The sequence below is a fragment of the Comamonas composti DSM 21721 genome (genome assembly GCF_000429845.1).
GTDB classification, from domain to species: domain Bacteria; phylum Pseudomonadota; class Gammaproteobacteria; order Burkholderiales; family Burkholderiaceae_C; genus Comamonas; species Comamonas composti.
Genome location: NZ_AUCQ01000012.1, coordinates 114,405 through 170,939, shown reverse-complemented (window position 1 = coordinate 170,939; position 56,535 = coordinate 114,405). Strand labels below are relative to the sequence as shown.

The window sequence follows — 56,535 nt, the reverse complement described above, 5'->3', positions numbered from 1 at the left end:
CGTATTGCACACCAAGGGCGGTGCCGTGCGCTGGTTCAAGGTGGTGCGTGGCCAGGGCAATGCTCTGGCGAACAACGACTGACGCGCGCAAAACGCCCTGGTTCTTGGTGACTTCTTGCATGTCGGCTGACGCATCTTTTCCGCAGCGGGCTTCGAGCTCATCTTTCCATGCTGCCCTGGTAGGGGCATTGCTGGTGCTGGCCGGGCTGGCCCAGGCCTTGTCCCTGGCCTGGCCCTGGGCGCGTGGCCAGGGCGAGAGCTGGCTGAGTCTGGCTGGCGGCTATGGCAGACCCCTCTGGTGGCTGCAGATCGCTTCGCTGGCCGTGCTCGCCTGGGGACTGCAGACCGCAGGCTCGCCGGGTCGGGCCGCAGTCCGGGCCTGGCTGTTTGCGCTGAGCTGGCTGGTGGGGGCGTTCTGGTGGCTGTTCATCTCCATGCATGTCTATGGCGGCCTGCCTGCGCCGCTGGCCGTGCTGGCCGTATTCGCGCTGGCGGCTTTTCTGGCCAGCTACTACGCGCTCGCAGCCTGGGGCTTTCACAAGCTCCATCCGGGCGCAAGAGGTTTTGCGGCGCTGCTGTTCGCTGCCTTGTGGACGCTGGCCGAGCTGGCACGTGGCTGGCTTTGGACCGGCTTCCCCTGGGGAGCCGGTGGCTATGCACATGTAGAAGGGCCGCTGGCCGTGCTGCCGCGCTGGCTGGGCGTTTACGGCACGGGCTTTGTTGCGGCCGTGCTGGCCTATGTGCTTCCCATGCTGTGGCTGCAGCGCAAAAATCTGAGGCCTGCGGCCTTGGCGGTACTGGTGCTTGTGCTGGGGCTTGCCTGGGCGGGGCTGTGGTGGGTGCGCGAGCAGGCCGTGGGCCCGCAAGATGCCCAGAGGCCGGCCTTGAGCGTGGAGCTGCTGCAAGGAAATATTCCCCAGGACGAAAAGTTCGAGGCGGGCAGCGGCATTCCGCTGGCGCTCAACTGGTATGGGCGTGCGCTCCTCGATGCCAAGGCCCAGTTGGTGGTGGCGCCCGAGACCGCGATTCCTCTGCTGCCTCAGCAATTGCCCGAAGAGTATCTGAGCCTGCTGCGTGAGCGCTATACGCGGGCGGACTCCAGGCAGGCGGCGCTGGTCGGGATTCCGCTGGGCTCGGAGTCCGAGGGCTATACCAACTCCGTGCTGGGCTGGAAACCCCAGGCCCACGCAGAGCAAGCCCCCGGCGATCGTGAAGATTATCGTTACAGCAAGCATCATTTGGTGCCATTTGGTGAATTCATTCCGCCACTGTTCCGCTGGTTCACCGAGATGATGAACATCCCTTTGGGCGATTTCAATCGTGGCTCCCTGACCCAGCCCAGCCTGGCCTGGGCTGGCGAGAGGCTGGCGCCCAACATCTGCTATGAGGATTTGTTCGGTGAGGAGCTGGCTCAGAGCTTTGGCTCGGGCCAGAGCGCGCCCACGGTGCTGGTGAACGTCAGCAACATCGGCTGGTTTGGCAACAGCGTGGCCATTGACCAGCATCTCTCTATCAGCCGCATGCGGGCCCTGGAGTTCGAGCGTCCCATGCTGCGCGCCACCAATACTGGCGCCACGGTCGTCATCGACCATGAGGGGCGTGTGGTGAAGGCGCTCGCACCCTTCGAGCGCGCCGTGCTCCAAGGCCAGGTTCAGGGGCGCGATGGGCTGACGCCGTTCGCCCGCTGGGCCCATGGTTTTGGGCTGCTGCCTTTGTGGCTGGCCTGTCTGGGTCTGGTGGTCGCGGCTTGGCTGAAACGAGGGCGGGGCGCTGCAAAGCAGATGCACAAGGGCTGATCAGAGGCAGGTGCGGCACGCTTTTGTGGCAGAGTTTTGTGCTGCTGCATGGGTTTTGTACTTGTGGTGTGACGCCCAACACCGATAATGCGCGGCTGCATGGTCCTTGGAGGGCCTCAGCTTTTCAGACAGAAATACAGGCGGCGCCCCCGCTGCCGCGGAGCAAGTTAGATAATGGCCGATTCTTTTTCTTATGAGCAACTGATCGCTTCGGGCGAGGGCAAGCTGTTTGGCGCCGAAAGCGGGCGTCTGCCCCTGCCGCCCATGCTGATGTTCGATCGCATCACGCACATCTCCAGCGACGGTGGCGCCCACGGCCTGGGCAAGATCGTGGCCGAGCTCGATGTCAGGCCCGATCTCTGGTTCTTCGACTGCCACTTCCAGGGTGATCCCGTGATGCCGGGCTGCCTGGGGCTGGATGCCATGTGGCAGCTCATCGGCTTTTACCTGACCTGGCTGCGCCTGCCGGGCCGTGGCCGCGCCCTGGGCGCAGGCGAGGTCAAGTTCACGGGCGAGGTCGGCCCGGGTGTCAAACTGGTGACATACGAAATTGATATCAAGCGGGTCATCAAGCGCAAGCTGAACATGGCCATAGGCGATGCCCGTCTGCTGGCCGATGGCAAGGAAATCTATGTGGCCAATGACCTGCGCGTGGGGCTGTTCCTGCGCGAGGGTGAAGGCAAGGGAAGTGCAGCATGACCAAGCGTCGCGTAGTCATCACCGGTGCCGGCATTGTCTCGTGCATAGGCAACGACCTGGCCACGGTGGAGGCCTCGCTGCGTGAGGGCCGTTCGGGCATCAAGCCTTGTGCCGAGTTCGCTGCCCTGGGCATGCGCAGCCAGGTCGCAGGCATTCCCGAGATCGATATCGAATCGCGCATAGATCGCAAGCAGCTGCGCTTCATGGGCGATGCTGCAGCCTATGCCCAGATTGCGCTGGAAGATGCGATTGCCCAGTCGGGGCTCTCGCCCGAGCAGGTCAGCCATGCGCGCACCGGCCTCATCATGGGCTCGGGCGGCGGCTCGCCGGCCAACCAGATCGAGGCGGCCGACACGCTGCGCGAGAAAGGCATTCGCCGCGTAGGCCCGTATCAGGTCACGCGCTGCATGAGCTCCACGGTGTCGGCCTGTCTGGCGACCAACTTCAAGGTCAAGGGCATCAACTACTCCATCACTTCGGCCTGCTCGACCTCGGCCCACTGCATTGGTGCTGCGGCCCAGCAGATTGCCTGGGGCATGCAGGACGTGATGTTCGCGGGCGGCGGCGAAGAGCTCTCCTGGGGCATGGCCTTGCTGTTCGACGGCATGGGCGCCATGTCCAGCAAGTACAACGACCAGCCGCAACAGGCTTCGCGCGCCTATGACGCCAAGCGTGACGGCTTTGTGATCGCGGGCGGCGGCGGGGCCGTGGTGCTGGAGAGCCTGGAGCATGCGCTGGCGCGCGGCGCCCATATCCTGGGCGAGGTCGTGGGCTTTGGTGCGACCAGCGATGGCGAGGACATGGTGGCTCCTTCGGGCGACGGCGCCATTGCCTGCATGAGCCAGGCAATGGATGGCCTGGAACACGGTGTGGACTACATCAATACCCATGGCACGTCGACGCCCGTGGGCGACATGCAGGAAGTGCGCGCCATGCAGACGCTGTTCGGCGACAAGGTGCCGCCGTTTTCGTCGACCAAGTCGCTGACCGGCCACTCGCTGGGGGCGACCGGCGTGCAGGAGGCCATCTACTGCCTGATCATGCTGAACAAGGGCTTCATTGCCGGTTCGGTGAACGTGGAGCAACCCGACGAGGCCCTGGGCGACATGCCCCTGGTGACGCAAACGCGTGATGCCGAGCTCAGGACTGTGCTCTCCAACAGCTTTGGCTTTGGCGGCACGAATGCCTCGCTGGTCCTGAAGCGCTGGGAAGGCCAGTAAACAAGCCCGTGCGCTGATCGGCAGCCTTCATGCAAAAACCGCAGGCCTTTGGGCTCGCGGTTTTTTTATTGCTGCACGAACAAGGGCGCCATGAGGACGATGAGCAGCAGCACGGCGAGCACGGCCAGCGTGATCTTGATCCAGCTGTAAGGCCGCTCGCCCGCGATCTGGCCCGTATAGCCGTTGGCCACGATCTGGTAGGTCTTGCTGCCGTAGGTGTAGCCGACCAGCCAGACGGGTACGAGGATGTGCTTGAAGGTCCGTCCCTGGTATTCGCGCTGCACGCGCAGGTCGCGGTAGGTGTCGCCAGGGATCTGGCGTGCGCACAACGCGCGCAACTGCTCGTCCATGCTCTTGAGGTTGAGCTGGGCCGCGCGGCCCAGATCGACCTGGTAGCGCTCCACGGTCCAGCCGCGCACGAACTCGGGCGTATAGGGCTTGAGATCGCTGGTCGTGGGAAAGGGCTCGATCTGGCGCAGCAGCTCGGCGTGCACGCCCACGGTCGCGGGCACGAGCTCGTCGTCGAAGAAGTGGGCCAGGGAGCCGGACGCGGGCTCCCAGCGCACATGGCGCACTTGCCGGGTCTGGGTGTTGCCGTTGCTGTCGCGGTAGGTCTCGGTGGTGTAGTAGTAGAAGCCGGCATCCGCGCGCCAGTCGGCATCGGCATGGGCATCAAAGGTCCAGTAGGGCAGATAGACGCCGTGCAGGGTGTCGGTCAGTGCCGCGGTCTTGAGCTTGTTGGGCGCAAACCAGCGGCTGCCATACCACTTGCGGATCTTGTCGCGGATCTGGCCGTCGCTGATCTTGAAGGGCAGCAGGCTTTGCGGCGTGATCGCCGCCTGCCCCTGCTCATGCGCGACGATGGCCGGCGAGCCGCAAAAATCGCAGCGCTGGGCTGCGGTCTTGCTGGACAGCACCGAGATCGCGCGGCAGTTCTGGCATTGCACCTCATAGCGCTCTGTGCCCCAGCCCTTGGCCGAGGCCGGATCGCGCAGGGCCTGCTCCAGGTCCAGCTCCTGCACCTGCTGGCCCAGCTGTTCGCGCGTTGGCTCGCTCCATTCGACCAGGGTGCCGCAGTACGGGCATTTGAGCGACTGGGCCTTGGCGTTCCATTCGAGGTTGGCACCGCACTCCGGGCAGGCATGCTTGCCCACCATGGCGGGCGTGGCCGAGGCTGCCTCCCAGGCGCTGGAAGAGGGTTGCGAGGCGGGTGCGTTCACCGCTTATCCGCGCAGAAATTCATCCAGCGCGCTTTGCGCAATGCGCCACTGGCTGCCGATCTGGCGCGCCTTGAGGTTGCCGGCCTGGATCTCGGCCAGCACATCGGCCTCGCTCACGCCCAGCGCCTCGGCGGCCTGGGTCGGGGTGAGGACCTGCAGCGCACCGCCTGCGGCGGCGGGCGCGGCCTGGGCTGCCTGCGCGGCGGCGGGCGAGAACGGATCGGAGGCCGGGCCCTGACCTGCGGGCGCGGCACCGCCCTGCATGCTCTTCATCATTTCCTGGGCCATGCCAAAGCCCATGGCCATGGTGGCGGGCATGGTGGCCGCAGCCGCGCCTTCGCCGCCGTTGGCCATGGCCTGGCCCATCTGGTATTTCACGTAGTCGTTGAGGTTGCCGATGGCCGTCATGCTCGAGCGCTTGTCGATGGCTTCCTCGACCTCGGGCGGCACGGAGACGTTCTCCAGCACGAAGCTGGTGATCTCCAGACCGTACTTGTCGGTCATGGCGGGGTTGATCAGCGGCAGCAGCGCGTCGCCGAGCTCGCCATAGCGCTGGGCCACGTCGAGCACCGGCACCTGGGCGCGCGCCAGGGATTCGGTGAACACGCTGATGATGCGCGAGCGCATGGTGTCGGCGAACTCGTCGATGCGGAAGTTCTGGTCCGTGCCCGCGACTTCCTTGAGGAACTTGGCTGGCTCGACGATGCGAAAGTCGTAGGTGCCGAAGGCGCGCAGGCGCACGGCGCCGAAGTCCTTGTCACGCACCATGACGGGGTTGGAGGTGCCCCATTTGTTGCCCGTGAACAAGCGCGTGTTGATGAAGTACACATCGCACTTGAACGGGGAGTTGAAGCCGTACTTCCAGCCCTTGATCGTGGACAGGATCGGAATGTTCTGCGTGGACAGCGTGTGCTGGCCGGGGCTGAACAGGTCGGCATACTGGCCCGAGGAGACGAACTGCACCTGCTGCGATTCGCGCACGATGAGCTGGGCGCCGTTCTTGATTTCCTTGTCGTCATCGGGCCAGCGATAGGACAGGGTGTCGCGCGAGTCATCGGTCCATTCGATGATCTCTATGAGTTGCTTGGTGATGATGTTCATCAGGTTCATGGCGTGCTCCGGGGGCTTGGGTGATCCACGAGGGTAAGAGGCGATTCTAGAAGCTGGCTGCGGCCTGGATCATGTCGGATCCGCTGGCAGACCGCGGGGATGAATGAAAAGTGAGCTGCTTGCGCTTGTCTGTAGCCATTTTCAATATGAATCATGTCTGAAATCGTCTATTCAAAGGTGGTTGCAGCTCCTTTTTTTGCAGTTGCAGGCTGGCGCGAAAGCAGGCCAAGTCCGGACTGCGGGGCATCTGGACGGGCGGCGAACTAAAATCGCCGTTTGCGCGGCGCGAGCCGCCTGTTATTCACCGCTGCGGTCTGGTGCCGCCGGCAAGTTCAAACACGTCATGCTCACCTTCCAACAAATCATTCTCAAGCTGCAGTCCTACTGGGCGGACCAGGGCTGCGCGCTGCTCCAGCCCTATGACATGGAAGTGGGCGCAGGCACTTCGCACACGGCCACGTTTCTGCGCGCCCTGGGCCCCGAGCCCTGGAAGGCCGCCTATGTGCAGCCCAGCCGCCGCCCCAAGGACGGCCGCTACGGCAACAACCCCAACCGCCTGCAGCACTACTACCAGTACCAGGTGGTGCTCAAGCCCGCACCGGCCAACATTCTTGAGCTCTACCTGGGCTCGCTCGCAGCCCTGGGGTTCGATCTCAAGAAGAACGACATCCGTTTCGTCGAGGACGACTGGGAGAACCCCACGCTGGGCGCCTGGGGCCTGGGCTGGGAGGTCTGGCTCAACGGCATGGAGGTCACGCAGTTCACCTATTTCCAGCAGGTCGGCGGTATCGACTGCAAGCCCGCCACGGGCGAGATCACCTACGGCCTGGAGCGCCTGGCCATGTACCTGCAGGGCGTGGACAACGTCTATGACCTGGTCTGGACCGAGGGCCTGTCCTATGGCGACGTCTATCACCAGAACGAGGTCGAGCAGTCCACCTACAACTTCGAGCATTCGGACGCCGACTTTCTGTTCCAGGCCTTTGGCGCGCATGAAAAGCAGGCCGTGCACCTGATGGGCGAGCAACTGGCACTGCCGGCCTACGAGCAGGTGCTCAAGGCGGCCCACACCTTCAACCTGCTGGATGCGCGCGGCGCCATCAGCGTGACCGAGCGTGCGGCCTATATAGGCCGCATCCGCAACCTGGCGCGTGCCGTGGCCCAGAGCTATTACGAAAGCCGCGAGCGCCTGGGCTTTCCCATGGCCCCGCGCGAGTGGGTCGAGCAGATGCAGCCCAAGACCGCGGCTTAAGTGCTGCGGCCACCGCCTTCATACAAACCTTGATGGCCCCGAGCCTGTGCGCTGCGCCATATCCGGAAATCCCCATGAGTTCCTCCCAGAATCTTCTTGTTGAACTGTTCGTCGAAGAGCTGCCGCCCAAGGCCTTGAAAAAGCTCGGCGATGCCTTTGCCCAGGTGCTGCTGCAGCAGTTGCGCGCCCAGGGCCTGACCTGCGAGGACTCGCAGCTCACGGCCTATGCCTCGCCGCGCCGCCTGGCGGCCCACATCACCGAGGTACTGCCCAAGGCTGCGGACAAGCAGGTCTCGCAAAAGCTCATGCCCGTGAGCGTGGGCCTGGGTGCCGACGGCCAGCCCACGCCGGCCCTGCTCAAGAAGCTGGCGGCCCTGGGCGCCGATGCCTCGGCCGTGGCCGGCCTCAAGCGCGCCGTGGACGGCAAGGCCGAAGCCCTGTTCTACGACAGCACCGTGGCCGGAGCCCTGCTGGCCGACGGCCTGCAAAAAGCCCTGACCGAAGCCATTGCCAAGCTGCCGATTCCCAAGGTCATGACCTACCAGCTGGAAAGCGGCTGCGCCCTGCCGGGCTGGGACAGCGTGCAGTTCGTGCGCCCCGCCCATGGCCTGGTGGTGCTGCACGGCACCCAGGTGCTGGTCAGCGTCAAGGCCCTGGGCCTGAGCGCGGGTGCCGCAACCCATGGTCACCGCTTCGAGGCAGCGGTCGATCCCGTGGTCCTGCGCGATGCCGACAGCTATGCCCAGCAACTGCGCGAAGAAGGCGCGGTGATCGCCAGCTTTGCCGAACGCCGTGCAGAGATCGAACGCCAGCTGCAGCAGGCCGCCGAGCGCGTGGGCGGCGGCGTCAAGCCCATCGAGGACGAGGCCTTGCTCGACGAGGTCACGGCCCTGGTCGAGCGTCCGAATGTGCTGGTTTGCGAATTCGAGAAGGAATTCCTCGACGTGCCCCAGGAATGCCTGATCCTGACCATGAAGGCGAATCAGAAATACTTTCCGCTGCTGGACGCCGAGGGCCGGCTGACCCACCAGTTCCTCGTGGTCAGCAACATCAGCCCCGCCGATGCCTCGGCGGTGACCGGCGGCAACGAGCGCGTGGTGCGCCCGCGCCTGGCCGATGCCAAGTTCTTCTTCGACCAGGATCGCAGGAAGACCCTGGCCTCGCGCGTCGAGGGCCTGGCCAAGGTGGTCTACCACAACAAGCTGGGCACCCAGGGCGAGCGCGTGGAGCGCGTGCGGGCGATTGCCAGGGCAATCGCCGAGCAACTGGGCGGCGCCGAGCTGGTGCAGCAGGCCGATCAGGCCGCGCTGCTGGCCAAGACCGATCTCGTGACCGACATGGTGGGCGAATTCCCCGAGCTGCAAGGCACGATGGGCCGCTACTACGCGCTCAACGACGGGCTGGATACGGCCGTGGCCGACGCCATCGAGGATCATTACAAGCCGCGCTTTGCGGGCGACGAGCTGCCGCGCGGCGCGGCCGGCGTGGTCGTGGCCCTGGCCGACAAGCTGGAAACCCTGGTCGGCATGTTCGGCATCGGCAACCTGCCCACGGGTGACCGCGACCCGTTCGCACTGCGCCGCCACGCACTGGGTGTGATCCGCATGCTGGTCGAGAAAGACCTGCCGCTGGATTTGCAGGTTCTGTTGGAGGATGCTTACCGTCTAATGAATGAGTCTTTAGCTAACGTGGGCTTGCAGGAGCCAGGCAAGCTGGTTAGCAGGTCTTTAGAAAAAGAGGGTGCAGTTAAGGTCACCACATATCGGTTTTTGGATGATCAGACACCCGATTTGCTGTCCGAGTTCATCTATGACCGTTTGGCCGTCAATTTGCGTGAGCAAGGCTTTAGCGTCCAGGAGGTGGAGGCCGTGCTGGCCTTGCGCCCCCAGCGTCTGTCGGACGTGCAAAAGCGCCTCGAAGCCGTGCGCGCCTTTGCGCAACTGGCCGAGGCCCCGGCCCTGGCCGCGGCCAACAAGCGCGTGGGCAACATCCTCAAGAAGGCCGATGCTGAAGTGCAGGCCCGGGTGAGCGAAGCCGTGCTCGCCGAGGCAGCCGAAAAGGACTTGTACGCTGCGCTGCAGGCCGTGGCGCCCAAGGCCCGGCAGCAGTTCGCGGCTGGCGACTATACGGCCAGCCTGCAAACCCTGGCCGCGCTGCGCACGCCCGTGGATGCGTTCTTCGAGCATGTGATGGTGAATGCCGAGGACCCGGCGCTCAAGGCCAACCGCCTGGGCCTGCTGGCCACGCTGCATGAGGCCATGAACCGCGTGGCCGACCTGTCCCGCCTCGCGGCCTGAGTGCCCGAGGTCGGGGGATTGCATATTCGACGATGCCTGTGGCTTGAGGAGGGATGATGAAAATTGCGATCCTGGACCGCGATGGCTGTCTCAACCAATGGGATGGGGAGAGCTTCATCGCCTCGCCCGATGCCTGGCAGCCCTTGCCTGGTGCCCTGGAAGCCGTGGCCCGTCTGAACCGCGCGGGCTGGCATGTGGTGATCGCGACCAATCAGCCAGGCCTGGGGCGGGGGCTGTTCGATGTCACCGAGCTCAACGCCGTGCATGCTCGCATGCACAAGGAACTCGCAGCCGCAGGTGCGCGCGTGGACGCCGTGTTCTTCTGCCCCCATGCGCCTGACGAGAACTGCGAATGCCGCAAGCCCGGCAAGGCCTTGTTCGAGCAGATCGCCGAGCGCTTTGGTGTCGATGGGCGTGAGCTCTGGGTCATGGGCTCTTGCGCCGCCCATTTGCAGGCCGGAGCCGCCATGGGCGCCCGCCTGTTCCTGGTCTGCACGGGTGCGTCTGCGGATGTGGCGCTGGACGGCGCTCTGCCGCCCGGCATTCCGGCCGGAACCCGGCGCTTTGCAAGCCTGGAGGCCCTGGCGGATATGCTGGTGCCCGAGATCCCGGTCGAGCCGCAGGCCGATGGCTCCTGACCGTTCGGGCTTTTGCTTGAAGTCCCCGCATTGATGATTGTTGTGCCGATATGTCCCTGATACGTTCCATTCTTCACATGCTCTGGATGGGCATTACCGTGATTCCCTACACCCTCGGCGTGCTCATGGCCCGCTGGCTGGCGGGCTCGTCCCGGCAGGCCTACCGGGTGGCACGTGCCTGGCTCAAGCTGTCGGTGGACAGCGCCCGCGTCATCATGGGCATCAGGTACCGCATCCAGGGCATGGAAAATCTGCCCACGGATCCGCTGCAGGGCGTGGTGCTGCTGGTCAAGCACCAGTCCACCTACGAGACCTTTCTGATGCCGGCCATCATGCCGCGACCGCTGGCCTATGTGTTCAAGAAAGAGCTGCTCAAGATCCCGTTCTTCGGCTGGTCCATAGGCGCGCTGGACATGATCCACATAGACCGCGCCCATGGCTCGCGCGCCTTTCACAAGGTGGTCGAGCAGGGCAAGCGCCTGCTGGCCCAGGGCACCTGGGTCATCATGTTTCCCGAAGGCACGCGCATAGACCGTGGGCAGAGCGGGGATTACAAGACCGGTGCCACGCGCCTGGCCATCATGGCCGGCGTGCCCGTGGTGCCGATTGCCGTGACCTCGGCGCGGTGCTGGCCGCGCAAGGCCTTCGTCAAGACCCCGGGCGTGGTCGATGTCTCCATCGGCAAGCCCATAGACACCCAGGGGCGCAAGCATGAGGAGCTCATGGTGGAGGTTGCCGACTGGATAGAGGCGGAAATGCAGCGCCTGGATCCAGAGGCTTACAAGCCATAAGCATGGGAGCCTGGTGATGAAGGGCGCGGCGCAATCGGCCTGGCAATGGCTGATTCCTCCTGAGCTGGAACTGGTCGACGGCGCGCTGCGCCCGCGTTCCCGGCGGCGTGCGAAACCTGTGGCAGGCGATGCTCTGCCGCTCGAAGCAGCGGTGCCGCAGGCCGTACCGGTTGAACAGCCGCTGCAGCCGGAGCTGGCCCGTGGGCCTGCGCAATTGCTGGCTCATCCGCAGGCCAATCAGCACACCTTGCTGGCCGGGCAGTCGCTGCACTACAGGCTGCAGCGCTCGCAGCGGCGCAGCATCGGTTTTAGCGTGGGGCCGCAGGGGCTGGTGGTCAGCGCCCCGGCCTGGCTGGACCTGGCCGCCGTGGACCAGTCCTTGCAGACCAAGGCGGGCTGGATCGTGCAAAAGCTGATGCAGGCTGCGGCACGCCATGAAGAGTCTCTGGCCGCACGGATACGCTGGGAGCATGGAGGCGAGATCGGCTACATGGGACGGCCCATGCGGTTGTGCATGGCACAGGCCGAGCCCGGGGGACGGGCGCCCCGTATCGCCTACCGTGAGCAAGCCCTGGATGGCCGCCAGTTCTTGTACCTGCCTTTGACGCAGCAGGCGGCACCTACCGAGGTCAAGGCCTGTGTGCAGGCCTGGATGCTGCGCGAGGCCAGGGCCTGGTTCACGGCCAGGCTGCAGCACCATGCGCAGCCGATGGGCGTGCAGTGGACGGGGCTGCGCCTGAGCAATGCGAGTACGCGCTGGGGCAGTGCGAATAGTTCGGGCCTCATACGGCTCAACTGGCGCTTGATCCAGCATGGGCCCCAAGTCATCGACTATGTGGTTGTGCACGAGCTGGCCCATCTGCGGCATATGGACCATAGCCCGCGCTTCTGGGCCGTGGTCGCCGAGCAGTTGCCCGACTGGAAGCAGCAGCGCAAGATTTTGAAAGAGCATGTGCTGCCGCCCTGGGAGTAGTGCAGGCCTGTACCCGGCAGCAGGGCAGCGGCCTGCGGTTATTCTTGTACGGCTGGTGCAAGGTCCTGCCTTCCCCAAATCCATTGCTTCTTCAAGAGTTTCATCATGTCCAACTCACAACATGCTCCTGTTTCGATTGCATTGACCGTACACCCTGCCGACGGTTATGCGGGCGATGTGCCGGCCGAGCTGGCCTGGCAGTGGCTGCAGGCAGGCCAGGCCGTCATGGTGGATGTGCGCACCGATGCCGAGCGCGAATGGGTGGGGCGTGTTCCCGGTGCTGTGGCCGTGGCCTGGAAGCAATGGCCGGGGATGGCCATGAATGCGGAGTTCGACAGTCAGCTCCGGGCGGCGGTCCCGATGGGCGGCAAGGTGGTCCTGCTATGCCGCAGCGGCGTGCGTTCCGTGGCTGCAGCGCGGCGCGCGGCAGAGCTGGGGATCGAGGCATACAACATCCTCGAAGGCTTCGAGGGGGAGCTGAATGAGCAAGGGCAGCGTGGCCGCCTCGGTGGCTGGCGCCTGCGAGGCCTGCCCTGGAAGCAGTGATCCCCCGGGGGCGCCTGTGGAGGCTTTCTTCAGGCAGCGGCTGCGAAGCGCAAGAGCGAAGCCCCTGCTCGCTGCCATGGCGCTTGGTCGCGCCGGCTGCATGCGTTGCAGGTGGCGTCAAGCCATGGCGGTGGTGCGGCTCCAGCGGGCCTGAAAACAAAACAAGGCTCCGGTGAGGAGCCTTGTTGGGAAGCTATCGGCTTAGAACGTGTTCACGCTCTTACAGCGCCGGGATGCGCAGCTTCTGGCCGGGATAGATCTTGTCGGGGTGGGTGAGCATGGGCTTGTTGGCCTCGAAGATCACCGGATATTTGTTGGCATCGCCATAGAACTTCTTGGCAATGGCGCTCAAGGTGTCGCCACGTACCACATCGTGGAACTGGGCTTCGGGCTCGGGAGCGCTCACCGTCATCAGGTTGTCCACGGATTGCACATTGGCCACGTTGCCGCAGCACAAGGTGACCTTTTCCTTGGCCGCCTGGGTCGGGGCCGTGCCATGCACCGTGACCTTGCCCTGGCTGCCGTCAAACTGGACCTTGAGGTCGCTGACCCCCAGGTTTTGCAGACCGATATAGGACTCTATCGCCTGCGCAGCCTTGGCATCGCTTTCTTTTTGAGCATCGGCAGCACTGGCTGCATGTGCACTGGAGCCGCCGAACAGCTTTTCGCCGGCTTCCTTGATGAAACTGAACAAACCCATGACTCGATACTCCTGTGCTGAAACAAGTGAAGCCATCAATGTAACAACTCGTTATGCTCTTGGGGTGCATTGTCAAGAGCAAATAGGAACATATTTTGCATTTTTTCCAGCTTTTGCTGTGGATGTCACCTGTGCTGACGCGGGTGCGTTGGAAGCTCAGATAATCCGCGCATGACATTTCTGGCCATAGACGTTGGTAACACCCGCTTGAAGTGGGCGTTGTACGAAGCCCCCCGACATGATGCGCGTGTGCTGGCGCAAGGGGCGGAGTTTCTGGATCACATAGAGCGGCTGGCCGATGACCGCTGGGCAGGTCTGCCCGTGCCGACCCGCATGCTGGGCTGTGTGGTGGCCGGTGATGCGGTCAAGCGCAGGGTCCAGGAGCAGATGGATCAGATCGATGGCTGGAACCTGAATCCGCAGTGGGTCGTGCCTAGCCAGGAAGAGGCCGGAGTCGTCAACGGCTATGACCACCCCTCGCGCCTGGGGGCCGATCGCTGGGTGGCGATGATCGGTGCGCGGCACCATGTATTGCGCCAGGGCGGGCCCAGGCCGTTCATCGTGGTGATGGTGGGAACGGCTGTAACTGTTGATGCAATTGATACAGATGGAAAATTTCTGGGGGGGCTAATCCTGCCGGGTCACGGCATCATGCTCAGGGCTCTGGAAAGCGGCACGGCCGGATTGCATGTTCCGACGGGAGAGGTCAAGCCCTTTCCCACGAACACCAGCGATGCGCTGACCAGCGGTGGAACCTATGCCATAGCCGGAGCTGTCGAGCGCATGTACCAGCATCTGCTGAACCACTGTGGCATGGAGCCCGCCTGCATCATGGCTGGCGGCGCAGGCTGGAAGATGATGCCCAGCATGACCCGGGAGTTTGAACTGGTGGACAATCTGATCTTCGAGGGCCTGCTGGTTACAGCCAGGCAGCGCTGGGAGCGTACCGACTAGAACACGAAAAGCCCTTTTCAGGGCTTTTGTTTTTTATATCAGGAAAGAGTGAACATGATTTTGGTGACTGGCGGCGCAGGTTTTATTGGCGCCAACTTCGTTCTGGACTGGCTGGGCTCCCGGGATGATTCCGTGGTCAATGTGGACAAGCTCACCTATGCCGGGAACATCGAAAACCTGGCCAGCCTGAAGAATGACGCACGCCACATCTTCGTGCAGGCCGATATCGGCGACAGCCAGGCCATCGCCAGACTGCTGGCCGAGCACCAGCCGCGCGCCGTGGTGAACTTCGCAGCCGAAAGCCATGTGGACCGCTCCATTCACGGCCCCGAGGATTTCATCCAGACCAATGTGGTCGGCACTTTCAGGATTTTAGAGGCTGTAAGGCATTACTGGAGCGCGCTGCCAGCTCCTGAAAAAGAAGCGTTCCGGTTTTTGCACGTCTCCACCGACGAGGTCTATGGCAGCCTTGAGCCACAAGCCCCGGCCTTTGCCGAAGACCACAACTACGAGCCCAACAGCCCGTATTCGGCCAGCAAGGCCGCCTCGGACCATCTGGTGCGTGCCTGGCATCACACCTACGGCCTGCCCGTTCTGACCACCAATTGCAGCAACAACTACGGGCCCTATCACTTCCCCGAAAAGCTGATTCCTCTGATCATCGTGAATGCCCTGGCCGGCAAGCCCCTGCCCATTTATGGCGATGGCATGCAGGTACGCGACTGGCTGTATGTGGGAGACCACTGCAGTGCGATACGCCGCGTGCTCGAAGCAGGCAAGGTGGGCGAGACCTATAACGTGGGCGGCTGGAACGAAAAGGCCAATCTGGACATCGTCAAGACCGTATGCGCCCTGCTCGACGAGATGCGCCCGCGCACCGATGGCCAGAGCTATGCCCACCAGATCGCCTTTGTGCAGGACCGGCCCGGCCACGACAGGCGCTATGCGATCGATGCGCGCAAGATCGAGCGCGAGCTGGGCTGGCGCCCGGCCGAGACCTTCGAGAGCGGCATACGCAAGACCGTGCAGTGGTATCTGGAGCACCCGCAATGGGTGGCCAATGTGCAGTCCGGAGCCTACCGGGACTGGCTGCAAAAGCAGTACGCCCCGCAGGAGGGCGCATGAAGATACTGCTGCTGGGCAAGAACGGCCAGGTGGGCTGGGAGCTGCAGCGCAGCCTGGCGCCGTTGGGCCAGGTGGTGGCCCTGGACTTTGACAGCACCGAGCATTGCGGCGACTTTGCCAATCCCCAGGGCGTGGCCGATACCGTCCAGGCGCTCAGGCCCGATGTGATCGTGAACGCGGCAGCCCATACGGCGGTGGACAAGGCCGAGAGCGAGCCCGAACTGGCCCGCCTGCTCAATGCCACGACACCAGGCGCCCTGGCCCTGCAGGCTGCCCGCCAGCAAGCGCTGCTCGTGCACTACAGCACCGACTACGTGTTTGACGGCAGCGGCAGCCGTCCCTGGAGCGAGAGCGACAGCCCTGCACCGCTGTCGGTCTACGGCCGCACCAAACTGGAAGGCGAGCAACTGATCCAGGCCAGCGGCTGCAAGCACCTGATCCTGCGCACCAGCTGGGTTTATGCGGCACGTGGCGGTAACTTTGCCAAGACCATGCTGAGGCTGGCCCAGGAGCGCGAACGGCTCACGGTGATCGATGACCAGTGGGGGGCGCCCACGGGGGCCGACTTGCTGGCCGATATCACGGCCCATGCCCTGCGCCATCTGCGCACCCGCCCCGAAGACGGCGGCCTGTACCACTGTGTAGCCAGTGGTGAGACCAACTGGCATACCTATGCCAGTTACGTCATAGCCCAGGCCAGACAAGCGCAACCTGCTATGAATATCAAAGCAACCGAGATTGCGCCCGTGCCCACCAGTGCCTTTCCCACGCCAGCGCAACGCCCGCACAACTCGCGCCTGGACACAGGCAGGTTGCAGGCCACGTTCGGTCTGCAACTGCCGCCCTGGCAGCAAGGCGTGGCCCGCATGCTGACCGAAATTCTTTGATCCCCCACGAAAACCATGACTCTCGCACGCAAAGGCATCATCCTGGCCGGAGGCTCCGGCACTCGCTTGCATCCGGCCACACTGGCCATCAGCAAGCAACTGCTGCCGGTGTATGACAAGCCCATGATCTACTACCCGCTGAGCACGCTGATGCTGGCGGGCATACGCGACATCCTCGTCATCAGCACGCCCCAGGACACGCCGCGCTTTGAGCAACTGCTGGGCGATGGCAGCCAATGGGGCCTGAACCTGCAATATGCGGTGCAGCCCAGCCCCGACGGCCTGGCTCAGGCATTTCTGATTGGCGAGTCTTTCCTGGATGGTGCGCCCAGCGCCTTGGTGCTGGGAGACAACATCTTTTATGGGCACGACTTCCAGCCCTTGCTCAAGCGCGCCAGTGCCAGGAGTCAGGGCGCGAGCGTCTTTGCCTACCACGTACAGGACCCCGAGCGCTATGGTGTGGCCGAGTTCGATGCCCAGGGCAAGGTCTTGTCGCTGGAGGAAAAACCGGCCCGGCCCAAGAGCAACTATGCGGTGACCGGGCTTTATTTCTACGACGGGCAAGTGGTGGAGCTGGCCAAGTCGCTCCAGCCCTCGCCGCGCGGTGAGCTGGAGATTACCGATCTGAACCGGCTGTATCTGGAGCAGGCACAACTGAGTGTGGAGCTCATGGGACGGGGCTATGCCTGGCTGGACACGGGAACGCATGACAGCCTGCTGGAAGCTGGCCAGTTCATCGCGACCCTGGAGCAGCGCCAGGGCCTGAAAGTCGCTTGTCCGGAGGAAGTCGCCTACCGGGCTGGCTGGATTACCGCTGATCAGATGGAGGCGCTGGCCCAGCCCCTGCTCAAGAATGGCTATGGACGTTATTTGATGCAGTGCTTGAGAGGTAGTATTTTATGAAGGTCACTCCAACAGCCATTCCCGAGGTAATGGTGATTGAGCCCAGAGTTTTTGGCGATGAGCGCGGTTTCTTCATGGAAAGCTTTAACCAAAAGGCTTTCAATGAAGCGACCGGAACGAATCTTGAATTTGTCCAGGATAACCACAGCCGCTCCAGTCGAGGTGTTTTGCGCGGGCTGCACTATCAACTGCCGCCGCATGCGCAAGGAAAACTTGTGCGAGTGACTCAGGGAGCTGTGTTTGATGTCGCTGTTGATGTTCGCAAGCAATCTCCAAGTTTCGGAAAATGGGTCGGGGTTGAGCTGAACTCGAAAAATCATAAGCAGTTATGGATTCCTCCAGGTTTTGCGCATGGATTTCTTGTTCTGAGCGAAATTGCTGATTTTTTATATAAAACTACCGAGTATTACGCCCCGGATTTTGATCGTGGTGTTCTATGGCGTGATTCGATCATCGGTATCCAGTGGCCGAAACTGGAGGCTGATTTTCTTCTTTCCACCAAGGATGAAAATCAGCCTCTTTTGAGTTCTGCAGAAATATTTGTCTGATTTGAAGCATCAAATCATCTGCCGGTTCTGGGGGCATCCCCGGACGGCATATATTATTTATTTTCCATTTTTTGGAAAATATGCCAATATTTTGTAAAAGATAAATTCAATAACAGTCATCGCCGCAAGGATGATGAATATTTTCTCAAGATGAATTTTTTTCGTAAAGGAAGCATTGCGCAAGATACCTTGATCCTTGGTGGCTCCCAGGCCCTTGGTTATCTTCTGCCCTTGCTTGCCATGCCGATTCTCATTCATAGAGTAGGCATGACGGCCTATGGTCTGTTTGCTCTGGTCCAGATGCTGGGGATCTTCACGCAAGCTGCTGTCGATTATGGATTTTCTTTTACTGCAACGCGATCTGTAGTCCAAGTCAAGGATGATCGCATTGAACGAGGCGCTATTCTTGTCAATGTAACTGCTGCAAAAATTTTAATTTATGGCGCATGCTTGGTTGTTCTTTTCCTGGCGAGCCATTTATTTTTGTGGAATGAATACTCTGAAGTAATCCAGGCTTATTTTCCTTACTCTCTTTTGACGGTCAGCTCGCTGCTGATTCCTATTTGGTATTTTCAAGGGATTGGGGATATTTTTAGGGCTGCAATATTTACGAGTTTTGCAAGAATTAGTTCTCTGGTGGTGATTGTTGTCTTTGTGGGAGCTGATTCCACGTTGACCGATATTGCATGGTTATATTCTGCACCAGCAGTTGTCGTAGCCCTGTTTTTCTGGATGACATCGCTGCCGGAGAGGCCAGGTTGGCGGCTTGTCAGCAGACATCGGGTGGTGCATGTGCTGAAGCAGGGGCGCCATATCTTTGTAACAAATATTTTGTCGATTGGTGTAACAAATGCAGGGCCGCTGATCATTTCCATGGTCAGTGGGCCAGCCGCTGTCGGGGTTTTTGCTGCTGCGGAAAGAGTGGCGAAAACGATTTCCTATATCTATGGACCTTTAACCCAGGTTATCTACCCACGTGTCGTTTCCGCATTCAAGATCGGACATTTGAGCGGTGTGCAATACATCAAGAAGGTGATGATTTTGTATATATGCTCGGGAATTTTCTTTGGCGCCGCTGGATTTTGGGGATCAGACAGCATCATGGGTTTGCTGGGCGCCCCTGAAGCAGATGCTTCACTCATACTTCGGTGGCTTTCCGTCTGGGTCGTTATCAGCGTTGTGAACAATGTCATGGGCTTGCAGCTGTTGACGGCATTGGATCTTTCACAATATTACATGCGTGGTTTTCTTGGCAGCTCTTTGATATATATTGTGCTGGCAGTCCTGCTGACTCATTATTTTTCGTCCATAGGGCCTGCCATCGCTTTGCTCATGAGTGAGTTCTGTCTGTCCATCTATCTAACCTTGAAAGCAAAAAAGCTAATGGCTTATGACGATGAGAGATCAAGATAGAAAAATAGGTGATGCCATCAGTGACTATTTCATAGTGCTGATGCCGCCAATATTTTTTGGCACTGCCATATTGCTTGGGCCTGTTGTTGTGCCTTTGCAGGTCATCACGGTTCTGGGTCTTTTGGGATTAGTGAAGAATCGGATCAATACGTATGCTGTGCACGGTGCATTGCTATGGTTTTTGGTCGTCATTTTCTTCTTGTCTATTGGTGTTCTTCTGGCATCTCATGGGAATCCGGATCTGGATGATGTAAAGCAGTTTTCCATGAGGAGCCTGTTTGCTTTCTATACATTCGCCCTCTTTGTTCGTTTGGTGATTAAAAAGAAAATCTCAAGAGAGGCGGTCAAGGCTGCTTTGCTGACTCTGCGTATATTTTTCTTGTATGGCGTTTATGAGTTTCTTGCCAAAATAGTCGACCTTCCATTGCCATTGAGTGGGCTGTCAAACAACCCTTCTTATACCAATGCATTGGAAGTGACTTCAGATTTGTCAGGATGGCTTGAGTTTTATAGGGCCCAGTCTATTTGGCCGGAACCAAGTTTTGCCATATTTCCTGTCATCTTGTTCTGGGTTCTTTCAGATGGGGAAAGGATTCCTGTCAAAAAAATCGACATGATCATTATGTTCATGTTTGTTCTATTGACGTTTTCCAGAACCGTATGGCTTGGATTGTTCGTTATAATTGTTGCTCGCTCCGTACTATTTAAATCCAGGCCTTGGGTTTTGGTAATAGGGCTGATCTTTTCACTATCACTTGCCTTCCTGAATTTTTCTGATGGCAACGACCATTCGGCATCAGTCCGGGCAGAAACCACTCGTTATGGGTTCGAGATTGCATCCAAGGATTTCTACAAGGGAATTGGATTTAACAAGTTCAAAGATACCGAGTATGCAGAAATCTCTGAGGAGTCGGTGATTCACAACACGGTTTCAAGTTACCTGGCATCTATGGGTTGGCCTATTGGGTTGGCTCTTCTTCTTCTGTTCATTGTTCCCTTGCTGAAATCAAGAGTAAGAGATATTTCATATTTGGCACCGCTATTGGTAATTCTTTTGTTTACTATGAGCGATGCATTCTATTTTACTCCAGTATATTTTTTGATTGCATATGGAAGAGCGAAAAATTTATCTACTAGTGCTCTGGTTTCTCCATCCTGATGGATCGGGCCAGGAGCTAACTGGCGGGATGGAGCGCTATTGCCGCGATCTTGCTCGCCTTATTCAAAGATCTGGCTATGAGGTTTGTATATTTCAAAAAAGCAATGTGCCTTTTGAAATTCAATATGAGCCCGGCATCCACGTGACCGGAATACCAGCGGCTCTTACTGTCAAAGGACATGTGGCATTTTATCGCCAAGTTCGAAAAATCATCGCCGCAGATGCACCTGTGATTTATGTCTCTCAGGACCTGTGCGTGGGGGGCTATTTTAAAAGAGCCATAGGAGTCAACCACGGCATCTGGTGGCATGGCGATTTTTCATGGAAGAAGAAGCTGCTTGTCCGCTGGCATCAAAGAAAAATGCTTGACTGGCTTCAGGGCATCATCTGTGTGGATACAAACTACATCAACTGGCTTCATGCAGAGTTCTCTGGACGAAAAATATGGCGGAGCAAATTATCTTATATTTGCAACTATGCAGATACTGATGTCTTCCATGCACAAGATAAGGTGGAGCATAGGAGAAAATGTTTATCCATTGTCTTCCCGCGTAGAATGATGGGCACGGTTCTCGAAGATGAACCACGAGGAGGTATTTTGCTTCTCGAGGCAATGAAGACCTTCAAAGAGAGAAATCAGAATACTGACTTTGTCGTGCGTATGGTGGGACGTGGGGCATTGGCTGGACAATTGCAGGCCTGGTGCAAAAGCAATGGTTTGGAAAGTAATGTGGAGTTCTTTGAAGCAGGCTTCGATGAGATGCCTGCGGTCTACCGGGATGCTGATATCGTAGTCATTCCCAGTACCGGAACAGAAGGTACTTCACTCTCGGCCATTGAGGGGATGTGCAGTGGAGCTACGACGGTTGTATCTCATATCGGAGGGCTGGCAAATATTGTCATTGATGGTTTCAATGGCTATGTTTCTGACTTGACCTCTGATTCTCTGTGCGAAGCCATCGAAAGAGCGGGAAAAAACCCAATCAGCTTTCATAAACCCATCGATGCCTTGAGCAAGAAGCGATGGGACGGTCAAATCGCAAAATTTCTAGAAAAACACCTAGAGATCAAGGCATGAAGATGACAGCTCGTAAAAGACTTGTTGTTTCCGGTGTGAATCTTGTTGAAGGCGGAACGCTTAGGGTTTTTCAAGATTTTCTGGCTGCGGCTTCAATTGAGCTCGGGGCTGACTGGGAAATCATCGCCTTGGTTCACAGTCGAGAAAAAATCAAGCCGCTGCGAGCAAAGCTGATCGATTTTTCCTGGCCAAAGCGTTCTTGGATGGGGCGGTTGTTTTTCGAGTGGGTGGTCAGTAAACGTATTGCACAGCGTTTGCAGCCTGATGTATGGTTTTCCATTCATGATATAACACCGCGCATTGGGAGTATTCGAAAGGCGGTTTATTGCCATAACCCCATGCCTTTTTACAAGCCCTCGCTTTCCGAAGCTCGCTACGATATGAAGCTATGGCTTTTCAGCAAGCTCTATGGCTATTTATATGGTTTTGGCATCAAGAGCAATAGTCTCGTCGTGGTGCAGCAAAACTGGATAAGGAAAGAATTTGAAAAGCGCTATGGAGTCGACCAAATCATGGTTGCCTATCCTCAAAGCATCGCTGTGGCATCCAAAGAAAGCAGGCTGCAACCGAAAAGTTGCTTTCAGTTCGTTTTCCCATCACTTGCACGGCCGTTCAAGAATTTTGAGGTCATTTGCAAGGCTGTAGCGTTGCTGGAAAAACGGGATGTTAGCGAATTTCAGGTAGTGCTGACAATTGATCTAAAAGAGAATAAATATGCACGTGATTTATTCCTGAAGTTTGGTCACCTAAAATCGCTGCGGTTTGTCGGAAGGCAGAATTTTGATGAAATGCGTGCTATTTATAGCGCATCCCGATGCTTGATTTTCCCCTCTCGTATAGAAACATGGGGGCTTCCCATTACGGAAGCAAAATCTTATGGGCTGGATATTCTGGTCGCAGATGAAAAATATGCTCATGAGACGGTAGGCTGCTATGACAAGGCGGCTTTTTTCAGCACCAATGATGAAAATGATCTGGCTGAAAAAATGCTTTCCCTCATCCAGGGGAATCCTGTCACAGGAAAGGTTGTGGTCGATTTACCCCAGAAGCCCTTTGTGCAAGGCTGGGGACCTCTTGTAAGAGAGGTTATTGGGGAGAAGTTGAGATGAAAAAAATTCTTGTTGTCTTTGGTACTCGCCCGGAAGCCATCAAAATGGCCCCTGTCATACATGCATTGCGTGAGCGTGGCTCTTTCGATATGCGAGTCTGTGTTACTGCGCAACATCGGGAAATGCTGGATCAGGTGTTATCGCTTTTTTCCATCAAAGCAGACTTCGATCTTAATATCATGGCCCCAGGCCAACAGCTTGGTGAGTTGACCGCCAGAATTATTACGGGAATGTCAGAAGTGCTGCGGGAGTGGCGTCCTGATGTCGTGCTTGTGCATGGCGATACGACAACGGCATTTGCAACTGCACTTGCTGCCTTTTATCAGAACATTGCTGTCGCTCATGTGGAGGCAGGCTTGCGAACGCATAATCTGCATTCTCCATGGCCTGAGGAAATGAACCGGCAAAGCATTGCCAAGCTGGCGACTTATCATTTTTCACCGACCCAGGCCGCGCAGGAAAATTTGTTAAAAGAAGGTTTTTCTGCTTCGAAAATTCTGGTGACCGGAAATACGGTCATTGACGCATTGTTTTTAACATTGCGCATGATTCAAGGTGATACAGAGCGTGAAGCTTCATTGAGAAATAATTTTGACTTCATAGACGATCACAAAAAATTGATTGTTGTGACAGGGCATCGTCGTGAAAATTTTGGCAGTGGCTTCGAGGAAATTTGCAATGCCTTGATTCAAATTGCCAGCCGACCCGATGTTCAAATTGTTTATCCGGTTCATTTGAATCCAAACGTACGCGAACCTGTGCTTCGTCTGCTGAGCGAGCATTCCAATATTTCTCTGATTGATCCGCTGGATTACCAGCCATTTGTTTATCTCATGAGCCGTGCATACTTGATTCTGACCGATAGCGGTGGAATCCAGGAAGAGGCACCATCACTTGGCAAGCCAGTGCTTGTAATGAGAAATACTACGGAGCGCCCAGAGGCCGTTGATGCGGGAACCGTCCGACTGGTAGGGACTGACGCTCAGAAGATTGTTGACGAGGTTTCGCAGCTTCTGGATTCAGAGGAAAAATACCAGAAGATGATTTTTTCTCATAATCCCTATGGAGATGGGAAAGCTTCAGAAAGAATCATTGATTTCCTCAGTGAGAGGAATTGCTGACAAAATATAAGCCTGTTGCTTTGTCAGCAAGAGGTGATTGATTTAAATCAAATATCATATTTTATTGACGGATTTAACATTCGTTGCAGTAATTTGTAATTATTGAATTTTCTTGTTTTTGATGAAGAGCTCTTATATATCGGGTAGTTTGAGAGTGCTTTGAGGAGTGTGAATGTCCAAGCCAAGACTTGCAGTTCTATTGGCTGCTTATAACGGTGAAAAATGGCTTGCTGAGCAAATGCAGAGCATTCTTTCCCAAAAAGAGGTAGAGGTTCGTGTTTTTGTCAATCTGGACAAATCAAATGATGCCTCCGAATCAATTATTGCTGAAATGGCCCAAAAAGATGAACGAATTTCTTTCTTGGGAAAAGGAGTTTTCGGATCGGCAGGGAAGAATTTTTACAGCCTGATCAAGAACGAAAAAATTCCCGGAGATTTTGATTATTACTGTCTTGCAGACCAGGATGATGTCTGGTTGCTTGACAAGCTGTCTCGTGCAGTCGAATGTCTGAGAGCAGGCCCTGCCAGTGGCTATTCATCGAATGTGACGGCCTTCTGGCCTTCGGGCAAGCGTCAGTTGATTGTGAAGTCACAAGCTCAAAGAAAGTGGGATTATCTTTTTGAGGCGGCAGGACCAGGTTGCACCTATGTGCTGGATGCAAGGCTGTATGGTGATTTGTCCGATTTCTTGCGGAGCTCGGAGATAGCGGTTGAGCGCTTTGAAGCCCATGACTGGCTGATCTATGCGTTTGCACGCTCCAGAGGCTATACGTGGATGATTGATCAGAGAGCCTCGATGCTCTACAGACAGCATGAGAAAAATCAAGTGGGTGCAAATAGCGGGCTCAAGGCGTATAGAAAGCGATTCCAGGCCGTGATGTCGGGCGAATGGTTTTCAAAGATTGAATGTCTCATCAATATTCTTGATCTGCATGGAAATCCACCCGCAAGAATGCTGCTGAAAAAAAAGCCATCGTCATATATGAAGATGGCTTTTTCCACAGGAGAGTTCAGACGAAAAAAAATAGAGCAGGCCTATCTTTTTGTTTTTTTGCTTGTTTATTCTTTGATATTTTCCTTGCGCAAATGACGGAAAATAATCTAGATGAGGGATGCTGAACCATCTGGATCATTGAAATTCTGTATTTTTATTTTTTAGGAATCCAGCGAAAAAACGCCAGCTTGCTATACATGAGAAGGTAGGCGCTGATGCTGACTATCAAAGACAGCAGTGTGAAAATTTTGCTGTCATAAAAAACAATGGCAGCGCTGCAGGGCAGCAGGGCATAAACCCATAGAAATGGAGAGGTCAGTCCATTTTGGGTTGTTTTGGATGAATTCGAGAATATCTTCTTGGCCCAGCGCTTGTTCGCCAGTGTATGCAGATGAACAGCATCGGGCTGAGTGGCAGGATATCCTTCGCGCAGGAATTTTCTTCTGAAGATGCTGAATGCCACTTCAATAATTGGATAGGAGCAGATCAGCAAGCTGCTCCAGGGAGATACGGCTGCATTTCTTTCAGGCAGAAGCACGGCGATCCAGGCCAGGGTGAAGCCGAGGAAATAAGCGCCACCATCGCCCAGAAATATTTTTCCTCGCGGCCAGTTGACCAGAAAGAAGCCCAGGACGGCGCCGGCAATGATAAGACTGGTAAAGGCCAGGGGAATATCTCCCACCTGGCGGGCGATGAGGCCGAAGGCGGTCAGCATGATGAGTGCCGTGCCTGCGGTCAGGCCATTAAAGCCATCGATGATGTTGATGGCATTTGCCACACCTCCCACGGCAAAGGCGGTGAAGAGGACCGAGATCAGGGTGAAGCTCAGCAGCCAGTCGATGCCGGGAATGTCCACATGGGTGAGTGAGGTGCCGGTAATGCCCCAGCCGAGCACGCCCGAAGCCATGGTGGCCAGCAGGCGTACCTTGACCGAGACCTTTTTGGTCACGTCTTCGAGCAGGCCAAAAATAAAGGCCGGGAGACCGGCCAGCAGGATGGCACTGAGAATGGCCCGTTTCTCGGCTGCGGCCTGGCCATGGCTGGAGGCTGCGTAGCCGGCGAGAACACCGACGGCAATCGCAATGCCCCCGATACGGGGTGTGGGCTTGGTGTGCATTTTCTGCACGCCGCTGGTCCAGTCCATGGAAAAGCTCCCATGCCAGGACTTGGTGAGTACGAGGGCAAAGCAGGTCAGCAGCGACGCAAGGGCGGCGACCAGGGCGTCGTATCTGAAAAGCTCGGAAATCAGAAAATTCAGCGTTGGCATTCGGTGTGGGTGGTGGTACGTGGTTACCGCGAGTGGATTTTGAAAGAGCCGGGCAATCGGCTTGGAGAATGCGTGAGGCCAAGAACCTGGCTTGGCAGTTGCGGCACAATGCGGTTCCCATGGTGCGCTAGGAATTGTCCCATGTGGCGCCCGTATGAACAAATGAACACTGCTCTGACGATTGCCCCTCGCGACAAGGCCGAGATCTTGGCCCAGGCCTTGCCCTATATCCGTAAGTTCCATGGCAAGACCATGGTCATCAAGTATGGCGGCAATGCCATGACCGATCCGGCCCTGCAGGCCGATTTTGCAGAGGATGTGGTGCTGCTCAAGCTTGTGGGCATGAACCCCGTGGTGGTGCACGGCGGCGGGCCGCAGATCGAGGCTGCACTCAAGCGTCTGGGCAAGGCGGGCGAGTTCATCCAGGGCATGCGCGTGACCGATGCCGAGACCATGGAGGTCGTCGAATGGGTGCTGGCCGGCGAGGTGCAGCAGGACATCGTGGGCCTGATTCACCAGGCGGGCGGCAAGGCCGTGGGCCTGACGGGGCGCGATGGCGGCCTGATCCGCGCGAAGAAGCTCAAGCTGCTGGACAACAAGGATCCGAGCATCGAATACGACGTGGGCCAGGTTGGGGATATTGTTTCTATTGATCCAAGTGTGGTGAGAGCTTTACAAGATGATGCGTTTATTCCCGTAGTCAGCCCGATTGGCTTTGGCGAAGAAAACGAAAGCTACAACATCAATGCCGATGTGGTGGCCAGCAAGCTGGCCACGGTGCTGCAGGCCGAGAAGCTGGTGCTGCTGACGAATACGCCGGGCGTGCTGGACAAGGCGGGCAAGCTGCTCACGGATCTGACGGCGCGTGAAATCGATGCGCTGTTTGCCGATGGCACGATCTCGGGCGGCATGCTGCCCAAGATCAGCGGTGCGCTGGATGCGGCCAAGGCGGGCGTGAATGCCGTGCACATCATCGACGGCCGCGTGCCGCATTCCATGCTGCTGGAGATCCTGAGCGATCAGGCCTACGGCACCATGATTCGCAGCCATTAAGATCATGGACTGGCGCGGCGCGAGGCTTTCAGGTCCGGGCTGAATCTGCCGCAAGCCGCCTTCGGGGCGGCTTTTGTTTTTTGACCTAGGTGAAGATATGCGACTGCTTCTGGTGGAAGACGATGTCATGGTGGCCAGCGGGATCAAGCTGGGCCTGTCGGACGCAGGCTATGCCGTGGACTGGGTGGGAAGTGCCGAGCGCGCCCTGGAGGTGCTGGCCGAGGAGTCCTTCGATCTGGCGGTGATCGACATCGGCCTGCCCGGCATGGACGGGCTGGAGCTCACGCGCCGCCTGCGCGGCAGCGACATGGAAAGCGCGGCCATGCCGGTGCTGATCCTGACGGCGCGCGATGCCTTGCAGGATCGGGTTCAGGGGCTGGATCTGGGCGCCGACGATTACATGGTCAAGCCCTTCGAACTGCCCGAGCTGCTGGCGCGGCTGCGCGCCCTGCTGCGTCGCTCCCAGGCCGCAACCTCGGCCGTGCTCAGCTTCGGCCCCATCGAGCTCGATACCGCAGGGCGCCGCGTGGGCGCGCGTCAGCCTGCGCACGATGGCGAGAGCGAAGGCCGGCTGCTGCCCATAGAGCTGGGTCCGCGCGAATGGACGGTGCTTGAATATCTGCTGATCCACGCGCCCAAACCCGCGAGCAAGGACAAGCTGCTGCAGGCTCTCACGGGCTGGGACAGGGAGATCACGCCGAATGCCGTGGAGGTCTATGTCTCGCGCCTGCGCGGCAAGCTCGAGCCCTATGGTGTGGCGCTGCGCTCGATTCGCGGATTCGGCTACCGGCTGGAGCTGGCTCCTGGTACGTCTTGAGTGTGTTGCGGTCTTCTATTTTGATAGCTGCTTGCGCTTACCAGATAAAGAATTCAGATTGAAAACGGCCTGAAATCCAATGTTGGAAGGCGGTAGCTGCTCCTTGTTTTTCCTGTTTCCCAGGAAAGCGATCCGGCTGACGAAAAAGGTACATTCATGACGGCCAATCTGCGCCTGCGTCTCCTGGTGTTGCTGATCGTGCCTTTGAGCCTGCTGGCCCTGATGGGCGGCTGGTTCGGTTACCGCTCGGCCGACGAGGCTTCGATACAGCACGACCAGCGCTTGCTGCGCGTGCTTCCGTCCCTGGCCGATTCCGTGCTCGCTCCCTCGATAGCCGAAGGCACGCCGCCGCTGGTGGCGCTCACGCCGAGCATGGAGGACTTTCTGCGCCAGCGCGGCGACGAGGCCGTCTATGCGGTTGCGGATCTGCAGGGGCATATCCAGGCCGGGGACAGCTGGATCAAGTTCGAGGTGCCCAGCACGCCGCTGGTGGAGTTCCACAGCCAGGAGCATGACGGCCTGACCTATCGCGTGGCCGTGCAGCGCGCCGAGACCTATGGCGCGGGCGAGATGGTGCTGGTGCTGGCCGACGGCAGCGATGTGCGCCAGCAATGGGTGCGGCAGCTGCTCACGCATGTGCTGCTGCCCAGCGTGCTGCTGATCGCCGGAGCGGGGATTGCGATTTACTGGTCGGTCAGCCGGGCCTTCCGGCCGCTGCTGACCCTGGCCCAGGCCGTGGAGCGCCGCTCCCCGCGCGACCTGAGCCCCATCGACGAGAAAAGATCGCCGGCCGAGGTCAGGCCGCTGGTGCGCTCGCTCAACCAGCTGTTCGCCATGGTCAATGCCCAGGCCGAGGGCCAGCGCCGCTTCGTGGCCGATGCAGCCCACCAGTTGCGCACGCCGCTGGCCGCGCTGCAGGCCCAGGTCGAGGCCTGGGCCTTGAGCGCGCGCTGCGCCAAGGGCCGCGCGGGGTTGGCCGAAGACCAGCCGTCCTTCATGCTCAGCGTGAGCCAGATCGAGCAATTGCGCGATGCCACGCGCCGTACCTCCCAACTGGCGCGCCAGCTGCTGGCCCTGTCGCGCGCCGATGTGCGCAATGTGCAGGCCCAGCCGCTGCAGCCACTGGATCTCAAGGAGCTGTGCGAAAGCATGCTGGAGTTGTTCTTCGATCAGGCCAGCCTCAAGGGCCTGGATTTCGGGCTGGAGGTGGCACCGGCGCGCATCTGGGGGCATAGCTGGTTGTTGCGTGAACTACTTTCCAACCTCGTGGAGAATGCGGTCAAATACACGCCGGCCGGCGGCAGTGTTACCTTGCGCTGCGGTCTGCGCGACGACCATGAATGGGCGTTTCTGGAGGTGGAGGACGACGGCCCCGGCGTGCCCGAAATGGAGCGCCAGCAGATCACCCAGCGTTTTTACCGGGCCCAGGGCGCGGCCGGCGAGGGCACGGGTCTGGGCCTGGCGATTGCCGAGGAGATTGCCTTGCTGCACAAGGGACGTCTGAGCTTTGCAGCCGGCGCTCACGAGCGCGGCCTGCTGGCGGCGCTGGAGCTGCCCTTGCAGCCTCCCGCGCCTGCGTGAGGCGCGTTGCATGTGCGGCCCATGGCTGGCTGCGTTCCAAGGCCTTGCATAGCCGCATGTGAACGGTTTTGTGTAGGCCAAGATCCAATGGCTGTGAGAGAATTGTTTGCAAATCGTAAGTTGCCTATGCCTGAGACCGAAGTTTTGTCACCATCTTCCGCCGCTGAGACCCAGACCGCAGCTGACGAGACCGTCAGCACGACACCCCCCGCCCGCAAACGTCCCAAGCCCGGCGAACGGCGCGAGCAAATCCTGCAGGCCCTGGCGGCCATGCTGGAAAAACCCGGGGCCGAACGCATCACCACGGCTGCACTGGCTGCCCACCTGGGCGTCAGCGAAGCTGCGCTCTACAGGCATTTCGCGAGCAAGGCCCAGATGTTCGAGGGCCTGATCGACTTCATCGAACAGTCGGTGTTCACGCTGGTGCAGCAGATCGTGGGCCGGGAGATCGCCGATCCCGAGGTCGAGTCCGGCGACGGCCGGCTCCAGGCCAGCCGCGTGATCGCCCTGGTGCTGCAGTTCGGCGAGCGCAATCCCGGCATGGTGCGCGTCATGGTGGGCGATGCCATCATCTTCGAGCACGAGCGCCTGCAGGCCCGCATGAACCAGTTCTTCGACCGCATCGAGTCCACGCTGCGCCAATGCCTGCGCCCGGCTGCCGGAGCCCTGGGCTCGGCCACACCCAGCGTCGAGGCCCAGGTGGCGGCCAACGTGCTCACGGCCTTTGCCCTGGGGCGTTTGCAGCGCTATGCGCGCTCGGGCTTCAAGCGCCAGCCCACCGAGCACCTGGACGCAAGCCTGGCGCTCATGATCTAGGCCCGTACCGCCTGTCCTCCCTGCAGAGCCCGCAGCTCTGCGCGCGAGCCGCCTGTGTCATGCAGGTGGCTTTTTTCATTTCACCATGATGCCAGCACCGAACTTCGCTGGACTACGCTGAAGCCCGATACAGAAGGTTTATCAATCACTTAGGCGAGTTCAACATATGCCGGTGCTTTCCGAAACTTGACCCGGCTTGCACCCGCATGGCTCCCATGTGGCCCCTGGAAACCGGGTCTTTCCAAGGAGTCATCATGGCAAAAATCAAGCTCACAAAGTCCGCAATCGATGCGGCACAACCTCAGGCCCTAGCCGTCGAACTTCGGGACACGCTGGTGCCCGGCTTCCTGTGCAAGGTTACTCCAGCCGGCCGCAAGGTGTTCATGCTCCAGTACCGCACAAACGCCAGCGAGCGCCGCAAGCCCGCCTTGGGCGTCTACGGGGAATTGACCGTCGAGCAGGCCCGCTCGCTAGCCCAGGAATGGCTGGCTGAAGTGCGCCGGGGAGGCGATCCTAGCGCGGCCAAGGCGGCAGCTCGCGCCGCTCCGACGGTCAAGGAACTGTGCGAGAAGTTCATGGAGGATCACTCCAAGCAGCGCAACAAGCCCAGCACCCAGCGCGGGTACCAGGCCGTCATCGACCGCTGCATCGTCCCGATGATGGGCCGCATGAAGGTCCAGGACGTGAAGCGGCCGGACGTGGCCACGGCAATGAAGAAGATGGCCCACAAGCCGGCCGAAGCGAACCGCGCTTTCAGTGTGATGCGAAAAATGTTCAACCTGGCAGAGGTCTGGGGCTACCGGTCCGACGGCACCAACCCGTGCCGCCACGTCCCGATGTACCCCAACGGCAAGGCCACTCACCTCATCAGCGATGACGAGATGGGCAAACTGTTCCGCTACCTCGACTTCCTAGAAACCGATGGCCTGGGTTTGGATCATGCGATCCTTCCTCTAGCCATTCGGCTGCAGTTCGAGTTCGCTGGTCGCCGCTCCGAGATCATCACGCTCCAGTGGGACTGGGTGGATCTGGAGAACCGGCGCGTAGTCTGGCCCGACAGCAAGACCGGTGGCATGTCCAAGCCTTTGAGCGAAGAGGCCCACCGGCTGCTGTCCACCGCGCCTCGCCAACACGGTTGCACGCATGTGCTCCCCTCGCCGAATCACCCGGGACAGCACATGACCACGGGCGAGTACTACAGCGGCTGGACCCGCATCCTCAAGCGTGCAGGTGTTAGCCATGTAGGTACGCATGGCATTCGCCACCGCTCGGCGACCGACATCGCCAACTCGGGCATCCCGGTCAAGGTCGGTATGGCGTTGACGGCACACAAGACCGTGGCGATGTTCATGCGCTATGTCCACACCGAGGACAAGCCGGTGCGGGAAGCAGCCGAGTTGGTGGCGAACCGGCGCAAGACCATCACCGGAGCAAGACAGGCCGAGGGAGTAGCGGCATGACCCCGCGCAAAACGCCAGGGGCACCGTCTGCAGCACCATCAGCGCTGCTGGGCGAAATTCGGGCACTGATCGAGGTGGCGCGAAAGCGCGCCGCCTCAACGGTGAACAGCGAGTTGACGATGCTCTATTGGCGCATCGGCCAGCGCATCCACACGCAAGTCTTGGACGGGCGCCGCGGCGCCTATGGCAAGGAAGTGTTGCCGACCCTGGCGGCGCAGTTGGTGCGGGAGTACGGCAGCAGTTTTGCCGAGCAGAACCTGCGCCGCATGGTGCAGTTCGCGGTCACCTTCCCCGACGAGCAGATTCTCGTATCATTGATACGAGAATTGAGTTGGACGCACTTCATCGCGCTGATGCCGCTGAAAGACCCGCTCCAGCGGGACTACTACGCGCAGATGGCGAGCGCCGAACGCTGGAGCGTGCGGACGCTGCGCGAGCGCATCGACTCGATGCTCTACGAACGCACGGCGCTGTCCAAGAAGCCGGGCGAGACGATCGCGCAGGAACTGGCGACGATGCGCGATGCGCAGCGCATGTCGCCTGCCTTGGTCATGCGCGACCCGTACATCCTCGATTTCCTCGGCCTGCGGGACACCTGGCAAGAAGGCGACTTGGAGGCGGCGATCATCCGCGAAATGGAATCCTTTCTGCTGGAGCTGGGCGGTGGCTTCAGTTTCGTGGCCCGGCAGAAGCGTATCCAGATCGACGGCGAGGATTTTCACCTCGACCTGCTGTTCTACAACCGCAAGCTGCGCCGACTGGTGGCGGTCGAATTGAAGGTCGGCGAGTTCAAGGCAGCCTACAAGGGGCAGATGGAGCTCTATTTGCGCTGGCTCGACAAATTCGAGCGGGAGCGAGAGGAAGCCGCGCCGTTGGGCATCATCCTCTGCACCGGCAAGAAGTCCGAACAGATCGAACTGCTGGAACTGGACAAATCGGGCATCCACGTTGCCGAGTACCTGACCACCTTGCCGCCGCGTGCGATGTTGGTGGAACGGCTACATCAGGCAACGCAGCGGGCCCGGTTGCAGATCGAGCAACGCGCCGCTGGCGAGGCGCAATCTACAGCTTCGAAAAGGAGTACCGATTCTTGACATTCGAATGCAAATACTTCCCTTTGGAGTCAGCATTCATGAGCCCGTCATACTCGTACTCGGGAACACCCGAGTATTGATACACGGCACCATTGTTGAATTCAACTTCGAGAGTCTGGCTATCCGCGTCGTAGCCAATTGAGCTGACATTGCTTGAACTAACAGGGGTGCGCTCCATGGAGAGTCTCCTAGGTTAAGTATTGCCGACGTTTGTTCCGGCCTGTGGATCTTGCTTACGCCAAGCCTCGACAAGGGGTTTGTAATCTTCACCGAGCACAGGCTCGGTCCAACCGCCTTGCCTGATGCGTTTACCATCCGAGCCCTTTGGCACTACAACTTCCGGGTCATCGCTCTCTGGCCGCTTACCCTCCGGCGGTCGATCAATAACCGCTCGGATTGGCATATTAACAGCCTCACCCACGATTAGCGCCTCTCCTGTGCGAAGAACTGGCAACATTGAGAATAACCCTTTCAAGTTGTCAGAAGCACAGGAAGTGACTTGGGAACGGTCTGAGTCGTTGGTCAAGCGCAACGCTACTACGGTTCCGCATTGCGAGAGTATCGTGGTATCGACTTCGGATGGTCGTTGGCTGACAAGCATTAAGCCAACGCCATATTTCCGACCTTCTTTCGCAATGCGCTTGGCTGCAATGGAAGCGCGGTTCTTCGACTGGGCTCCCAAATACACATGAGCCTCTTCGAGGACTGCCAGAAGGGGGCGCTTCCGACCTCCTTCCTGCTTCAATCGCCCCCAAAATAGAGAGTCGTAGAGAATCCGCAGAACGGCCCCAACCAAATCGTCGACTACCGCCGTTGGAATGCCAGACAAATCGAATACTGAAATAGGTGTATCCGCACCTATCCATGACTCTAGTAATGCATCGAGGTCAGCTGCAGTTACACCATCCTTGTCCGGCGCCCACTGACCTGGACGAAACAAGAATTGCATGCGTGGGTCCCGAAGTTTACTTTCGAGGCTATCAAGATGCGTACGAGGCAAGTCGCTGTAGAGCCCCGCGTAAACTTTATCCGCATCATTTTTTTCATCCTTGAGCGGCCTAAACTTCGGACGAACCAAAAGATCTGCATTGCCTATCTGTTTGACCGGTGGGGCACCATCCTCTTGATAGGTGCGCGTTGCTTCTGTTTGATTCTGATTCCTGCTAACAGAATGACTGGCGCAGTGGAGAGAATACAAATCATGCCAGAGCTGATAAACAGAAAATGGCAGTGGCGTATCGATCGTAACGTTTATTTCGGGTAACCCATGAGGGACGCCGCCAGTCTTTGATGCACGCTTGCTGGCTAGCAATTTCTCCTGTAGCAGGACTAACTGCGTCCCTGTTACAGCGCCCATTGAAATGGAAATAAATTCCTCTGCAGTAAGCGCCCAGAAGGGGATATGCAACTCCATTTCGCCTGCTGTTTGATCCGCACCTACTCTAAAAACGCGAGCTTGATCGCCAAACGCCTTTGCATACTCTCCGTGAAGATCAAATAACACTACGCGGGCTGCTTGGAAGCGTGATCGATCAGAGACTGCGCCTAAGATGTTGGCAACCGCGTTTGATTTACCCGACCCTGTACTACCAACGATAGCCGAGTGGCGAGTGACAAGACGATTCATGTCTAGGTATGCGCGAATCGACTCTGCACTTGCGACGCGCCCCACTGCCACATATCCATCATCATCACCAGGGGCGTATACGGTCTTTAAGTCAGATTCGGTGACAACGTGAACTGAATCACCAATAGACGGATATTGAGCAATACCTCGCTCGAACTTGGTTCCTCGCCGCCCTTGCCCAACAAGCTCCACTCTAAGCCATCGATTGCCAAACTGGGGCACAAGCTCGGCTGGACCAGGCGCAGCACCGGCACCGACCTGGGATATCACGCCATAAAGATCGACGTAGCCAGACGGGATTCTGACAAATCCGCCAACCTGGCCAACCCTATATGCCTCCCCATTAACGAATAGCAGGCCTCCTGGCGTATTCTCGGAAAGCTTCACGCTCACGCTGGAACCATTGACATCCTCGACGGTTCCAAGTCGAGAAGGGTCAGGGTTAATATGTGAGTTGTGCATCAGCATTTCCCCCGCCACACAACTGCTCTAGGAACAGTCCAAAATAGTGAAAGTCGCCAAGACGGCTTCTGGGCTGAAGTTCTTTGACTTCGCCGTCACCCACCTCTACTTCCGTCAACCAGGGCTGGTGTTCGCTCCCGCCTGTGGTTCCTGGGCGATATCGTCCAAGTCGGGTCCCAACCACAGCCCCATCCCAGGCGAGAACGGTCAGGTTGCTCTGTTTCCTCGCATATTCAACCACTCGTTTGTGTTGATCTATTCCTGAGTACATGAGCGCGAAACACTGAGCATTTCGATTGCCGCGCAAACCATCAAGGAGGACCTCGTTTAGGTGATCGTCGAGGAACGAGTATCCGCAAACCACAAGTCTCGGGGCATCCTTTCCATGGAAAAAGGCTCGCAAGCGATCCAGCATCGCAAGATACGGCATACGCCGGCTTTGATCATATTTCAGATGTGATGGATAAATCATCACCTTGCCATCCGCAGCCTCGCGTGTCACGCGAACAACACGGGAAATTTTCGAGCCGTTGACGGTTTCCTCGTTTTTTTCCCAATTGATGGAGCCATGAAGCTTCCATAGTCTTGTCCACCGGGGAGGAATAGCATCATGCTCAATAGAAGCCAGATCGAACCACGGCTTATGGGAGCCCACAAATCCGTCGAAGTGAGGGATTGGATGTTGCTCAAATGCTTGCTCGAACAGAACATCGTAATTTGGTGTGAATATCTCGACTGGAGAGCCTCTATTTACTCCCCCGATCCAGGATGCAAAACGATTGTATGCATTTCGGTATTCGGGAAGGGTCTTCCTCACTTCGCCCGCAATCAGCGTGCAGATCTTCTCATCCAAATTATTCAATTCCGTCTTCGTCATCCCCAAGACCGACGCATTCCCCCGTCGACTTGCTAAAGTGCGCAGCTCAGTCAAGATGTCCTCAACCGTTGGCTCTTTATTGCCGTCCTCCTTGCACTCGGCACACAAGGCATCCCAATGCTCTTTGTATTTTGATTTTGAACCAGCCTCTTGATCACTATTCGAAAGCCCCGCCGTGATTCGTGCTGTTAACTCAACTATGGCGGGGATGAGCGTGATGCTTTTCTCACCAGCAGCGTCATAGACTCCGAGCGGGCAGCCAGCGCCGACAAAACAGCCAATGCGCTGCTTGTCGTCTTGAAGCACTTGCCTAAGATTTCGCGCTTGCTGCGCCGCATCATGAATTACAGGCAGGTTCAACAGGGGCTGCGTTGACGTCACCACTGCTGCCACAGGGGCAGGAGCCTCCGGCGAAACTGAGGTGGTATTTGATTTTTCATTCACGCTCATCATCTCCTTGCTTTTCACTGTCTGGCCCTGGCAATGCCGCCAGACTCAATCCTTCAATTTCCTGCAACGATCTACCCGCAATGCCTTGCAGATCACCGTACATCCCTACCGTAGCTCCCATGACGCGCTCAATCTGCTCCTCACGCTTGGCCCACTGCTTCATGATGGCTTTTCGCTCTCTGTCGAGATCATCCCGCATTGACGAGAATGCTTCAACAATCGCTTCTACGCGGTGACGAAATCGTGGCCCCGTTAGATATTGGTAGACCATCTCCGTTTTCGTCTGCTGCCCCTCATTGGACTGCCTGACCAAACTCACTTGCAGCAACGTATGACGCAAAATGGTGGCGACAGGGATAACGGTACGCGGACTGGTGATCCAAACCCCATCAATGACGTCAAAGGTCTCTACGCCCTTGGGGAGTACCTGACTAACAAGCACAGAAATCTCCGCTTTCGCCACTCTCTGATCATCGCGCAGCTTGGAGAGCCAACCATCGCTCCAGTTCTTCGTGCGTTTTGATTCCCACAAAATTTCTCCGCTAGGCTGTCCTGCTTGGCTTACAACACGCTGAAGCACGTCGCCGCCGTATTCTCCTTTTGCGACGGGCTCAATAGAATCAAACGGAAACTTTGCGCGAAGAAGGTTTTCCAAGTCCATCTCTTGGACTTCTCCTTGCAATTGTTGAGAGCCTTGCTCTGCTTTCTGTTTCAACTCTTCAATTTTCTTCTGCATCGAGGCAATAGTCTGATCTTTCTCCGAAATTCTCAGCTTCAGACCATCTTCGGCATCGCGCCTCGCTGCGGCACGCACGTCGTCCAACCCGTCCTGAACACGCTTTTCGACGGTTAGCTCTAATTCTCGCTTGGCATCATCAAGTTCGCGCTGCTTCTTTATCAATTCGACTTGCGTCTTTTGCGCCTCTGCCAATTTTTCGTCGCGAATCTTTAGAACCTCTTGAAGCTCTATCAATTCCCGAGTTTTTGCATCAATCTCTGATGCGGCCGCAAGCTTCGCCTTCCTCGCTTCCTCTGAGACAACCCGTTCCCGTTCAGTTTTTAGTTGTACGGCTACTTGATCGGCGACTTGCTCGTCAAGGGATCGCTTGGCTTCTATCACCTGCCGTTCTCTTTCCCGAATGGCACTTTCGCGTTTGGCGACATCCTCATCTTTCTGCGCAATTCTCTGCTCATACTGCTTTCGCGTCGCATCTATTAAAGGCGCCGCAAGAGATTCTGTGAGGCGAATTTTAGTCTTACAGTTTGGGCAGGTTATGGTTGGCTCTGTCATTTTCCCCCTTCATCATTAGCGAATCAGGCGTATATCCCCGCGGCTAGCATTTACCGTCCTCGCTTATCGCATGGCTGTCCGGAAAATTACCTCCCCGAAGACCTAAGGTCGTCAATCAAAAGGGATACAACAGCTTCTTCTGGGATCGCCAGTCCGTGCAACTGCATGGTATCGCCCAGGCCTGCGTCCCAAGATGCCGTCACGGTGATGCCCAAGAGATCCCGATCCTTTTTTGGGCACAACCCGAAGGCTTGGCTGTAGTCGTTGGACTGAAACCGCCAAGGCGTAGCTGTACACAACCGCATGACGTTGTTGGCGATATGAATGCCTGCCCAGTCGAAGTCGCCGTGGTAGAGCAGCTTGGCACCAGCATCGGCGAGTTGCTTCAGCAATACCCGCTGGGCGGCCGCAGGCATGCCATCCGTGCAGACCAGCGGCGCGCAAGCGCTGCCCAAGCGGTCTGCCGCAATGGACACGATGTTGGGGTTCTCGCAGATGTAAACGATCTGGCCAGCAACCGACCAGGTGATTGGCGTTCGCAGCAAATGGCGCAACGACAGGTAGCCAGGCTCACCCAGTGCTGCAGGTGGAACGGACCCACGATCAACAGGTAGGTTAAGAAACAAGACAGGCCGGGCCAATTCATTGACCAGGATGCCTGCCTGCGCCCAGGTGTCCCGCATCCGCTCCGTAGGGCGGCTGATGTTCTCCGCATCCACAACGTCTTCCGGGAGTTCTTGCTCTTGCCCGGCATCCTTGGCGTCGTGCCTCAAGACCGCCAATACCAAGGTGGCCGTCGGCTGGCCACCATCGAGAGCATGCGCGTTGCCGAGTACGTCGGCTGCCAACTGAGCGCGTGTCAAACCCGCAGCCGGCAGACGCTGCAGAACCGCACCGACCTGCTTCAGCAGTTTGATGGCTGTGTCGGGATCTTGTCGGGCCAGGCGCTTGATCAGGTTGCGCGCGGAGGTTATCTGCAGCCAGGCGCTGAGTGCCGGAAGCAACGCGGAGGTTTCGAAGGTCGCAACCCAGCGCGCGCGCAATTCTTCTTTGACGGCGGTCTGATGGACTAGCGGTCCGTCGATGCGCTCCAGCGCCTCGCGCAGCGACCCTGAAATCTCCGCATTGCGCAAAGCGGCATCGAACTGAGCGATATCGATGCGAACTGATGAGGTGAAACGAGAGGGGAGACCGACGATCAACGCGAGGGCTTCATGCTCAGCGGGGCTGAGGCCCGTAAGCTGAAGTACCCTCTTTTCGGGATTGTCACCATGGCGCTCAAAGTGCCGTCTCAGGCGACGGCGCAAAGCACTGAGCTCGGAGCCACCTAGTCGGCGCTCCAACTTTGGATCGATGTCAGAGGTCATCGTCATGGCTGCAAGAGCGTGGGGAAGCGACGGTCCGGGTCTTCTTCGCGACGTTTCGCTCGGCCGTCCCAGAGCCAGCGTGACACGAACACCGCATCAATCCCTTCGCGTCGCTGCAGCTGACAGATGGAAACGCCGGGCAGCTCCGCATAGCATGCCCATTCGCGTTCGCTGGTGATGACGAAATCGAGATCGAACTCGTGGACCAGCCCCATGCAGTGGGCACGCGCTGTGTCATCGATGCCCGCGAAGGCTTCGTCGAGCAGCATCAAGCGGGGCGCATGCGGGCTACCCCCCCGTCCGTAGAAGCTGGAGATCGCCGCAAAAAGGGGGACCGTCAAGCCAAGTGCCCGCTCGCCACTAGAGGCGGGTCCGGAGAGTTTGCGCCACGGATCACCCTGTTGGTGTTGGCGCTCCACACGGAAGCGATGCCAACGGCGGTAGTCCAGCGCGCGGGCCAACTGGTCGATCAGGCTCCCGCCGGGGCCGGCAGTATCGGCATCCGACCGCGCGCGCTCCATGGCGATCTGTTCCTGAAGCATGACACCCACGACCCGCCGGTCTTCCGTTGACCACATATCGGAACTGCTGTTGAGCAAACGCTCGCGCGCGACGCTCAATCCAGCCGGCGCTCCTTCTTCTGCGGTCAGCGGTTGCCATTGCAGCCGGTAGCGCACGCCCGTGGAGGTAGGTCGCTTGTGCAGCTCTTCATTGATAGCGTTGACCTGCTTGTCTGCAGCGCGCATGAGGCGTTGGATTTCGGCTGCGATCTCGGCTTGCAGGTGATTCTCCAGAACCTCCCGCTCCTTGGCCGAAAGCAACTCGGTCCGCTGAGCGATGTCATCGGCCAGTCGGGCCGACAGCGTGTCGGGGCGCTCAGGCCGGTTCTGATACATGACGTGTACCGAGAAGCCCCAGTCGTTGGGCTCGGAGGTGGCCTGGTGGCCCAACGCGCTCAGCGCACGCTGCAGCTCGGTTAGGTCTTCAGCCACTTGACGCTGGATGCGTCCCCAGGCTGCGTCGTCGTCCGCCACCTGGGCCAGCGCCTGCTCTGCCCGTCTTGCCAGATTCAGTGCGGGGTCGATGGTCCAGGGGCCAGTTTGATCTGGGATCGGAAAATCCCGGAGCGCAGAGGCCAGCAGGCTGCTTTCGGCGAAGCGCTGGAGCCGCTGGATGGCTTGTGTGCGGGCGGTGGTGCGCTCTTCCAACAGCCGTTCCGCACCCTCCGCCTGAGTGCTGGCAATGGCGCGTGACTCGCCGGCCTTCGTACGCTTGGTCTGACCAAGGTCTGCAGCTCCTTCAGCGATTTTTACTTCACTCGCCGCTGCCGTGAGCTGCAGGCGAAGAGATTCGACTTTCGCGCCGACGGAACTTTGGAGGACCTCGTAACGAGTCTTGGCCTTCTCTGCCCGCTCATCTGCATTGGCCAGCTCTTCTTCCCGTTCCAGCACTGCACCGCGCGCCTCCTCCTCCCGCTCCTGCTGCTGGAGATGATCGGGTCCTGCGCTGCACCATTCACGCGCAGCCTGCGTCATGTGCTGATGGGCATCGGCGAACCGATCCAATGCATCCGACACAGGTGAGAGGTCATCAAGTGCGCTGGGCAAATGAAGGTCGGCGGCATCGCGCTCCACGGTGTCGCGTGCTGCCTGCAATTCTGACTCTGCGGTTCGGCATTGGCCATCGGCAGCATCAAGGCGCTTGCCGGCCTGCAGAACGTCGCGTGCGGCGCTGGCGGCTATCTGAATTGCCTTATGAAGTGGTCCATCCGATGGCGCTTCGCTCCATTCGTGTTCCGCGCCACGGCGGGCCGTTGCCAGGTCTTCGAGCTCTTGTGCAATCCGCGCATCTTCGTCGTCGATTGCCAGGAGCCGTGCGGCGATCTCTTCGAGGCGGCGCTGCCGCGCGCGCATCCGGGCGGTGTGGCCGATGTAGACGGCTTCAGACTTTTCCCACGCTCCAGCCAATACGCCGAGGCGGTAACGGCCGTCGGCCCCAATCCACGATTCGGCTTCGCCGGAATCATTCGAGCCGCATGCCACTGTCGCGAGAACTCCAGCCACAAATATCGATGAAACGGCGCTATCGTCGGGTACGACTGCCCGAAGCACGTCGGCCAAGCTGCCGTTTGGAACAGGAGGTCGTTGCGCCAAGGTGGTGTCCAGCAGTAGCGTGCCGTCGGCGTGCGTCAAGACTCCGTCGGGCGAGAGCCATGCATCGAGCAGGCCCGAGGCTTCGAGCGCCGCTTCCAGTCCAGCGCGTTCACCCGCTTCCACGTGGGGAAGAAAGTCAACCAGTTGCCAGAGCGGTGCGCCAGCCCGCTCTTCGCGAACACCGGGCATGCGCGTGGCCGGCATCGGTGGCGCCGCATCGTGGCCGGCAGCCAGCCGAGCTCTCTCGTCGATGAGTTCGGCGCGCTCCCGCTTCAGATCGACCCCTCGGTTGTCCAATGTGAGTTGTTGCCCCGCATGTCGCAGGGCGGCTTTCCGATAGGCTTCGGTCAGCACCGCATGGACCGGATTGGGGCCGTCGGGTCGGGCAACCCAGATGGCGAGTTGTTCGAGTGATTCCAGGGCATCGAAGCGCAGCTGTTGCAAACGAGCGCAATGGGCGGACCATGCATCTGCCAATTCGTTGCCTGCGGTCTCTGCTTCCTGATCGGCGATGGCACGAGATTCAGCCAATTCCTCCAGCTCCGCCTGCCGGTCGCGTTGCGTGGATTGTGCTGTCTGTAGCGCCGTTAGCTTGTTCGCTACGGCGACATGGCGCTGTTCGATGTGGCGGATGCTCCCGCGCCGTTTGCTCGCGGCGTCACGCAAGAGCGCTCCCGCAGCGGCGATTTGAGTAATCGGAATCTGTGCGAGATCTTCCAGCGCCAGCGCGGTGAGTGGGTTGTCCGCGAGCGCAGCGTCCGTGCCGGCCACTGCAGCTTCCGAAGCACACCGGGCGCGGGCGGCCAGCAGCTCGCTCTTGGCTGCTTCGAAGCGCTGGTTCGAGCGCCGGCTGCGTTCTTCTTCACGAATCAGCGCTTGTCGGGCGTTGTCGCGCAGCCGGCTGGCCGCATTCGCCTCCTCTTGCCGATCTTTTGAATCCTTCTCTGCCTGGCTCAAACGGTTGGCATCCTGATTGGCGGGATCGCTTTGAAGCGTTTCCAATCGCTCCCGGGCGGCAACCAGAAGCCGCTTCGCATGCTCGTGGTCGGCGATCGCTTGGGCCTCGTCGGCTTGAGCGGCTAACAGTGCCGCATTCGCCTTGTTTCGATCCTCGCTGGCGTTGTCGAATCCGGTTTGGGCTTGGCGCAGCTCCCTCGCCTGACGGCGCGTCAGCGTGCCCGCATACGTCCGGTAGCGCTGTTCGAAATGTTGAACGGCGCGTTCAAGTTGGCGTGTTTCGTCCAGTTGGATGCGATCTTCTTCCAACTGGTTGAGTGCTTCGGCGACATCGCCGAGCAGCTCCGTCGGCAGCGGTGGGAGTGCCTCGGTAAGCGCGTGGGATAGGCCCGCTTCGTCGGGTTTCTTCGACAATTGCGGCTGGCGCAACTGAATCAAGGTATCCATCAGCGCTTCGTAGCGCTTGGTACCCAATTGGAACAAGCGCTCGTCGACCGCTCGGCGATAGCTGTGGGCATTCTCAAAAATCTTGCCCTTGCCTTGTGCCTCAACGGCATCGCGCAGACGATCTCGGGTGAGAACCACGCGCTGTTCGCTGGTCAGCCAGAGGTCTTGTCCGATACGGGGGTCTTCGCCTGCAACCCCTTCCAGTATGAAGAACCAGCTCTCCACCTGCGTCTTGCCCGTGGCTGCGGACAGACCTGCTCCCAGCGTGAGGTAGCGGTGCGTGCCGTCCGCCATTCGGCGGCCGAATTCGATCCAGGTGTAGCCGATGCGGCGTTGATAGCCGCTCATCAGCAGGTTCCAAGCCATCTTCTTGCCGTTGTCTCCGTCGGGCTCGATCCGCGAAGGCCGAAGATTTGCATCGAAGAGAAACGGCAAGGTCAACGAAAGCACCTTGGACTTGCCGGTGCCGTTGTTGCCGCGCAGGAGCAAATGGCCGTCCCTGAACCAGAACTCTTCGCTGTCGTAGTGGAATAGCTCCACCAGACCTAGTCGAAGAGGTTGCCAGCGCTCGCGCTGCGGCTCTGGCAGCGCTGGACGCGACGATGAGGGCGAATCAAAGAGTGCGTCTTTCATGCGTCGAAGAGCGTATCTGCTGAGCCCTTGTGCATGGGCTGCGCGGCAGGTGGTTGGATCTGGGTTTCGCCGATGGCGAATCGCGCGATGGCCGCCAGTGGACGGACCTGACCATCCTGGTGCGTGATGAGTTGGAGCTTGTTCAGCCTGTCCAGCGCGATGCTGGCCAGTTCCTTTTCTGCGCCGGGCTCGCGCGCCGATTTGCGCCAGTAGCGACCATACTGGTCTACCGCGCCGCGCAAGAACGCTGCGATGGCATCGTCCGTAGTGACTGAAGAAGCTTGCGCGTCGCGCAACCGCTGCGCGAGGTGTTCCGCGACCAGCAAAGTGGCATGAGCCTCGGTACCTTCCGCAGGCATGGAGATGTCGGTCAACTGCCCGGATTCATCGGTCAGTGCCAACCCTTCGGCGCGTTGCTCGGCGACCAGGCCGGTGGCGTCGCAAAGCCGTCCCGCCATGGCACCACGCTGGTTGACGAAATAGGCTTGCGTGTCCGCGTCCAGTGAGGCCGTGTAGACCACAGCGTCATCCAGCAGTCGGCGTGCGAGGTGGTGGCGCAGTGCATCCCGGCGTCCTTGTTCGCCATCGACCGCATGCTCGGCCACCAATGATCGCAGCCTGTCTTCGAAATCGACCGGCATGTCTTCCAGCCGCCATGTGGATGGCCCACGCACGGCCGCGAGCATGCCGGCCAGCATGCGACGTTGTACGTCGTAGAGCGCGTCGTGCTGGGCCGCACGGTTGTCGTGAATGAAGCTTTCCTCGTCTCCCGCCACACGTTGCAGCACACCGTGTTCAAGCAGCGTCCGGCAGACGGCGACGAGATCCCGGCGGTCCGCGGAACTGCGTAAAGCGAACTCGAACCCGCGTGACGTCAACGTGGTCTCGGTTGCCCACTGCACCACGCGCTCCCCCAGCAACTGCAGCGTGATCTGCGGATCGGCCCGTTCGAGCACAGCGCAGGCCAGGCAGAGCAGGACATAACGTCGTTTGTCGTAGGCCGGCAGACCTCGCGTGTCGTCGCTCAGGTTCGCCGGTCGTTTGAACAAACGGGCACCTTCGCGCTCGACATGCAGGGGCCAGCCGGCTTCGCGTGCGAACCAGTCGCGCAGTCGTTCGGCTTGGCGCCTGACGGCCGGAAAATCCTCGTTGCCGGGCGCCATCAACGGGCGCATTAGAAGGGCGCGAACGCCACGGCTGAATTCGTCTTGCTGCTGTGCCTTCTGGAGTTCTCCCAGGCGCTGGCTGTCTTGGCGGGGCAGTGGACGTATACTCATATCGGCTCCTGGGTGAAGGCGATCGTGAGGAGGTGGTCCCTTCCTGAAAAGATGCCCGCCGGCGTGCGGATTTCGGCTTGGCTGTCGCCATCCAGCGGTTCCATGCGGATTTGCAGCAGTCCATCCCCGGTTTGACGCTCCACGGGTTGCTCCGGACTTGATTGTTCCGCCAAGGCTTCACCCAGTAGGCTCAAAAACAGACCGAAGGCGTGCGTGTCGAGATCGCCAATCTCCGAAAGTCGAGAGGGACGACCAGTGGCAAGCCGTCGACGCGCCGCATCGACCTGGCGTGACTCTTCGGTCAGTTGTTGCGCCATCTGCGCACGCTCGGCGCTACGATCCCGCACACGTGACAGCGCACCGCGCGGTGCGGCCTCTCCATATTCACGAAGCCGTGGGCTGATCTGCAGGGGTGGCGCGTCTGCCCAAGAGGTGCTGGGCGGCAGTTCCTCTTCGGCATGCGGATTGAGCGAGAAATGCCGTGCCGGCTGGAGTGCGAAGGCCGCACGTGCCAGACGGTGTGCCTGCCCCTCGGTGTCGCAGGCGGCAAACCATTGGGCCAATGTTCGGAAATCCGCCGAGCGATCGCTGCGGCCGCTGCGCCGCTCGTTCATGGCAGCGATCGCGCCCAGCAACTGCGGAATGGCTGCACGGGCCCGTGCGCGCAGCAGTTCGGCCTGGGGCGGTTCTGCGCCTGCCGCCAGGAACCAGCCTCGAAGTCCTTTCCACCGCTCTCGCCACGCGCGCCAGCGACGCATCTCTTCATCTGTCTGGTCTTGCGCATCGCCAGGCGCCGTATCGCGCGCCTCGCGCGCCGCGATTTGAAGAAAGACGGCGTCCATACGCGATGAAAGGTATTCAATGAGTTGGGCGATACCATCCGAGCGGCGCACCAGATCGCTCATGAATCGCTCCAGGTAGTCGATCAAGCGCCGCTTGTAGGCGATGACTGTGTTGGCTTCGGCCTGCTGAAGCTCCAGGCTGCGCGCTACGCCAGCCATGAACGCCTGGGCGTTCTCGGCCAAGTCCTCAAACACGCGAACCAGGTCTCGCAAGACCTCGTGCATTTTGGCGACGTCCGCACCGTCTGCTGAGGCCGATTCGTCGATGAGGTGCCGCAGCGACTGAAGACTGTTGGCGATATCCTCCAGTGCGACTGTTTGCAATTGGGCCCGCCGCCGCAGGGTCTGGAAAAAAACGGACAAGCCCGCTTCCGCGGCTTCACCACCATGGGACAGCCGATATAGAAAGCGTGCACGATAAAAATCGCTCAGCGACGATACGCGCGCGGTGTCGGGCTGCGATTCCAGATTTCCCCAGGCGGCCAATTGAGCCAAAGCACCGTTGACTTCCTCGATGCGTGGAGATGGTGAAGCCCAATCAGCCTCTGCCAATACCTCATCGGGACGCAATTGGAGCCGGTACTGCCGTTTGGCTGCGGCGAAGACGTCCATGATGCAACGGTAGAACGCGGCTTTCTCCACATTCAGGTGCTGGAAAAGCTCCGCTGCCGCAGTCGTCTTCTGCATCGATTTGCTCCTCCGTGTAAGTAGTGCGCCTTGGGACTGTTGTTATAAATAGTAACCGCGATTCTGAGCGGATCATCTGAGGGAGTTCAACATGCCAACAGCCAGAGAGACATTTGACAGTTCCATCAAGGATGCAGTGGAGTTGCTTGATCACTTCAACGCCCTCAACATTCTTCCGCCACCGCCGAATGCGGAGGTATTGAAACGAGCGGGGCTCATCATGGCTTGCACTGCATGGGAGACCTATGTGGAAGACCGTGTGCAGGAAGCTGTGCAGCAACGGCTGGGCGAAGGCAATGACAGCTTCCAGAATCGATTCGTGCTACGGCATCTTCAGATGACGCTCAAGCAGTTCAACAATCCCAACACCGAAAAGACTTACAAGCTGTTCTCCGACTTCCTGGGCGTCGATGTGACGGCGGGCTGGCAGTGGAACAACTACGACAGCGCCCGTGCTCGCCTGGAGCTCGACGCGTTGATCAAGAAGCGTGGCGAGGCGGTGCATCGCTCAAAAGCCCCGAGCGCCGGAGTGCCCGCGGCTCACCTCATCCGAAAGGACGAGTTGGAGAAGGCCATTAGATTTCTGAAAAGCCTGGTAGAGGCAACGGAGAAGGTAACGAAGCTGTGATTGCCTAGCCATGGTGGTATGTTCAATAGGCGGGCGTACTTTCAGACACGGAGCTCTTCAATTTCGTTAGCGACAGTTGTCACGTCCTCCACTGCCAAGTGGCTTTCGGCCACTCAGCGGTTCGACGGTCAATATATCTCTGCGCTTATGCTCCCTAAGATCCGGTCTCACCTCAACTCGGCGTCTTCGCCGCTAAGGCTCCAGGTTCGCCACCCATTGATACGGTCGAGCCATGCGTCCTGACAGATCGTTCTCACCATTTATCGCGTTCGGATGACATCTCTGGCCCGGCTGAACCGGGCCTGCGCGCTGCGCTTGCCGTGAACACAGGGTGCGTGGAGGTGTCGTGATGTGCTGGCTTGCTGGTTCCCTTCATCCTTGCACACCGTTCTTGCGGATCAAGGTCGGCGCGTGCTGCGCACGCTGACGTCCTTCGGCCTTCTTCGAACCTGTGACAGCTGCGCTGCGATGTGCCGGTTCCGGTCCCGGGCAATCCCGCCCGGTCACTGGAGTTCGCCATGTCGCTCGATCTGTTTCCTTTTTCTTCCCATGCTGCTGTCCCTGCATCCCTGTTGGTGCGCGATGTCGCAGGCTGCTACCGTGCGGCGGATCCTGCAGAAGTCCTGCAGGCGGCGCTGCGGGTGCTGGAAGGTCAACTGCGTGGCAGCGAGGTGCTGTCTTCGCCTCAGGCGGTGCGCGACTTCCTGCGAATCAAGCTCGCGACGCTGGAGCACGAGGTGTTCGCGGTGATCCACCTGGACGCGCAACACCGGGTCATCGAGTACGTGGAGATGTTCCGCGGCACGGTGAGCCAGCCGCATGGGCTCCCGGTTTTGATACGCGAAGGTCAGCGTGCCATGACATGGCACGAGACCGTTGTCAGGGTTGGTAGTGAGAAGGCTGGCTTGCTGTTCCCGTCATCGTGTCACGGCGTGCTCGCCGGCAATGACAGCGCGCGCGGACACGCTTGCGGCCTAACGGCCGTCATCGATCATTGACTGCTTGCGCTGCGCCGTGCCCCGGAAGGGTCGGGCAATCCCGCCCTGAAACCTTTCAGGAGTTCACCATGAACAACGCACTCATCACCGACGAGCACCGTATCGTGCTGCTGGCAAACGGCCGCGAATCCCTGCAGAACCCGGACTTCGATCCGGCGCCCGTGGTCAAGCTGTTCACGCCGGATGCTGGCGCGACCTGGCTGCTGACCGAGATCGATCCCGATGACCACGATCACGCTTTCGGGCTTTGCGACCTGGGCCTGGGGATGCCAGAGATCGGCTGGGTCAGTCTGCAGGGAATCGCGGCCTTGCGCGGACGGCTGGGCTTGCCGGTCGAGCGTGACCTGCATTTCCAAACCGAGAAGCGGCTGAGCGGCTACGCACGTGATGCGCGGCTGGCCGGGCGCATCGTCGCCTGATCCACGAAGGGGCGCCTACGCACCCTATCGCAGTGGATCGGAGAAGGCTGCCTTGCTCGGAAGATTCCGGAAGCAGTGCCCCGTGTCAGAACTCGGGTAGATGGCCCAGGTTGTCCCGCTCGGTGCTGTTCCTGTCGGTGGTCAGGTAGACATCGTCGATGAGATGCACCTGCGCTCCCAGCTTCCAAATGTCGTCTGCTTTCGTCCTGGTCTGGAAGGTGGCTTTGCCAAGGCGAATGAGATCTGCCACGAAGGCGCGAGAAACCATACGAGCGGCGCCAAGTGTTTTCGGCTTCTCCTCTCGCACATGCACATATTCGATGTGCTCGCGATCTTTGTTGTACCTGACCGCTGTGATGCAGAAATCTGCCATGTTCGCCTCCCTGTCGATGGCTTGATGCAAGTCGAACATGTTGGGGTGCAGGCAGACGTTTCAAGTGGCTCGCATTGATGACTGAGATGGGCGTCCCCGGCCACCTGGGAGATGGCCGGTCGCGCTGTCGTGCGCGTAGCGCATCGAGCCCCCGCGTCCTGCGGCCACGGTGTCTCGCCCCTGCCGGGCTTCCATCGTTCCCTCACGCTGCTCGGCTGACGCCTCCGGCCCGGCTTCCAGATCCGGGCCTGCGCGCTTCGCTTGCCGTGCGGTCGGCTTGTGGGATGGCCGTTGCCATGTCCAGCCGTCTTCCCTGACTCCATCACCTTGTCCGCGACTGTAGCCCGCGGCCGTGTGCCGTCAAGGCGCGCAGGGCCGTGTCCTCGCTGCGCTGCGGGCCGCACCCACCCTGCGCTTGTTTCCTTGACGGCCCCCGTCCGCGCGCTCCTTTGGCCGCGGGCGATGAACTCAGGAAAGACGGTGGCAACAGGGCCAACCGGGTTCCTCGTGCCGACCGCACCGAACAGCCGGAAGGCTGGGCTCCGAATCTTGGAATCCGGTGTGCGGTTTTCTTCAACAGCCATTTTGTTCAGGAGAAAGACCATGCAACTCGCGTCCCATTTCGCATCCCGTTCGCCGTCGCTGCGCAGCGACTACCCGCTGTCCGATGACCAGATTCGCAGGGTGGCCCCGTCCATCTTCGCGGATGCCCCGCATGAGAGCCGTTCCGAGCGGTACAGCTACATCCCCACGGCTGCCGTGTTGACCGAGCTTCGCAAGGAGGGCTTTCAGCCCTTCATGGTGTGCCAGACCCGCGTGCGCAATGAGGGCCGGCGCGAGCACACCAAACACATGCTGCGCCTGCGCCACGCCAACCAGATCAACGCCCGCGAAGCCAACGAAATCATCCTGCTGAACTCGCACGACGGCACGAGCAGCTATCAATTGCTGGGCGGCATGTTCCGCTTCGTGTGCAGCAATGGCCTTGTCTGCGGCAACACCGTGGGCGATGTGCGCGTGCCCCACAAAGGCGACGTGGCGGGCCATGTCATCGAGGGCGCCTATCAGGTGCTGGGCAGCTTCGAGCATGCGCAGGCATCGCGCGAATCCATGCAGGCCATTACCTTGGATGCCGGGGAATCGGAAGTGTTCGCCCGCGCCGCGCTGGCCCTCAAGTACGACGACCCCGACAAGCCTGCGCCCATCACGGAATCGCAAATCCTGATGCCGCGCCGCTTCGACGACCGCCGCCCCGACCTGTGGAGCGTGTTCAACCGCACGCAGGAGAACCTGACCAAGGGCGGATTGCATGGCCGTGCCGCCAATGGCCGCAGGCAGCAGACCCGGCCCGTGCAGGGCATCGATTCCGACATCAGCCTGAACCGCGCCCTGTGGCTGCTGGCCGATGGCATGCGCGCCCTCAAGGCCTGACCCCCTCTGACGTTTTCCCCGCCGGAGGGGCGGTTTCCCCTCCATTCCCTTGTTTCACTTGATTGGAGATTCACCATGAACGCCGTTACTTACACCGAAGCCCAAGCCCTCGACACCCGCGCCAACGTGCTGCAAGCTGCCGACCCGAGCAAGCACATGATTCTGGTTCCGCTGTCACGGCTGGTGCTGCGCCCCACGGGCCGCAACGTGCGCAAGACCGTCCCGCGCATGTCCATCCCCGAACTGGCCGCGAGCATCCAGCGCGTGGGCCTGCTGCAAAACCTGATCGTGATTCCCGCCGCCGATGGCCTGCATTACGAGGTGGTGGCAGGTGGCCGACGCTTTGCGGCCCTCAAGCTGCTGGCAAAGAAACACCGCATCGCTAAGGATTGGGACGTGCCTTGCCTGCAGGTGGCCGATGGCACGGCCCGCACCGCCAGTCTGACCGAGAACGTGCAGCGCGAGGCCATGCACCCGGCAGACCAGTTTGAAGCCTTCGCCGCGCTGGTGGCCGAAGGCCGGCCCATCGAGGACATTGCGGCGGATTTCTCCGTCACGCCGCTGGTGGTGCAGCGCCGCTTGAAGCTGGCGAATGTCTCGCCGCGCCTGATGGCGGACTACCGGGCCGATGCCGTGAGCCTTGACCAGTTGATGGCCCTAGCCGGGACGGATGACCATGCGGCGCAGGAAGCCGCGTTCTACGATGCGCCGCAATGGCAGCGCCAACCGTCCGCGCTGCGCGAACGCCTGACCGAGCGCGAAATCGACGCCTACCGGCATCCGCTGGTGCGCTTCGTCGGGCTGGACGCCTACGAGCAGGCGGGCGGCGGCATCCGCCGCGACCTGTTCGCGGAGGGCGATGCAGGCGTGTACCTGACCGACGCCGCGCTGCTGGAACGGCTGGCGCAAGACAAGCTGGCAGGCATCGCCGCCGAGGTGAAGGCCGAGGGCTGGGCTTGGGCTGATGCCACGCCGGGCGTGACCCATGCCGATCTGCACGCCTTCCAGCGTGCGCCGAGGGAGCGCCGCGAGCCGAACAAGCGCGAAGCACAGCGCATCGAGAAGCTGCAAGCCAAGATGCAGGAGGTGGCCGAAGCCATTGATGCCGCGACGGACGCCGACGACGAGGACAAGGCCGACGCTTTGCAGGAGGAAGGCGAAGTCCTGGGCGAGCAGTTGCAGGCGCTGGAAGATGGCTTGCAGGGATACGGCGCGAACGTGAAGGCCGCAGCTGGGGCCATCGTCACCATTGACCGCAACGGCGAGGCCGTGATTCATCGTGGGCTGCTGCGTGAAGCCGAAGCGAAGGCGCTGCGCACACTGGAGAAGCTGCGCCAAGGGTTCAGCGACCCAGATGCCGCGAACGATGACGAAGGCGAGGAAGACATGAAGCCGAAGGCCGCAGCGATTTCCGACCGACTGGCCCAGCGCCTGAGCGCCCATCGCACCGCCGCGCTGCAAATCGAGGTGGCCCGGCATCCGCAAGTCGCGCTGGCTGCGCTGGTGCATGACATGGTGCAGACCGTCTTGCAGGGCCGCTACTACGGCCACGATATTCCGCTGGGCGTGAGCCTGAAAGTCCAAGACCGGCTGGACGGCATGGCCCCGGACTGGCCCGAGTCACCGGCCGCCGTGGCGCTGCGTGAATTGCAGCAGGCGTGGAGCGGCAAGCTGCCCGAGGACAGCGCCGAACTGTTCGCCGCGCTGCTGACGATGGACCAAGGCGAACTGGTCAAGCTGCTGGCTGTGTGCGTGGCGGGGGTCGTGGACGTGGTGACGCCTCGCGCCACGGCGCAGCAGCCCGGCGCGGAACTGGCGCAGGCCGTGGGCCTCGACATGGCCGCATGGTGGCAACCGACGGCGGAAGGCTATTTCAAGCACGTTCCGAAGGCGGCGGTTTTGCAAGCCGTGGGCGAGTTCGCTCCCGAGAGCGTCACCCGGCTGGCGACGCTCAAGAAGGCCGACATTGCCAGCGAGGCCGAGCGGCTGGTGCACGGCAAGGGCTGGATGCCTGCAATCTTCAAGACGGCAGATGCGCCCGAGGAAGGCCTGCAGGATGCGGAGCAGGACGGTGCGGAAGAAGTCGCCACTGTGGCGGATGAACCCGCCGAGTCGCTGGCCGCTTGACCCGCGCCGAAGGCAAGCGCCCCGGCCTCGCCCGGGGCGCTTCGCTGGAAGGAGAACGCCCCATGACCCGCACCACCATCAGCCGCCCGCGCATGGCGGCGATCTACGCCCCCGGCACGGTGCGCGCTCGCCGCTGGCACGGCAATGGCGACGTGCGCGGCTACCGCCCGCCCTCGGGCTGGACCGCCCGCGCTGACCTTACCGACATGCACCCGATCTCGGGCCACGCCTTGGCGCGGGCCGTGTGGTTGATCATCGAGACGAAGGAATAACCATCGTCAGCACCGCGCCCAGGCCGTTCCGCCCTGGGCGCGGTGAGATTCAAAAATCCGGGCGCGGCTGTGGCCGCGCCCGGTAAGAACTCAGCATGCATTGATTCTTATGATTCAGTTTTGAGTAGATCGGTGGATTAGATTGACTTCTACAATTTCCATACATCGATCAATGAAGCCAACTCTTGCCTCTTCATCTGAAACAATTTCACCGAAAGCTTGCTCCATCGTTTTACGGTACTTTTCTCTTTTGGAACTCATGAGCCTTGATGATATGAATCGAAATTTTGCGTCCCTATGGTGCGCGATGGAAATCGTGTAATTCAGCTCTCTGATACCAGCTGGCGGCAACGCCAACTCGGCCCCCCCGTGCTTGAGGTTGAGATCAGAGAAAATGACGCACCGTTCTCCATCGTTCTCGTTTGGGCAAGGCACCATCAACGTTCCGAATTTCGTAGAGTAACTGACAACCTCGCCAAATCCGATGCCATGCTTGATGATGTTTTGTCCGTTCTTCGGCGGATCGTAGTCATAGATTTCGCAGCTTGAGTACGGGTGTGCCTCGTGAGGCAAAGACTCGTACACCTCTGGCATCAAGCTTTTTATCGCATACCCTTCGAGATCTGGCGCGCAACTGTAGCTGACGAGTATCTCGCCTCGTATGAATTTGAAAAGCAGATCTTGCCTATCCTTCGGTAATTTCTGGTTTTCAATTTTTTTCTCAAATTCCTCTCTGTCAAGGCTCTTAATGACTTGCCAAGCTTCGACTCTATTCATTTGATATTCCACATTTGTATTGATATGTAAATATCCCCGTTCTTATACCACTTGTCCGTCATCAACGATGATTAACGCCAAATGGTTCACATGACTAGGCTATCTGGCGTGTCGGCGCAAAGCGCCGCCGGGCTTTCGGGCTGCGCCCCGTGCCGACTTCGCTGTCACGGCCATTCGGCTTCAATCCCTCACGCCTTCGCGCCTGCGGCGCTGCGCGCTTCGCTTGCCTCCGGGGGATCGGCGCAAGGCCCATCCCCGCCGCGCGAGCTTGGCGCCCCTTGATACCGCCGAACCGGCTGCGCCGGATCGGCCAGGGTCAGCGCTCCGCCGCAATGGGCGGGGCTGGGGCGGGTACGCCGAGGCTTGCTGCGGCAGGTTGTGTGAATGCGTGCCGTCCTCAACGCTGACGGTTCTTGCCCATCACGTCACGAAGGACGGTTCACGGACATCCCGCCCGGCACCGCTATGGAGCTTCCACGCCACGCCTCAAGACCGGCGCCGCAAAGTGCGGCAGGGGCGTTCTCGCTTGTCGTCGGGTGGTTGACCTGGCCCGCGTCAGTGGGCGAGCCGGTGCTGCCTTCGTGCGGGAATGCCGAACCGGCCCTATCTCCATTCGGTGCGATTCGGCCCAAGGCGTCCTTGTGTTGTTGTGAATCCTGGCGGTGGCGCGGCTGCGCCTCGGGCTTCATGGCTGCAACCGTCCAGCGAAAACAATTTCCCCTCTGCTGCGCAGATTCCTCGCGGGACAAATTCTTTTCGCCTGCCGGCTCTCCACTGCGTTTCGACCGCAAGCGGTGCAGCCCGCCCATCCCCCGCCGGCCGGATCACAACAAGGACGCGATGGGCGCGAACCTTGTTCCACCCAAAGGAGATCCATCATGGCCAACATCGGCACCTTCACCGCAGACAAAGACGGCTTCACCGGCACGCTTCGCACCCTGACGCTCAACGTCAAGGTCAAGCTGATGCCCAACGACAAGGGGGACAACGAGAAAGCCCCGGACTTCCGCGTCCAGGCCGCCAGTCACGACATCGGCGCCGCGTGGAAGAAGACCAGCGAGGCCGGGCGGGAGTACATCTCCGTGACCCTCGACGATCCTTCGTTCCCGGCCACGGTCTACGCCCGCCTGATCGAAAGCGAAGACGGCACGCACGACCTGATCTGGTCGCGCAGCAAGCCCCAGGCGGCCTGACGGCCACAGGACCCCGCCCGGTGCGGCGGGGCTCCCTTTCACTTCGTCAGTATCGAAGCAAGCGAGCTCTCGATCTTTCTGCCGCTCACGGCAAAGAGGCTAGAAGATCGTCGAATGTCATGAACCTTACGCCGTAAGCTGTCGTCAGCCACGCACGGTTCGCGGGATCCAGAACAGAGTTGGTCGCGTTGCTGTTTCCGACATCGGACGAGCAAAAGACATCAATGCCGTAGGCAATGTGGGAAGCGATGGCATCTCCATCTGCCCATTCACCAAAAGCGCGCTCCACCGCACGCTCTTGGTGGATGTCCTTCGCGTTCTCTAAAGACTGAAACCATGCTGATCCTGGGTCTTGAAGCGCCAAGTTCTGACCAAGTGCCTTGACTTGTGCAATGCCAAGCCCGCGATGTTCAATGGCTCTTCCCACTTCGTGGACCTTGTTGGTCCAGTCGGCGAGAGCTTTCTCGTCCCCATTATCGAGATAGAACTCGTTGTTCGGATCGTTGATGGTGAATGCGCCGATGCGAGGCACGTCTTTCAGGACTCGCAGGCCCAATGCCTGAGCTGCTTTTACTCTGGCGATGACTTCCGGGTGCAAAGGCTTGCGCGCGGACTGTTCAACGGTGAAGTTCACCGTAACTGTCTCAATGTCGGCGCCATTTGCTTCAGCGCGAATCGCGTCGGGAAGATCTGCATTCCGTGTCACAGAGAGTTCCTCGGCCCCCTGCCTGAGCTTGGTACTGCCAAGGACTTCTGCTCGGTCCTTGCGCATGATTCCCTCGATGGTGAGCATGGTCACCGGATAGAAGCCTTGGATGCGCTTGGAAGCAAGTGCATCGCGGACCTTGCACAGTTGAGGTTGTCGATGGTCTTTGGGAAACCGCTCCGGTCGGCACGCGTAGTCCAAGACATTAGTGTCAAACGTCACTCGCAGGGTCATGGTGTCCTCCTTGTATTGTTGTCTGTGGAGCATAAGCGCCGACACTTGTAGTATTCAACATGCCAGTGGTCACTCGTCATCAGCCTCGCTGATAGATGCCAACTCTTGACGCACCTGCGCCAACAATTGATTGAACTTGCGCGGGTCTTTGCCGGCATACGCCAGCGTCAGCAGCGTGAGCGGGTGCACCTCCATGACCTCGCACAGCTCGGCCAGCTTGTTCAAGGTGGGGCTTTTGAGGTCGCGCTCCAGCGTGCTCATGTAGGTGCGGCTGGACACGTCGGAGAACGCCTCCTGGCTCAATCCACGCGCTTTCCTGATGGTCTTTAGTGCCTCCGACAATGTATGTTTCGCTGCCAACCCTAGATCCCCCCAAAATCCAAGATGACAGCCGATTGCGCCCTATGGGACTACAATCTATAGTGTTCATTCATGTGGACCTGCCGCTTTTGTACTTTTACGGAAATCCGTATCTGCGGTTTTGGACGGAAGCGCAAAGCCGTTTCTGTGCCTTTCCACAAACCCGCCGATACGGTTCTGCGCTTTCACTCTTCGGCGGTTTTGTACGAATGAGGGGGTATCTATGAACCGGCTCATCACCGAGGACGAGCGCAAGCAACTGCTGGAACACGGCCGGGTCCGGGCCGCTGGCTTGGCCAATGACCCGTTGCCCGTGGTGCGGTTGTTCACGCCAGATGCGCACGCCACCTGGCTGCTGACTTCGCTCGATCCCGTCGATGGCGACACGGCCTACGGCCTGATCGACCTGGGAATCAGCATGCCCGAGTTGGGGACGGTGAAACTTTCCGACTTGGCTTCCATCGTCGGGCCACGCCAGCAACCCGTCATGCGGGATCGGTATTTCCGGGCGGTACGCCCGCTGTCGGAATACCTGCGGCTGGCCCAGGACAACGGTTCCGTCCTCGATTGAGCCGTTCGCGCCACGGCCAAGCCGGGCGCATTGAGACTATTTCGGTCTTGCTTCAGACCTGTCAGGTCTTAGTTCGCACTGTTGCACCAAACCGGTGCCATCCTGACGCAAACAGTCATGATGCCGGCCGTGCCATCGGGCACGGTGGGTATCGCAGGAGGCCGCATTTCCTTGCGCGCCACCGTCGCATTCAGACGATCCAAGCAATCCATCGGATGCTTTTCGTCTTGACACGCAAGTTACTAATCTACCAGCTTATTCACGATTGGATGCTAGTTCGATGCGGTGACGTTTGCGTGTGAAACCGGTGACGGCCATCCTGCTCTACGGGAGTTTGCGTCATGGCCGAACCGCACCACCTCGCGCACTGGTATCCGACTGCCGCCTACCTCTACGTGCTGTGCCTGGATACGCTGGCACTGGCCTGGGAGTATCTGCGCCGCCATCCCGATTACCGGCTTGACTGGCTCCACCGTGCGCGCCGCCTCGATGCTGCGCATCGCTGGGGCTTGCGTCTGCTGGAAGACCCGGCCCTGGATGCGCGTGACGCGCATCCGGCCTGGCTGCCTGGCCATGAAGCCGTGGTGCAGCTCCACCCGGATGCAGATCCGCCGCCTGACGCTGCGGCCTTCGCCTTCTGGTGCATCCCCGGTCACAAGCAGCTGCTGCATGACGGCAAGGGCCTGGCGCTGATCGCGCGCAGTTCAGGCCATTGCCTGCGCTATGCGCTGGCGCCTGGCCTGGAGGACGGCATG

The 56,535-nt window shown here is 59.5% G+C and carries 53 protein-coding genes (2 of these 53 running past the window's edge); 37 read left to right on the top strand and 16 right to left on the bottom strand.

Annotated features, from left to right (window positions below):
- The 4 genes from G486_RS0108700 to fabB all read left to right on the top strand — a co-directional run.
- A protein-coding gene (locus tag G486_RS0108700) for an HlyC/CorC family transporter (protein WP_027015197.1) crosses the window boundary here: on the top strand, positions 1–82 show its end. 803 nt of this gene lie to the left of the window's left edge; 82 of the gene's 885 nt are visible here — the last part of the coding sequence; the start codon falls outside the window, past its left edge; its stop codon occupies positions 80–82.
- Between the two features lie 37 nt (positions 83–119).
- Entirely contained in the window at positions 120–1,796 is a 1,677-nt protein-coding gene (gene lnt, locus G486_RS21840) for an apolipoprotein N-acyltransferase (protein WP_084455138.1), read from the top strand.
- A gap of 174 nt (positions 1,797–1,970) precedes the next feature.
- The gene (fabA, locus tag G486_RS0108690; RefSeq protein WP_027015196.1) at positions 1,971–2,495 is read left to right on the top strand and encodes a bifunctional 3-hydroxydecanoyl-ACP dehydratase/trans-2-decenoyl-ACP isomerase; all 525 of its coding nucleotides are present in this window, start codon (positions 1,971–1,973) and stop codon (positions 2,493–2,495) included.
- Positions 2,492–3,715: a beta-ketoacyl-ACP synthase I gene (gene fabB, locus G486_RS0108685; RefSeq protein ID WP_027015195.1), complete on the top strand. Its 1,224-nt coding sequence runs from the start codon at positions 2,492–2,494 to the stop codon at positions 3,713–3,715. Before fabA ends, fabB begins: the two co-directional genes overlap by 4 nt.
- Positions 3,716–3,780: 65 nt before the next feature.
- On the opposite strand, the gene G486_RS0108680 is transcribed toward fabB, so the two are convergent.
- Both G486_RS0108680 and G486_RS0108675 read right to left on the bottom strand, forming a co-directional pair.
- Positions 3,781–4,872, bottom strand: a complete 1,092-nt coding sequence (locus G486_RS0108680; RefSeq protein WP_027015194.1) for a TFIIB-type zinc ribbon-containing protein — start codon at positions 4,870–4,872, stop codon at positions 3,781–3,783.
- Between the two features lie 66 nt (positions 4,873–4,938).
- On the bottom strand, positions 4,939–6,045 hold the full coding sequence (locus G486_RS0108675; protein ID WP_027015193.1) for an SPFH and helix-turn-helix domain-containing protein: 1,107 nt from the start codon (positions 6,043–6,045) through the stop codon (positions 4,939–4,941).
- A 343-nt stretch (positions 6,046–6,388) separates the two neighbouring features.
- Between G486_RS0108675 and glyQ the strand changes: the two genes are divergently transcribed.
- The 6 genes from glyQ to G486_RS0108645 all read left to right on the top strand — a co-directional run bounded on the left by glyQ (position 6,389) and on the right by G486_RS0108645 (position 12,542).
- Positions 6,389–7,297 (top strand): glycine--tRNA ligase subunit alpha, encoded by a 909-nt coding sequence (gene glyQ / locus G486_RS0108670; RefSeq protein WP_027015192.1) that lies wholly within the window; start codon positions 6,389–6,391, stop codon positions 7,295–7,297.
- Between the two features lie 32 nt (positions 7,298–7,329).
- Positions 7,330–9,594, top strand: a complete 2,265-nt coding sequence (glyS, locus tag G486_RS0108665; protein ID WP_407059793.1) for a glycine--tRNA ligase subunit beta — start codon at positions 7,330–7,332, stop codon at positions 9,592–9,594.
- A gap of 56 nt (positions 9,595–9,650) precedes the next feature.
- A complete protein-coding gene (locus tag G486_RS0108660; RefSeq protein ID WP_027015190.1) occupies positions 9,651–10,232 on the top strand; it encodes a D-glycero-alpha-D-manno-heptose-1,7-bisphosphate 7-phosphatase in 582 nt (193 codons plus the stop codon).
- Positions 10,233–10,282: 50 nt separating this feature from the next.
- Positions 10,283–11,023, top strand: a complete 741-nt coding sequence (locus G486_RS0108655) for a lysophospholipid acyltransferase family protein (protein ID WP_027015189.1) — start codon at positions 10,283–10,285, stop codon at positions 11,021–11,023.
- A 16-nt stretch (positions 11,024–11,039) separates the two neighbouring features.
- On the top strand, positions 11,040–11,996 hold the full coding sequence (locus tag G486_RS0108650) for a M48 family metallopeptidase (protein ID WP_027015188.1): 957 nt from the start codon (positions 11,040–11,042) through the stop codon (positions 11,994–11,996).
- Positions 11,997–12,101: 105 nt separating this feature from the next.
- Positions 12,102–12,542 (top strand): rhodanese-like domain-containing protein, encoded by a 441-nt coding sequence (locus G486_RS0108645; RefSeq protein WP_027015187.1) that lies wholly within the window; start codon positions 12,102–12,104, stop codon positions 12,540–12,542.
- Positions 12,543–12,762: 220 nt separating this feature from the next.
- Here the strand turns inward: G486_RS0108645 and lysM are convergent, their stop codons facing one another.
- The gene (gene lysM / locus G486_RS0108640) at positions 12,763–13,242 is read right to left on the bottom strand and encodes a peptidoglycan-binding protein LysM (RefSeq protein WP_027015186.1); all 480 of its coding nucleotides are present in this window, start codon (positions 13,240–13,242) and stop codon (positions 12,763–12,765) included.
- On the opposite strand from lysM, the gene G486_RS23965 reads away from it, so the two are divergent.
- From G486_RS23965 to G486_RS0108580, 12 genes are all read left to right on the top strand, one after another.
- Positions 13,241–13,417 carry a hypothetical protein gene (locus G486_RS23965; RefSeq protein ID WP_156919953.1) on the top strand — a complete coding sequence of 59 codons (177 nt, stop codon included), beginning with the start codon at positions 13,241–13,243 and terminating at the stop codon, positions 13,415–13,417. The genes lysM and G486_RS23965 overlap by 2 nt on opposite strands.
- The gene (locus G486_RS0108635; protein WP_027015185.1) at positions 13,414–14,196 is read left to right on the top strand and encodes a type III pantothenate kinase; all 783 of its coding nucleotides are present in this window, start codon (positions 13,414–13,416) and stop codon (positions 14,194–14,196) included. Before G486_RS23965 ends, G486_RS0108635 begins: the two co-directional genes overlap by 4 nt.
- Before the next feature lie 54 nt (positions 14,197–14,250).
- On the top strand, positions 14,251–15,321 hold the full coding sequence (gene rfbB / locus G486_RS0108630) for a dTDP-glucose 4,6-dehydratase (RefSeq protein WP_027015184.1): 1,071 nt from the start codon (positions 14,251–14,253) through the stop codon (positions 15,319–15,321).
- Positions 15,318–16,208, top strand: coding sequence for a dTDP-4-dehydrorhamnose reductase (gene rfbD / locus G486_RS0108625; RefSeq protein WP_027015183.1), 891 nt, complete (start codon positions 15,318–15,320; stop codon positions 16,206–16,208). Before rfbB ends, rfbD begins: the two co-directional genes overlap by 4 nt.
- A 15-nt stretch (positions 16,209–16,223) precedes the next feature.
- On the top strand, positions 16,224–17,111 hold the full coding sequence (rfbA, locus tag G486_RS0108620; RefSeq protein WP_027015182.1) for a glucose-1-phosphate thymidylyltransferase RfbA: 888 nt from the start codon (positions 16,224–16,226) through the stop codon (positions 17,109–17,111).
- A complete protein-coding gene (rfbC, locus tag G486_RS23440) occupies positions 17,108–17,659 on the top strand; it encodes a dTDP-4-dehydrorhamnose 3,5-epimerase (RefSeq protein ID WP_084455136.1) in 552 nt (183 codons plus the stop codon). Before rfbA ends, rfbC begins: the two co-directional genes overlap by 4 nt.
- A 150-nt stretch (positions 17,660–17,809) precedes the next feature.
- Positions 17,810–19,072, top strand: a complete 1,263-nt coding sequence (locus G486_RS0108615) for an oligosaccharide flippase family protein (RefSeq protein ID WP_027015181.1) — start codon at positions 17,810–17,812, stop codon at positions 19,070–19,072.
- Positions 19,056–20,231: an O-antigen ligase family protein gene (locus G486_RS23960; RefSeq protein ID WP_156919951.1), complete on the top strand. Its 1,176-nt coding sequence runs from the start codon at positions 19,056–19,058 to the stop codon at positions 20,229–20,231. Before G486_RS0108615 ends, G486_RS23960 begins: the two co-directional genes overlap by 17 nt.
- Positions 20,182–21,309 (top strand): glycosyltransferase family 4 protein, encoded by a 1,128-nt coding sequence (locus tag G486_RS23435; RefSeq protein WP_084455134.1) that lies wholly within the window; start codon positions 20,182–20,184, stop codon positions 21,307–21,309. Before G486_RS23960 ends, G486_RS23435 begins: the two co-directional genes overlap by 50 nt.
- Positions 21,306–22,418, top strand: a complete 1,113-nt coding sequence (locus G486_RS21835; RefSeq protein WP_051303314.1) for a glycosyltransferase — start codon at positions 21,306–21,308, stop codon at positions 22,416–22,418. Before G486_RS23435 ends, G486_RS21835 begins: the two co-directional genes overlap by 4 nt.
- The gene (gene wecB, locus G486_RS21830) at positions 22,415–23,539 is read left to right on the top strand and encodes a non-hydrolyzing UDP-N-acetylglucosamine 2-epimerase (protein WP_034386998.1); all 1,125 of its coding nucleotides are present in this window, start codon (positions 22,415–22,417) and stop codon (positions 23,537–23,539) included. The genes G486_RS21835 and wecB overlap by 4 nt, the downstream gene beginning before the upstream one ends.
- Before the next feature lie 172 nt (positions 23,540–23,711).
- The gene (locus G486_RS0108580; protein WP_027015175.1) at positions 23,712–24,629 is read left to right on the top strand and encodes a glycosyltransferase; all 918 of its coding nucleotides are present in this window, start codon (positions 23,712–23,714) and stop codon (positions 24,627–24,629) included.
- A gap of 58 nt (positions 24,630–24,687) precedes the next feature.
- Here G486_RS0108580 and G486_RS0108575 read toward each other — a convergent pair whose 3' ends face one another.
- Positions 24,688–25,800 carry an MraY family glycosyltransferase gene (locus tag G486_RS0108575; RefSeq protein WP_027015174.1) on the bottom strand — a complete coding sequence of 371 codons (1,113 nt, stop codon included), beginning with the start codon at positions 25,798–25,800 and terminating at the stop codon, positions 24,688–24,690.
- A 162-nt stretch (positions 25,801–25,962) separates the two neighbouring features.
- On the opposite strand from G486_RS0108575, the gene argB reads away from it, so the two are divergent.
- From argB to G486_RS21825, 6 genes are all read left to right on the top strand, one after another.
- A complete protein-coding gene (gene argB / locus G486_RS0108570; protein ID WP_027015173.1) occupies positions 25,963–26,853 on the top strand; it encodes an acetylglutamate kinase in 891 nt (296 codons plus the stop codon).
- A gap of 97 nt (positions 26,854–26,950) precedes the next feature.
- On the top strand, positions 26,951–27,670 hold the full coding sequence (locus G486_RS0108565; RefSeq protein ID WP_027015172.1) for a response regulator transcription factor: 720 nt from the start codon (positions 26,951–26,953) through the stop codon (positions 27,668–27,670).
- 156 nt (positions 27,671–27,826) lie between these two features.
- Positions 27,827–29,251, top strand: a complete 1,425-nt coding sequence (locus tag G486_RS0108560; protein ID WP_027015171.1) for a sensor histidine kinase — start codon at positions 27,827–27,829, stop codon at positions 29,249–29,251.
- 126 nt (positions 29,252–29,377) lie between these two features.
- Positions 29,378–30,067: a nucleoid occlusion factor SlmA gene (gene slmA, locus G486_RS0108555; RefSeq protein WP_027015170.1), complete on the top strand. Its 690-nt coding sequence runs from the start codon at positions 29,378–29,380 to the stop codon at positions 30,065–30,067.
- A 254-nt stretch (positions 30,068–30,321) separates the two neighbouring features.
- Positions 30,322–31,527 (top strand): tyrosine-type recombinase/integrase, encoded by a 1,206-nt coding sequence (locus G486_RS0108550; RefSeq protein WP_027015169.1) that lies wholly within the window; start codon positions 30,322–30,324, stop codon positions 31,525–31,527.
- Positions 31,524–32,621 (top strand): PDDEXK nuclease domain-containing protein, encoded by a 1,098-nt coding sequence (locus tag G486_RS21825; protein ID WP_051303311.1) that lies wholly within the window; start codon positions 31,524–31,526, stop codon positions 32,619–32,621. The genes G486_RS0108550 and G486_RS21825 overlap by 4 nt, the downstream gene beginning before the upstream one ends.
- Here G486_RS21825 and G486_RS23430 read toward each other — a convergent pair.
- From G486_RS23430 to G486_RS0108505, 8 genes are all read right to left on the bottom strand, one after another.
- Complete coding sequence (locus G486_RS23430) at positions 32,590–32,799, bottom strand: KTSC domain-containing protein (RefSeq protein ID WP_084455131.1); 210 nt, start codon at positions 32,797–32,799, stop codon at positions 32,590–32,592. The two genes, G486_RS21825 and G486_RS23430, sit on opposite strands and share 32 nt — an antisense overlap.
- Positions 32,800–32,814: 15 nt before the next feature.
- The gene (locus G486_RS23425; RefSeq protein WP_211233767.1) at positions 32,815–34,716 is read right to left on the bottom strand and encodes an ATP-binding protein; all 1,902 of its coding nucleotides are present in this window, start codon (positions 34,714–34,716) and stop codon (positions 32,815–32,817) included.
- Positions 34,691–36,037 (bottom strand): SIR2 family protein, encoded by a 1,347-nt coding sequence (locus G486_RS0108530; protein WP_211233766.1) that lies wholly within the window; start codon positions 36,035–36,037, stop codon positions 34,691–34,693. Before G486_RS0108530 ends, G486_RS23425 begins: the two co-directional genes overlap by 26 nt.
- Entirely contained in the window at positions 36,024–37,328 is a 1,305-nt protein-coding gene (locus tag G486_RS0108525) for a DUF2130 domain-containing protein (protein ID WP_027015166.1), read from the bottom strand. The genes G486_RS0108530 and G486_RS0108525 overlap by 14 nt, the downstream gene beginning before the upstream one ends.
- 86 nt (positions 37,329–37,414) lie before the next feature.
- Complete coding sequence (locus tag G486_RS0108520; RefSeq protein ID WP_027015165.1) at positions 37,415–38,701, bottom strand: TIGR02679 family protein; 1,287 nt, start codon at positions 38,699–38,701, stop codon at positions 37,415–37,417.
- Positions 38,698–42,885, bottom strand: a complete 4,188-nt coding sequence (locus G486_RS0108515; protein WP_034386995.1) for a TIGR02680 family protein — start codon at positions 42,883–42,885, stop codon at positions 38,698–38,700. The genes G486_RS0108520 and G486_RS0108515 overlap by 4 nt, the downstream gene beginning before the upstream one ends.
- On the bottom strand, positions 42,882–44,162 hold the full coding sequence (locus G486_RS21820; RefSeq protein WP_034386992.1) for a TIGR02678 family protein: 1,281 nt from the start codon (positions 44,160–44,162) through the stop codon (positions 42,882–42,884). Before G486_RS21820 ends, G486_RS0108515 begins: the two co-directional genes overlap by 4 nt.
- Entirely contained in the window at positions 44,159–45,691 is a 1,533-nt protein-coding gene (locus G486_RS0108505) for a TIGR02677 family protein (RefSeq protein WP_027015163.1), read from the bottom strand. Before G486_RS0108505 ends, G486_RS21820 begins: the two co-directional genes overlap by 4 nt.
- Positions 45,692–45,782: 91 nt before the next feature.
- On the opposite strand from G486_RS0108505, the gene G486_RS0108500 reads away from it, so the two are divergent.
- The 3 genes from G486_RS0108500 (at position 45,783) to G486_RS0108490 (ending at position 47,736) form a co-directional block, all read left to right on the top strand.
- Positions 45,783–46,319: a HEPN domain-containing protein gene (locus tag G486_RS0108500; RefSeq protein WP_027015162.1), complete on the top strand. Its 537-nt coding sequence runs from the start codon at positions 45,783–45,785 to the stop codon at positions 46,317–46,319.
- A gap of 518 nt (positions 46,320–46,837) precedes the next feature.
- Complete coding sequence (locus G486_RS23420; RefSeq protein WP_084455130.1) at positions 46,838–47,317, top strand: JAB domain-containing protein; 480 nt, start codon at positions 46,838–46,840, stop codon at positions 47,315–47,317.
- Positions 47,318–47,385: 68 nt separating this feature from the next.
- Positions 47,386–47,736: a DUF2958 domain-containing protein gene (locus tag G486_RS0108490; RefSeq protein WP_027015161.1), complete on the top strand. Its 351-nt coding sequence runs from the start codon at positions 47,386–47,388 to the stop codon at positions 47,734–47,736.
- Between the two features lie 85 nt (positions 47,737–47,821).
- Here the strand turns inward: G486_RS0108490 and G486_RS0108485 are convergent, their stop codons facing one another.
- On the bottom strand, positions 47,822–48,148 hold the full coding sequence (locus tag G486_RS0108485) for a DUF3892 domain-containing protein (protein WP_211233765.1): 327 nt from the start codon (positions 48,146–48,148) through the stop codon (positions 47,822–47,824).
- Positions 48,149–48,712: 564 nt separating this feature from the next.
- Between G486_RS0108485 and G486_RS0108480 the strand changes: the two genes are divergently transcribed.
- The 3 genes from G486_RS0108480 to G486_RS0108470 all read left to right on the top strand — a co-directional run bounded on the left by G486_RS0108480 (position 48,713) and on the right by G486_RS0108470 (position 51,939).
- The gene (locus G486_RS0108480; protein WP_027015159.1) at positions 48,713–49,540 is read left to right on the top strand and encodes a DUF932 domain-containing protein; all 828 of its coding nucleotides are present in this window, start codon (positions 48,713–48,715) and stop codon (positions 49,538–49,540) included.
- 75 nt (positions 49,541–49,615) lie between these two features.
- Positions 49,616–51,667 carry a ParB/RepB/Spo0J family partition protein gene (locus tag G486_RS0108475; RefSeq protein ID WP_027015158.1) on the top strand — a complete coding sequence of 684 codons (2,052 nt, stop codon included), beginning with the start codon at positions 49,616–49,618 and terminating at the stop codon, positions 51,665–51,667.
- A 62-nt stretch (positions 51,668–51,729) separates the two neighbouring features.
- The gene (locus tag G486_RS0108470; protein WP_027015157.1) at positions 51,730–51,939 is read left to right on the top strand and encodes a hypothetical protein; all 210 of its coding nucleotides are present in this window, start codon (positions 51,730–51,732) and stop codon (positions 51,937–51,939) included.
- A gap of 114 nt (positions 51,940–52,053) precedes the next feature.
- Here the strand turns inward: G486_RS0108470 and G486_RS0108465 are convergent, their stop codons facing one another.
- Positions 52,054–52,716, bottom strand: coding sequence for a BrnT family toxin (locus tag G486_RS0108465; protein ID WP_027015156.1), 663 nt, complete (start codon positions 52,714–52,716; stop codon positions 52,054–52,056).
- A gap of 878 nt (positions 52,717–53,594) precedes the next feature.
- Between G486_RS0108465 and G486_RS0108460 the strand changes: the two genes are divergently transcribed.
- Entirely contained in the window at positions 53,595–53,909 is a 315-nt protein-coding gene (locus G486_RS0108460; protein ID WP_027015155.1) for a DUF736 domain-containing protein, read from the top strand.
- Between the two features lie 85 nt (positions 53,910–53,994).
- On the opposite strand, the gene G486_RS0108455 is transcribed toward G486_RS0108460, so the two are convergent.
- Together G486_RS0108455 and G486_RS0108450 are read right to left on the bottom strand one after the other, a co-directional pair.
- On the bottom strand, positions 53,995–54,849 hold the full coding sequence (locus G486_RS0108455; protein WP_156919949.1) for a hypothetical protein: 855 nt from the start codon (positions 54,847–54,849) through the stop codon (positions 53,995–53,997).
- Between the two features lie 69 nt (positions 54,850–54,918).
- The gene (locus tag G486_RS0108450; protein ID WP_027015153.1) at positions 54,919–55,209 is read right to left on the bottom strand and encodes a helix-turn-helix domain-containing protein; all 291 of its coding nucleotides are present in this window, start codon (positions 55,207–55,209) and stop codon (positions 54,919–54,921) included.
- 223 nt (positions 55,210–55,432) lie between these two features.
- Between G486_RS0108450 and G486_RS0108445 the strand changes: the two genes are divergently transcribed.
- Both G486_RS0108445 and G486_RS0108440 read left to right on the top strand, forming a co-directional pair.
- Positions 55,433–55,780, top strand: a complete 348-nt coding sequence (locus tag G486_RS0108445) for a DUF2958 domain-containing protein (RefSeq protein WP_027015152.1) — start codon at positions 55,433–55,435, stop codon at positions 55,778–55,780.
- A gap of 341 nt (positions 55,781–56,121) precedes the next feature.
- Positions 56,122–56,535, top strand: the 5' portion of a protein-coding gene (locus tag G486_RS0108440) for a DUF2285 domain-containing protein (RefSeq protein WP_012436207.1). Its footprint extends 336 nt past the window's final position; the window shows 414 of its 750 coding nt (coding positions 1–414); the start codon lies at positions 56,122–56,124; its stop codon lies beyond the right edge, outside the window.

Bases quoted from the DNA above. Each gene is read 5' to 3' on its own strand.
- G486_RS23960 (WP_156919951.1), top strand. From the start codon at position 19,056: ATGAGAGATCAAGATAGAAAAATAGGTGATGCCATCAGTGACTATTTC.
- G486_RS0108580 (WP_027015175.1), top strand. From the start codon at position 23,712: ATGTCCAAGCCAAGACTTGCAGTTCTATTGGCTGCTTATAACGGTGAA.
- slmA (WP_027015170.1), top strand. From the start codon at position 29,378: ATGCCTGAGACCGAAGTTTTGTCACCATCTTCCGCCGCTGAGACCCAG.
- G486_RS23425 (WP_211233767.1), bottom strand. From the start codon at position 34,716: ATGCTGATGCACAACTCACATATTAACCCTGACCCTTCTCGACTTGGA.
- G486_RS0108485 (WP_211233765.1), bottom strand. From the start codon at position 48,148: ATGTTCGACTTGCATCAAGCCATCGACAGGGAGGCGAACATGGCAGAT.
- argB (WP_027015173.1), top strand. From the start codon at position 25,963: ATGAACACTGCTCTGACGATTGCCCCTCGCGACAAGGCCGAGATCTTG.
- glyS (WP_407059793.1), top strand. From the start codon at position 7,330: ATGGCCCCGAGCCTGTGCGCTGCGCCATATCCGGAAATCCCCATGAGT.
- lysM (WP_027015186.1), bottom strand. From the start codon at position 13,242: ATGGGTTTGTTCAGTTTCATCAAGGAAGCCGGCGAAAAGCTGTTCGGC.
- G486_RS0108520 (WP_027015165.1), bottom strand. From the start codon at position 38,701: ATGACGATGACCTCTGACATCGATCCAAAGTTGGAGCGCCGACTAGGT.
- G486_RS0108445 (WP_027015152.1), top strand. From the start codon at position 55,433: ATGAACCGGCTCATCACCGAGGACGAGCGCAAGCAACTGCTGGAACAC.
- G486_RS21835 (WP_051303314.1), top strand. From the start codon at position 21,306: ATGAAGATGACAGCTCGTAAAAGACTTGTTGTTTCCGGTGTGAATCTT.
- G486_RS23965 (WP_156919953.1), top strand. From the start codon at position 13,241: ATGACTCGATACTCCTGTGCTGAAACAAGTGAAGCCATCAATGTAACA.
- G486_RS0108460 (WP_027015155.1), top strand. From the start codon at position 53,595: ATGGCCAACATCGGCACCTTCACCGCAGACAAAGACGGCTTCACCGGC.
- G486_RS0108475 (WP_027015158.1), top strand. From the start codon at position 49,616: ATGAACGCCGTTACTTACACCGAAGCCCAAGCCCTCGACACCCGCGCC.
- G486_RS23435 (WP_084455134.1), top strand. From the start codon at position 20,182: ATGGAAGAGCGAAAAATTTATCTACTAGTGCTCTGGTTTCTCCATCCT.
- G486_RS21825 (WP_051303311.1), top strand. From the start codon at position 31,524: ATGACCCCGCGCAAAACGCCAGGGGCACCGTCTGCAGCACCATCAGCG.
- G486_RS0108575 (WP_027015174.1), bottom strand. From the start codon at position 25,800: ATGCCAACGCTGAATTTTCTGATTTCCGAGCTTTTCAGATACGACGCC.
- G486_RS0108465 (WP_027015156.1), bottom strand. From the start codon at position 52,716: ATGAATAGAGTCGAAGCTTGGCAAGTCATTAAGAGCCTTGACAGAGAG.
- glyQ (WP_027015192.1), top strand. From the start codon at position 6,389: ATGCTCACCTTCCAACAAATCATTCTCAAGCTGCAGTCCTACTGGGCG.
- G486_RS0108490 (WP_027015161.1), top strand. From the start codon at position 47,386: ATGAACAACGCACTCATCACCGACGAGCACCGTATCGTGCTGCTGGCA.
- G486_RS0108455 (WP_156919949.1), bottom strand. From the start codon at position 54,849: ATGACCCTGCGAGTGACGTTTGACACTAATGTCTTGGACTACGCGTGC.
- G486_RS0108645 (WP_027015187.1), top strand. From the start codon at position 12,102: ATGTCCAACTCACAACATGCTCCTGTTTCGATTGCATTGACCGTACAC.
- G486_RS0108515 (WP_034386995.1), bottom strand. From the start codon at position 42,885: ATGAAAGACGCACTCTTTGATTCGCCCTCATCGTCGCGTCCAGCGCTG.
- G486_RS0108615 (WP_027015181.1), top strand. From the start codon at position 17,810: ATGAATTTTTTTCGTAAAGGAAGCATTGCGCAAGATACCTTGATCCTT.
- rfbB (WP_027015184.1), top strand. From the start codon at position 14,251: ATGATTTTGGTGACTGGCGGCGCAGGTTTTATTGGCGCCAACTTCGTT.
- G486_RS23430 (WP_084455131.1), bottom strand. From the start codon at position 32,799: ATGGAGCGCACCCCTGTTAGTTCAAGCAATGTCAGCTCAATTGGCTAC.
- G486_RS0108565 (WP_027015172.1), top strand. From the start codon at position 26,951: ATGCGACTGCTTCTGGTGGAAGACGATGTCATGGTGGCCAGCGGGATC.
- G486_RS0108530 (WP_211233766.1), bottom strand. From the start codon at position 36,037: ATGAGCGTGAATGAAAAATCAAATACCACCTCAGTTTCGCCGGAGGCT.
- fabB (WP_027015195.1), top strand. From the start codon at position 2,492: ATGACCAAGCGTCGCGTAGTCATCACCGGTGCCGGCATTGTCTCGTGC.
- G486_RS0108480 (WP_027015159.1), top strand. From the start codon at position 48,713: ATGCAACTCGCGTCCCATTTCGCATCCCGTTCGCCGTCGCTGCGCAGC.
- rfbD (WP_027015183.1), top strand. From the start codon at position 15,318: ATGAAGATACTGCTGCTGGGCAAGAACGGCCAGGTGGGCTGGGAGCTG.
- G486_RS0108560 (WP_027015171.1), top strand. From the start codon at position 27,827: ATGACGGCCAATCTGCGCCTGCGTCTCCTGGTGTTGCTGATCGTGCCT.
- fabA (WP_027015196.1), top strand. From the start codon at position 1,971: ATGGCCGATTCTTTTTCTTATGAGCAACTGATCGCTTCGGGCGAGGGC.
- wecB (WP_034386998.1), top strand. From the start codon at position 22,415: ATGAAAAAAATTCTTGTTGTCTTTGGTACTCGCCCGGAAGCCATCAAA.
- G486_RS0108470 (WP_027015157.1), top strand. From the start codon at position 51,730: ATGACCCGCACCACCATCAGCCGCCCGCGCATGGCGGCGATCTACGCC.
- G486_RS0108675 (WP_027015193.1), bottom strand. From the start codon at position 6,045: ATGAACCTGATGAACATCATCACCAAGCAACTCATAGAGATCATCGAA.
- G486_RS23420 (WP_084455130.1), top strand. From the start codon at position 46,838: ATGTCGCTCGATCTGTTTCCTTTTTCTTCCCATGCTGCTGTCCCTGCA.
- G486_RS0108650 (WP_027015188.1), top strand. From the start codon at position 11,040: ATGAAGGGCGCGGCGCAATCGGCCTGGCAATGGCTGATTCCTCCTGAG.
- G486_RS0108680 (WP_027015194.1), bottom strand. From the start codon at position 4,872: ATGGTGGGCAAGCATGCCTGCCCGGAGTGCGGTGCCAACCTCGAATGG.
- G486_RS0108660 (WP_027015190.1), top strand. From the start codon at position 9,651: ATGAAAATTGCGATCCTGGACCGCGATGGCTGTCTCAACCAATGGGAT.
- G486_RS0108525 (WP_027015166.1), bottom strand. From the start codon at position 37,328: ATGACAGAGCCAACCATAACCTGCCCAAACTGTAAGACTAAAATTCGC.
- G486_RS0108550 (WP_027015169.1), top strand. From the start codon at position 30,322: ATGGCAAAAATCAAGCTCACAAAGTCCGCAATCGATGCGGCACAACCT.
- rfbA (WP_027015182.1), top strand. From the start codon at position 16,224: ATGACTCTCGCACGCAAAGGCATCATCCTGGCCGGAGGCTCCGGCACT.
- G486_RS0108635 (WP_027015185.1), top strand. From the start codon at position 13,414: ATGACATTTCTGGCCATAGACGTTGGTAACACCCGCTTGAAGTGGGCG.
- G486_RS0108505 (WP_027015163.1), bottom strand. From the start codon at position 45,691: ATGCAGAAGACGACTGCGGCAGCGGAGCTTTTCCAGCACCTGAATGTG.
- G486_RS21820 (WP_034386992.1), bottom strand. From the start codon at position 44,162: ATGAGTATACGTCCACTGCCCCGCCAAGACAGCCAGCGCCTGGGAGAA.
- lnt (WP_084455138.1), top strand. From the start codon at position 120: ATGTCGGCTGACGCATCTTTTCCGCAGCGGGCTTCGAGCTCATCTTTC.
- G486_RS0108655 (WP_027015189.1), top strand. From the start codon at position 10,283: ATGTCCCTGATACGTTCCATTCTTCACATGCTCTGGATGGGCATTACC.
- rfbC (WP_084455136.1), top strand. From the start codon at position 17,108: ATGAAGGTCACTCCAACAGCCATTCCCGAGGTAATGGTGATTGAGCCC.
- G486_RS0108500 (WP_027015162.1), top strand. From the start codon at position 45,783: ATGCCAACAGCCAGAGAGACATTTGACAGTTCCATCAAGGATGCAGTG.